The 55,155-nt window shown below is 60.6% G+C and carries 56 protein-coding genes, 1 tRNA gene, 1 other RNA gene and 1 pseudogene (2 of these 59 only partly in view); 26 read left to right on the top strand and 33 right to left on the bottom strand.

The features are described from left to right. The 19 genes and pseudogenes from ACQKEK_RS08805 to panM form a co-directional block, all read right to left on the bottom strand. Nucleotides 1-1,459, bottom strand: partial view of a BCCT family transporter gene (locus tag ACQKEK_RS08805; protein ID WP_045423427.1) — the 5' portion only. The gene continues 599 nt to the left of window position 1, outside the view; the window shows 1,459 of its 2,058 coding nt (coding positions 1-1,459); the start codon lies at nt 1,457-1,459; its stop codon lies beyond the left edge, outside the window. A 313-nt stretch (nt 1,460-1,772) separates the two neighbouring features. After that, complete coding sequence (locus tag ACQKEK_RS08800; RefSeq protein ID WP_499142091.1) at nt 1,773-2,729, bottom strand: DMT family transporter; 957 nt, start codon at nt 2,727-2,729, stop codon at nt 1,773-1,775. Continuing rightward, nucleotides 2,726-3,457 (bottom strand): TetR/AcrR family transcriptional regulator, encoded by a 732-nt coding sequence (locus ACQKEK_RS08795; RefSeq protein WP_499142090.1) that lies wholly within the window; start codon nt 3,455-3,457, stop codon nt 2,726-2,728. Before ACQKEK_RS08795 ends, ACQKEK_RS08800 begins: the two co-directional genes overlap by 4 nt. A 159-nt stretch (nt 3,458-3,616) precedes the next feature. Next, nucleotides 3,617-4,396, bottom strand: a complete 780-nt coding sequence (locus ACQKEK_RS08790; RefSeq protein ID WP_499142089.1) for a substrate-binding periplasmic protein — start codon at nt 4,394-4,396, stop codon at nt 3,617-3,619. 238 nt (nt 4,397-4,634) lie between these two features. Then, the gene (locus tag ACQKEK_RS08785; protein WP_499142088.1) at nt 4,635-4,964 is read right to left on the bottom strand and encodes a type I restriction-modification enzyme R subunit C-terminal domain-containing protein; all 330 of its coding nucleotides are present in this window, start codon (nt 4,962-4,964) and stop codon (nt 4,635-4,637) included. After that, nucleotides 4,849-5,727 (bottom strand): annotated as a pseudogene (locus ACQKEK_RS08780) (tyrosine-type recombinase/integrase); the annotation flags it as partial. The pseudogene ACQKEK_RS08780 and the gene ACQKEK_RS08785, both read right to left, overlap by 116 nt. 1,149 nt (nt 5,728-6,876) lie before the next feature. Next, nucleotides 6,877-7,245, bottom strand: coding sequence for a hypothetical protein (locus ACQKEK_RS08775; RefSeq protein WP_499142087.1), 369 nt, complete (start codon nt 7,243-7,245; stop codon nt 6,877-6,879). Between the two features lie 237 nt (nt 7,246-7,482). Beyond that, complete coding sequence (locus ACQKEK_RS08770; RefSeq protein ID WP_499142086.1) at nt 7,483-9,234, bottom strand: DUF927 domain-containing protein; 1,752 nt, start codon at nt 9,232-9,234, stop codon at nt 7,483-7,485. Further along, entirely contained in the window at nt 9,231-10,160 is a 930-nt protein-coding gene (locus ACQKEK_RS08765; RefSeq protein ID WP_499142085.1) for a toprim domain-containing protein, read from the bottom strand. The genes ACQKEK_RS08770 and ACQKEK_RS08765 overlap by 4 nt, the downstream gene beginning before the upstream one ends. Nucleotides 10,161-10,163: 3 nt before the next feature. Continuing rightward, on the bottom strand, nt 10,164-10,496 hold the full coding sequence (locus ACQKEK_RS08760) for a hypothetical protein (RefSeq protein WP_499142084.1): 333 nt from the start codon (nt 10,494-10,496) through the stop codon (nt 10,164-10,166). Next, a complete protein-coding gene (locus ACQKEK_RS08755; RefSeq protein WP_499142082.1) occupies nt 10,493-10,762 on the bottom strand; it encodes a helix-turn-helix domain-containing protein in 270 nt (89 codons plus the stop codon). Before ACQKEK_RS08755 ends, ACQKEK_RS08760 begins: the two co-directional genes overlap by 4 nt. Continuing rightward, a complete protein-coding gene (locus ACQKEK_RS08750; protein WP_417447403.1) occupies nt 10,763-10,984 on the bottom strand; it encodes a helix-turn-helix transcriptional regulator in 222 nt (73 codons plus the stop codon). A 112-nt stretch (nt 10,985-11,096) separates the two neighbouring features. Then, a complete protein-coding gene (locus ACQKEK_RS08745; RefSeq protein ID WP_417447402.1) occupies nt 11,097-12,071 on the bottom strand; it encodes a hypothetical protein in 975 nt (324 codons plus the stop codon). 100 nt (nt 12,072-12,171) lie between these two features. Continuing rightward, complete coding sequence (locus tag ACQKEK_RS08740) at nt 12,172-13,380, bottom strand: tyrosine-type recombinase/integrase (protein ID WP_499142081.1); 1,209 nt, start codon at nt 13,378-13,380, stop codon at nt 12,172-12,174. 209 nt (nt 13,381-13,589) lie between these two features. Then, a tRNA-Phe gene (locus ACQKEK_RS08735) sits at nt 13,590-13,665 on the bottom strand. Between the two features lie 162 nt (nt 13,666-13,827). Further along, nucleotides 13,828-14,100, bottom strand: coding sequence for an oxidative damage protection protein (locus ACQKEK_RS08730; protein ID WP_045423453.1), 273 nt, complete (start codon nt 14,098-14,100; stop codon nt 13,828-13,830). Next, nucleotides 14,097-15,164: an A/G-specific adenine glycosylase gene (gene mutY, locus ACQKEK_RS08725; protein ID WP_499142249.1), complete on the bottom strand. Its 1,068-nt coding sequence runs from the start codon at nt 15,162-15,164 to the stop codon at nt 14,097-14,099. The genes ACQKEK_RS08730 and mutY overlap by 4 nt, the downstream gene beginning before the upstream one ends. A gap of 11 nt (nt 15,165-15,175) precedes the next feature. Next, nucleotides 15,176-17,398 carry an AsmA family protein gene (locus ACQKEK_RS08720; protein ID WP_499142080.1) on the bottom strand — a complete coding sequence of 741 codons (2,223 nt, stop codon included), beginning with the start codon at nt 17,396-17,398 and terminating at the stop codon, nt 15,176-15,178. Between the two features lie 174 nt (nt 17,399-17,572). Continuing rightward, a complete protein-coding gene (gene panM, locus ACQKEK_RS08715) occupies nt 17,573-17,971 on the bottom strand; it encodes an aspartate 1-decarboxylase autocleavage activator PanM (protein WP_499142079.1) in 399 nt (132 codons plus the stop codon). A 173-nt stretch (nt 17,972-18,144) separates the two neighbouring features. Between panM and hisB the strand changes: the two genes are divergently transcribed. The 7 genes from hisB (at nt 18,145) to ACQKEK_RS08680 (ending at nt 23,195) form a co-directional block, all read left to right on the top strand. Then, entirely contained in the window at nt 18,145-18,738 is a 594-nt protein-coding gene (hisB, locus tag ACQKEK_RS08710; RefSeq protein WP_019341947.1) for an imidazoleglycerol-phosphate dehydratase HisB, read from the top strand. Beyond that, nucleotides 18,738-19,376, top strand: a complete 639-nt coding sequence (hisH, locus tag ACQKEK_RS08705) for an imidazole glycerol phosphate synthase subunit HisH (RefSeq protein WP_045423460.1) — start codon at nt 18,738-18,740, stop codon at nt 19,374-19,376. The genes hisB and hisH overlap by 1 nt, the downstream gene beginning before the upstream one ends. Then, the gene (locus ACQKEK_RS08700; protein WP_128120487.1) at nt 19,376-19,636 is read left to right on the top strand and encodes a DUF2164 domain-containing protein; all 261 of its coding nucleotides are present in this window, start codon (nt 19,376-19,378) and stop codon (nt 19,634-19,636) included. The genes hisH and ACQKEK_RS08700 overlap by 1 nt, the downstream gene beginning before the upstream one ends. A gap of 35 nt (nt 19,637-19,671) precedes the next feature. Beyond that, nucleotides 19,672-20,415 (top strand): 1-(5-phosphoribosyl)-5-[(5-phosphoribosylamino)methylideneamino]imidazole-4-carboxamide isomerase, encoded by a 744-nt coding sequence (hisA, locus tag ACQKEK_RS08695; RefSeq protein ID WP_045431504.1) that lies wholly within the window; start codon nt 19,672-19,674, stop codon nt 20,413-20,415. A gap of 100 nt (nt 20,416-20,515) precedes the next feature. After that, entirely contained in the window at nt 20,516-21,286 is a 771-nt protein-coding gene (gene hisF, locus ACQKEK_RS08690) for an imidazole glycerol phosphate synthase subunit HisF (RefSeq protein WP_046161518.1), read from the top strand. Between the two features lie 92 nt (nt 21,287-21,378). Beyond that, the gene (locus ACQKEK_RS08685; RefSeq protein WP_499142076.1) at nt 21,379-22,125 is read left to right on the top strand and encodes a substrate-binding periplasmic protein; all 747 of its coding nucleotides are present in this window, start codon (nt 21,379-21,381) and stop codon (nt 22,123-22,125) included. 323 nt (nt 22,126-22,448) lie between these two features. Next, nucleotides 22,449-23,195 carry a substrate-binding periplasmic protein gene (locus ACQKEK_RS08680; RefSeq protein WP_499142074.1) on the top strand — a complete coding sequence of 249 codons (747 nt, stop codon included), beginning with the start codon at nt 22,449-22,451 and terminating at the stop codon, nt 23,193-23,195. A 4-nt stretch (nt 23,196-23,199) separates the two neighbouring features. Here the strand turns inward: ACQKEK_RS08680 and ACQKEK_RS08675 are convergent, their stop codons facing one another. From ACQKEK_RS08675 to gpmI, 4 genes are all read right to left on the bottom strand, one after another. Beyond that, complete coding sequence (locus tag ACQKEK_RS08675; RefSeq protein ID WP_499142072.1) at nt 23,200-24,012, bottom strand: divergent polysaccharide deacetylase family protein; 813 nt, start codon at nt 24,010-24,012, stop codon at nt 23,200-23,202. Nucleotides 24,013-24,015: 3 nt separating this feature from the next. Beyond that, nucleotides 24,016-25,353 (bottom strand): S41 family peptidase, encoded by a 1,338-nt coding sequence (locus tag ACQKEK_RS08670; protein WP_128120482.1) that lies wholly within the window; start codon nt 25,351-25,353, stop codon nt 24,016-24,018. Nucleotides 25,354-25,396: 43 nt separating this feature from the next. Then, nucleotides 25,397-26,656 (bottom strand): murein hydrolase activator EnvC family protein, encoded by a 1,260-nt coding sequence (locus ACQKEK_RS08665; protein ID WP_499142070.1) that lies wholly within the window; start codon nt 26,654-26,656, stop codon nt 25,397-25,399. Between the two features lie 138 nt (nt 26,657-26,794). Further along, nucleotides 26,795-28,330: a 2,3-bisphosphoglycerate-independent phosphoglycerate mutase gene (gene gpmI, locus ACQKEK_RS08660; RefSeq protein ID WP_499142068.1), complete on the bottom strand. Its 1,536-nt coding sequence runs from the start codon at nt 28,328-28,330 to the stop codon at nt 26,795-26,797. A gap of 141 nt (nt 28,331-28,471) precedes the next feature. On the opposite strand from gpmI, the gene ACQKEK_RS08655 reads away from it, so the two are divergent. The 3 genes from ACQKEK_RS08655 to secB all read left to right on the top strand — a co-directional run bounded on the left by ACQKEK_RS08655 (nt 28,472) and on the right by secB (nt 29,725). Then, a complete protein-coding gene (locus ACQKEK_RS08655; protein ID WP_045423476.1) occupies nt 28,472-28,885 on the top strand; it encodes a rhodanese-like domain-containing protein in 414 nt (137 codons plus the stop codon). Between the two features lie 2 nt (nt 28,886-28,887). After that, complete coding sequence (grxC, locus tag ACQKEK_RS08650; RefSeq protein WP_045423478.1) at nt 28,888-29,142, top strand: glutaredoxin 3; 255 nt, start codon at nt 28,888-28,890, stop codon at nt 29,140-29,142. Nucleotides 29,143-29,230: 88 nt separating this feature from the next. Next, nucleotides 29,231-29,725 carry a protein-export chaperone SecB gene (gene secB, locus ACQKEK_RS08645; protein ID WP_073299263.1) on the top strand — a complete coding sequence of 165 codons (495 nt, stop codon included), beginning with the start codon at nt 29,231-29,233 and terminating at the stop codon, nt 29,723-29,725. Between the two features lie 90 nt (nt 29,726-29,815). Here secB and ACQKEK_RS08640 read toward each other — a convergent pair whose 3' ends face one another. Then, entirely contained in the window at nt 29,816-30,793 is a 978-nt protein-coding gene (locus ACQKEK_RS08640; RefSeq protein ID WP_499142066.1) for an NADPH:quinone oxidoreductase family protein, read from the bottom strand. A gap of 172 nt (nt 30,794-30,965) precedes the next feature. Between ACQKEK_RS08640 and ACQKEK_RS08635 the strand changes: the two genes are divergently transcribed. Continuing rightward, nucleotides 30,966-31,373, top strand: a complete 408-nt coding sequence (locus ACQKEK_RS08635) for a flagellar basal body-associated protein FliL (RefSeq protein WP_128120478.1) — start codon at nt 30,966-30,968, stop codon at nt 31,371-31,373. Between the two features lie 28 nt (nt 31,374-31,401). Here the strand turns inward: ACQKEK_RS08635 and ACQKEK_RS08630 are convergent, their stop codons facing one another. Continuing rightward, entirely contained in the window at nt 31,402-31,851 is a 450-nt protein-coding gene (locus ACQKEK_RS08630; RefSeq protein ID WP_499142064.1) for an EVE domain-containing protein, read from the bottom strand. Between the two features lie 157 nt (nt 31,852-32,008). Here ACQKEK_RS08630 and ACQKEK_RS08625 point away from each other — a divergent pair, with 157 nt between their 5' ends. Beyond that, nucleotides 32,009-32,194 (top strand): hypothetical protein, encoded by a 186-nt coding sequence (locus ACQKEK_RS08625; RefSeq protein WP_045423487.1) that lies wholly within the window; start codon nt 32,009-32,011, stop codon nt 32,192-32,194. A 50-nt stretch (nt 32,195-32,244) separates the two neighbouring features. Here ACQKEK_RS08625 and ACQKEK_RS08620 read toward each other — a convergent pair whose 3' ends face one another. The 4 genes from ACQKEK_RS08620 to ACQKEK_RS08605 all read right to left on the bottom strand — a co-directional run bounded on the left by ACQKEK_RS08620 (nt 32,245) and on the right by ACQKEK_RS08605 (nt 33,586). Beyond that, nucleotides 32,245-32,847, bottom strand: coding sequence for a 5-formyltetrahydrofolate cyclo-ligase (locus ACQKEK_RS08620; RefSeq protein WP_128120476.1), 603 nt, complete (start codon nt 32,845-32,847; stop codon nt 32,245-32,247). Nucleotides 32,848-32,853: 6 nt separating this feature from the next. After that, nucleotides 32,854-33,032, bottom strand: a non-coding RNA gene (gene ssrS / locus ACQKEK_RS08615) — 6S RNA. 33 nt (nt 33,033-33,065) lie between these two features. After that, complete coding sequence (locus ACQKEK_RS08610) at nt 33,066-33,380, bottom strand: cell division protein ZapA (RefSeq protein ID WP_128120475.1); 315 nt, start codon at nt 33,378-33,380, stop codon at nt 33,066-33,068. After that, nucleotides 33,377-33,586, bottom strand: a complete 210-nt coding sequence (locus ACQKEK_RS08605) for a TIGR02449 family protein (protein WP_019341928.1) — start codon at nt 33,584-33,586, stop codon at nt 33,377-33,379. The genes ACQKEK_RS08610 and ACQKEK_RS08605 overlap by 4 nt, the downstream gene beginning before the upstream one ends. Nucleotides 33,587-33,710: 124 nt before the next feature. Between ACQKEK_RS08605 and ACQKEK_RS08600 the strand changes: the two genes are divergently transcribed. The 9 genes from ACQKEK_RS08600 to gcvP all read left to right on the top strand — a co-directional run bounded on the left by ACQKEK_RS08600 (nt 33,711) and on the right by gcvP (nt 45,639). Further along, nucleotides 33,711-34,265 carry a YecA/YgfB family protein gene (locus tag ACQKEK_RS08600; protein ID WP_499142062.1) on the top strand — a complete coding sequence of 185 codons (555 nt, stop codon included), beginning with the start codon at nt 33,711-33,713 and terminating at the stop codon, nt 34,263-34,265. A 13-nt stretch (nt 34,266-34,278) separates the two neighbouring features. Further along, nucleotides 34,279-35,610: a Xaa-Pro aminopeptidase gene (gene pepP, locus ACQKEK_RS08595; protein ID WP_499142060.1), complete on the top strand. Its 1,332-nt coding sequence runs from the start codon at nt 34,279-34,281 to the stop codon at nt 35,608-35,610. Further along, nucleotides 35,611-36,789 carry a 2-octaprenyl-6-methoxyphenyl hydroxylase gene (ubiH, locus tag ACQKEK_RS08590; RefSeq protein ID WP_499142058.1) on the top strand — a complete coding sequence of 393 codons (1,179 nt, stop codon included), beginning with the start codon at nt 35,611-35,613 and terminating at the stop codon, nt 36,787-36,789. 85 nt (nt 36,790-36,874) lie between these two features. Next, nucleotides 36,875-38,095, top strand: coding sequence for a 2-octaprenyl-3-methyl-6-methoxy-1,4-benzoquinol hydroxylase (locus ACQKEK_RS08585; protein ID WP_499142056.1), 1,221 nt, complete (start codon nt 36,875-36,877; stop codon nt 38,093-38,095). Between the two features lie 101 nt (nt 38,096-38,196). Further along, on the top strand, nt 38,197-39,198 hold the full coding sequence (locus tag ACQKEK_RS08580) for an extracellular solute-binding protein (RefSeq protein ID WP_128120470.1): 1,002 nt from the start codon (nt 38,197-38,199) through the stop codon (nt 39,196-39,198). 151 nt (nt 39,199-39,349) lie between these two features. Continuing rightward, nucleotides 39,350-40,966 carry an ABC transporter permease gene (locus tag ACQKEK_RS08575; protein WP_499142054.1) on the top strand — a complete coding sequence of 539 codons (1,617 nt, stop codon included), beginning with the start codon at nt 39,350-39,352 and terminating at the stop codon, nt 40,964-40,966. A gap of 137 nt (nt 40,967-41,103) precedes the next feature. Next, complete coding sequence (gene gcvT, locus ACQKEK_RS08570; protein ID WP_499142052.1) at nt 41,104-42,186, top strand: glycine cleavage system aminomethyltransferase GcvT; 1,083 nt, start codon at nt 41,104-41,106, stop codon at nt 42,184-42,186. A gap of 80 nt (nt 42,187-42,266) precedes the next feature. After that, nucleotides 42,267-42,656 carry a glycine cleavage system protein GcvH gene (gene gcvH / locus ACQKEK_RS08565; RefSeq protein ID WP_045423505.1) on the top strand — a complete coding sequence of 130 codons (390 nt, stop codon included), beginning with the start codon at nt 42,267-42,269 and terminating at the stop codon, nt 42,654-42,656. 106 nt (nt 42,657-42,762) lie between these two features. After that, nucleotides 42,763-45,639 (top strand): aminomethyl-transferring glycine dehydrogenase, encoded by a 2,877-nt coding sequence (gcvP, locus tag ACQKEK_RS08560; protein ID WP_499142050.1) that lies wholly within the window; start codon nt 42,763-42,765, stop codon nt 45,637-45,639. A 57-nt stretch (nt 45,640-45,696) separates the two neighbouring features. On the opposite strand, the gene yihA is transcribed toward gcvP, so the two are convergent. Continuing rightward, the gene (gene yihA / locus ACQKEK_RS08555; RefSeq protein ID WP_045423509.1) at nt 45,697-46,359 is read right to left on the bottom strand and encodes a ribosome biogenesis GTP-binding protein YihA/YsxC; all 663 of its coding nucleotides are present in this window, start codon (nt 46,357-46,359) and stop codon (nt 45,697-45,699) included. Between the two features lie 276 nt (nt 46,360-46,635). Here yihA and ACQKEK_RS08550 point away from each other — a divergent pair, with 276 nt between their 5' ends. The 5 genes from ACQKEK_RS08550 (at nt 46,636) to ACQKEK_RS08530 (ending at nt 51,739) form a co-directional block, all read left to right on the top strand. Further along, nucleotides 46,636-47,268 carry a c-type cytochrome gene (locus tag ACQKEK_RS08550; protein WP_128120465.1) on the top strand — a complete coding sequence of 211 codons (633 nt, stop codon included), beginning with the start codon at nt 46,636-46,638 and terminating at the stop codon, nt 47,266-47,268. A 182-nt stretch (nt 47,269-47,450) separates the two neighbouring features. Beyond that, nucleotides 47,451-48,080, top strand: a complete 630-nt coding sequence (locus ACQKEK_RS08545; RefSeq protein ID WP_128120464.1) for a thiol:disulfide interchange protein DsbA/DsbL — start codon at nt 47,451-47,453, stop codon at nt 48,078-48,080. 6 nt (nt 48,081-48,086) lie between these two features. Then, on the top strand, nt 48,087-48,956 hold the full coding sequence (locus tag ACQKEK_RS08540) for an endonuclease/exonuclease/phosphatase family protein (protein ID WP_499142047.1): 870 nt from the start codon (nt 48,087-48,089) through the stop codon (nt 48,954-48,956). Beyond that, nucleotides 48,956-50,812: a GGDEF domain-containing protein gene (locus ACQKEK_RS08535; RefSeq protein ID WP_499142045.1), complete on the top strand. Its 1,857-nt coding sequence runs from the start codon at nt 48,956-48,958 to the stop codon at nt 50,810-50,812. The genes ACQKEK_RS08540 and ACQKEK_RS08535 overlap by 1 nt, the downstream gene beginning before the upstream one ends. A 150-nt stretch (nt 50,813-50,962) precedes the next feature. Beyond that, nucleotides 50,963-51,739 carry an N-acetylmuramoyl-L-alanine amidase gene (locus tag ACQKEK_RS08530; RefSeq protein WP_128120461.1) on the top strand — a complete coding sequence of 259 codons (777 nt, stop codon included), beginning with the start codon at nt 50,963-50,965 and terminating at the stop codon, nt 51,737-51,739. Between the two features lie 9 nt (nt 51,740-51,748). On the opposite strand, the gene ACQKEK_RS08525 is transcribed toward ACQKEK_RS08530, so the two are convergent. The 3 genes in view from ACQKEK_RS08525 to algB are tightly spaced (at most 35 nt apart) and all read right to left on the bottom strand, a layout consistent with a single transcriptional unit that may run on beyond the window. Then, nucleotides 51,749-52,156: a DUF1330 domain-containing protein gene (locus ACQKEK_RS08525; RefSeq protein WP_499142043.1), complete on the bottom strand. Its 408-nt coding sequence runs from the start codon at nt 52,154-52,156 to the stop codon at nt 51,749-51,751. 35 nt (nt 52,157-52,191) lie between these two features. Then, the gene (locus ACQKEK_RS08520; RefSeq protein ID WP_499142041.1) at nt 52,192-53,979 is read right to left on the bottom strand and encodes a KinB sensor domain-containing domain; all 1,788 of its coding nucleotides are present in this window, start codon (nt 53,977-53,979) and stop codon (nt 52,192-52,194) included. Beyond that, nucleotides 53,976-55,155 carry the 3' portion of a sigma-54-dependent response regulator transcription factor AlgB gene (gene algB / locus ACQKEK_RS08515; RefSeq protein ID WP_046161539.1) on the bottom strand. 167 nt of this gene lie beyond the right edge of the window, so 1,180 of the gene's 1,347 nt are visible here — the last part of the coding sequence; its start codon lies off the right edge, out of view; it ends in the stop codon at nt 53,976-53,978. Before algB ends, ACQKEK_RS08520 begins: the two co-directional genes overlap by 4 nt.

The following is a 55,155-nucleotide window of genomic DNA, read 5'->3' as shown; positions in this document are numbered from 1 at the left end:
TCATGATGATGGCAAAGGGCAGCGCACTGGCGATGGTCATGGTTTGCAGGGCGCTGAGCCCGCCCGCCAGGAGCAGCGCAGCAGCGACCACGCCTTCGATGCTGGCCCAGAACACCCGTTGCCAGACCGGCGTGTGACTCGCGCCGCCTGCCGCCAGGGAGTCGATAACCAGTGAGCCGGAGTCGGACGAGGTGACGAAGAAGGTAATGATCAGCACCACCGCCAGGAACGAGGCGATGGATGTCATCGGTAGCAGCTCGAACAGCTTGAATAGCGCGATGGCGTTATCGGCCTGCACGTCAGTGATCAGTGAGGTATAGCCTTCGACCATGATCAGATGCAGCGCGGTATCGCCGAATACCGAGAACCAGAGAAAGGTGAAGATGGTCGGCACGAACATCACGCCGAAGACGAACTGGCGGATGGTCCGGCCGCGGCTGATCTTCGCGATGAACAGACCAACGAAGGGCGACCAGGCGATGGTCCAGCCAAAGATGAACAAGGTCCAGTTGCCGATCCAGTCACTTCGCGAATAGGCCTGAAGGTTGAAGGTGCGTTCGATGATGTTGTTCAGATAGCTGCCGGTGTTCTGCAGAAATGTTTCAAGGATGAAGATGCTCGGACCGACCAGAAAGACGAACAGCATCAGGCCGATCGCCAGGATCATGTTCAGCAGCGACAGGTTCTTCACGCCCTTGTCGAGACCGGCGACCACCGAGCAGATCGCCAGACCGGTGATGATCGCGATGGCGATGATCTGCACGTTGATACTGATCGGAATCGAGGGCCAGAGGTAGTTGATACCTGCATTGATTTGGGTAACCGACAAGCCGAGCGTCGTGGCAATACCGAACAAGGTGCCGAGAATGGCGAACACATCCACCACGTGGCCGATCGGGCCATAGATGCGCTCGCCGATGATTGGGTACAGCGCCGAGCGCATGGACAGCGGCAAGCCGTGACGGAACGAGAAATAAGCCAGCACCAGCCCCGTCAGCCCGTAGATGGCCCAGATGTGAAAGCCCCAGTGGAAAAACGCGATCTGCATCGCCTGCTTGGCGGAGTCGACAGTCTCTGCCGCGCCAGCCGGAGGCGAGGCGTAGTGCAGCACCGGTTCGGCGACGCCGAAGAACAACAGCGCGATGCCGTAGCCTGCGGAGAACAGCATGGCGAACCACGCCGGGAAGCTGTATTGCGGCTCTGCGTGATCCGGTCCTAGCTTGATGTTGCCCCAGGGCGTCATCGCGATGCCGACGATGAACACCAGGAAGAACGCCACCGAGAGCATGTAGAACCAGCCGAAGTTGGTGGTGATGAAGGCCAGCGTCGAGCTGAAAACCTCGCCGGCCAGGTCCGGGTTGCTGATCGTGCCGACCACCAGCAGGAGGGTGACGACCACCGCTGGAATGAACACGGGAAAGAGAATGATGGACCTGGGTAGCTTTTTGTCTGCTTCCATGTGTTTTCTGGCCTCTGGCTGGCTGGACACTGGGGACGGAAACGCGCAGGGACGCCTCGAAGCGAAACCGATATCAGAAGAGTAGACGGCGTTTGGCCAGGGAATACTCACCAGAAATTGCTGTTGCGGAGCGTTAAAGGCTCAAGCGAGTTGCCGGCCCTCTGCCGGATGGACGAGCTTTCCCGAGCCCAAGCAGAACTCTCGCCGCTGCTCCGTCGCGTTGAGGTGCGCCAGGCCTGCCTGGCGGGCGCGCCGCAGTAGAGCGTGCGGAAATCCTGGCTCGCCTCGTTGGCCTCCAGCTACCTCGGCTGTGTTAGACCGCCATGCTCTTGATGCGCGATTGCCTGCTATAAAACGCCTGAATAGCCCACACAACGCCTATGAACAGCATCCCCGTGCCAACCGCTTCGGCAGTAGACGGCCAGCGTTGCGTGATGAGCAGACCCAGTGCAGTCGCGTAGAGGGTTTCACTGGCGATTAACTGACCGCTGAGCGCGAGAGGTAGCCGACGAGTTGCGACTGACCACGCCCAGGCGGCGGCAAGTGTGGCGCCCAGGCCTTGGACCATTCCACTGATTATCAGTGCCTGGGTTCCGGCCACTTCGCCTGGCTGAATAGCGAAGTTGGACAGCTCCAGGTAGAGCCCAACCGGGATAAAGACCAGCATTTCAACGGCGCAGCTGAAAATCAGCATGGCTGACCACAGCATCGGTGACATCTTTGGGCGTTGGGCCAGAGCGCTTTCATTGAACAGGCCGAACCCCGTCCAAAAGGCAATAGCCACCAATGATGCAAGCAACCCAAACAGTATTGAGCCTGTTGGGCGGTCCACCATCGCCCCGCTCGCGTTGAACGCGCTGTAGTTGACCACCCCTATCCCAAGGGCTGCCATCACCAGCGGGCCGGCAATTGCGCGCCAGGGAATGCTGGAGCTTCGCAAGTTAGCAGTAATGGCGAGCACTATAGGTACGGAGCCCATCATGACCGGAGGGATCACCGGACCTGCAGCCAATACCGCCGTCGTAATCAGAAAGAAGAAGCCGATATAGCCCAGGAACCCTAGCAGCGCTGCCCATGCCCAGTCGTTCAGCCGCAATTGCCGAACTTCTCTGCGGTAGACGAACAGCACTATCGCGCTGCCCACGCCGGCAAAGGCGTAGCTCACCACGGCCAAATCGAAAACGCTGTAATCGCCAACCAGTTGCGGAAATATAAAGAGCAGTGACCAGGAAAACGTCGCAGCAATTGCTGCCAGCAGGCCGAGTGTCATGCGCTCTGCTCCTGTGATGCCTGTTGCTGGATCCAGCCTTGAGCCATCCTGCGAGCTGTATCGAATACCGGCGTGTCCTGGCTCATCGAGCCGCTGACAAAACTGCCCTCCAGCAGGATAAACAGGCCTTCGGCCGCCATATCAGGGTCTCGTACACCTGCGCTCGCGGCCAATGCCGAGAGATTCTCGCGAATTCTCTGTTTATGCCGACTGACTGCCAGGCGCACAGGATGGTCCGGCTGCGGGAATTCAGCCGCACTGTTGACAAACAAGCACCCGCGCCCGCTGTCTCGCAGAAGAAAGCGCTCATAGAGATCGAAAAAAGCAAGCATGCTGCTGACCGGGTCGGGCTGCTTCGCCAGCGTGCGCTCTACCTCTTCGCGCCAGCGCCGGTCGCGCTCATCAAGACAGGCCACTATCAAGGAGTCTTTGGAAGGGAAGTGGCTGTAGAGCGTCATCTTGGTAACGCCGGCCAGAGAAGCGATGGCCGTTACCCCAGTGATATGCACACCGTGCGATAGGAACAGTCTCAGCGCCGAATCAATCAAGCGCATTCTGGTTTTGTCCATGGTACTGGTCTCAGCGTGGTGACAGCTGAAACTATACTGACCGGTAAGGTTGGGATTTGCCCAAATACGACCTGGGTTCTGGCTGTTACGACAAGGACAAGAAGTGGTGACTAGGCGGCCGTGGAGAGCCTCGTCCATCTGTGCCTGGACATTGGCCATGAGACGGGGCTCGGTCCCGGCGGGGCGGTTCAGTGGGTATTTCTAGCCGCCAAGAAAAAGCCCTAAGCAACAGGCGCAGCCAGTTAGGCTTCCAGCTCAACGTCAATGACAGCGTGAAGGCGGAAGTGCTGAGCAGCAGCGCCATGGTGTGCGCAGCGTTCAGAAGGCGGCTTCGAGCTGGTAGCGGCGCAGGATCTTCGGCACCGTGCCATCGGCTATTGCCGCATCCAGCACCTGCTCGAAGGCTTCGAACTGTGCTGCGCTCACCGTCTTGCGCGAGAGACCGATGCCGTAGCGGATCGGACCCATCTCGCCGGCCTCACGCACTCCGGCAAGGCGCTCTTCCTCGATCAGGTGCCAGGCGACATCCTGATTGAGCACCGCCAGACCGTCCACGCCGAAGCGCCCGGACTGCAGCATGCGCAAGAGTCGGCGATTGTCGGTAGTCAGGTGCAGGCGTACGTCAGGCACCCACTTGAGGCGCTCGGACAGCACATAAGAGGTGCCGGACGGGCCATAAACGCCAACCAGCCGTCCCGCCACATCAGTTGGTTGATTGAAGACGAAGCTGCTTTTGGCCTGGGCGAAAACACTGTAGCGAGAAGTGACCAGCATCCGGCTGATGTGGAACATCTGCTCGCGCTGCGGTGAAGGTGTCAGTGTGAATATTCCGTCCGCAAGCCCCTGTTCGGCCAGGCGGTATGCGCGCTGCCAGGGGTACAGCTCAATCGTGCACTGATGATGCAAGCGTGCGCAGATCGAATTTACCACCTCCACAAACGGGCCGGCGGCGGCAACGCCTGCGGTTTCGCTGACCGGCGCGTCAGCCGGATAGGTGAAAGGGGGGAAATCTTCGGTCACGAAGCGCCACTGCGCCGCGCTGGCCGGGGCGGCGCTCGACAACAGCCAGATCAGCAGAATCAACAGAATCCTGTGCACCGTTCGGCTCCTTGCGTTGTGGGGCATTCCTTGGCAGTTCGACGCGGCCGGACCAATTCAGCTCAGCCCTCCCACCGTTAGCATCAGCCTAGCTCAGAAACAAGTCGTTGGGATGAGGTGACAAGGCTTGGCGGGATGTGCGTGGTTTGCGGCGATTCGTCCAGATGTACTTTCTGCGGCCGCCTGAACTAGGCTTGTCAGTCTGCAGGCAGTGCAGGGCAATATCATGCGATATTCGCTATGGGGCGCTGTTCCCTTGCGCACCATCATAAAGATGCTTCTGAAAGCCGAAAAAAAGATTCTTGATCAGCTCCGGCCTACCTCGGTCTGCAACTGCATCGTTAATCGCATTCCTGTAGCGAAGCTTCAGCAAAGGGGAGAGTTTTTCGGGACCCAGCTCCTCTACACCCTCCTTCACGTATTGCGACAGGACGAAGTCAAGGAAGGCTTCTTGCTTGTCTGTGAATTGCCCATGCAGCGTGCTGCGAGCTCTGCTGGCGCGCTTTCGGAATGGTCCAGGTAGCGCCGTCCAGATCAAACTCCGACCACGGCGCTTGGCGCAGCTCACCAGGGCGAACGGCAGTCAGCACCAGCAAACGGATGGCGCAGCGGGTCAGGGTGTTGAGCGTGGTCGATTCGATCTTGCCCAGCAGCTCGGGCAATTCGGCAAAGGCAACGAGCGGATGATGGCGGGCCGCTTTTGGCGGTGCGGCTACCACGTCCAAATCGGTGGCGGGGTTGGCTTCGACTACGCCACTGGCCAACCCAAAGCGGAATATCTGGTGTAGCCATTGGCGGATCTTGCCAGCGGCGTTCAGCGTGCCTCGCGCTTCGACCTTGCGCACCAGCTCGACCAGTTCCGGGCGGGTGACGGCTTTGACCGGGCGGGCACCGATGCCGGGTATCAGATCGTGTTCCAAATACAGCTTGGCTTTGTAGGCCGTGCTTTCGGCCCAGCGCGGAGCGTTGAAGGCGTACCACTCCCGCGCCAGCGTCTCGAATGTCACGCCATCAGCCCGTTGCGCTTGTTTGGCGGCTTTTTTCTCTGCGCCAGGGTCAGCCCCATGGGCAAGCAGTTCGCGTGCCTCTGTGCGCCTCTGGCGGGCTTGCTGTAGAGAAACGGCAGGGTAAGCGCCCAGGGCGAGCCGCTTTTCCTTGCCATCGAAACGGTACTTGAGGCGCCACAGCTTCGAGCCGTTCGGCGTGACCTCCAGATATAGCCCTGGCCGTCCGTCAACTTGTAGGGGCTGTCCTTGGGCTTGACTACTTTGATCGCGCTGTCCGTCCAGCGGCGTGGCTTTCCGTGGCAGGGGGGCACCTCGTAGGGGCATAAATTTGACCGAACCGGTCATGCCCCAAAGAATGCCCCTAAAGATTGGGCTTACAACGGTTTCCACGGGAAGTATAGACAACAAAAAACCCGCACTAGGCGGGCTTCTTATGGGCTTTCGGGTGGTTTTGGCACCACCTGAAATGAATAGATGGTGCCAGGGACGGAACCGAACTATCCGCTGAAAGTCGTGTGCTGTAAGGGTTTCGCTTGTGTGCGGTAAATAATCTACGCACAAATCTACCCGCTTTTTCTTTTGCTGCCCCTGCTTTGGAGTTTCGGGTCGCTGTTGTGCCTAGGTGTTTTCTTAGCGTGCTCCGGCCTGCTGTCAGCGTCGGAATCTAACCCTATCTACTTTGGAAGAGGTGCCGGGGCGCTTGATATCCGTTGATTGTTTTTTCAGCCTCACCCCTTGGGGCGACCTTGGGGTTCCTCCCCGTAATCGCCCCCTCACCCTTGCACTAACCTTGCCGTGCCTCGACGTCGCCATACCGCGACCTTACCGTACGCCTCACCCTGATATCACCCTCGTGGCCTCGCGTACGTGCGCGTACTGGTCACTAAACCGGCTTTCATGGGGTTGATTCCCCGAAACGGGGTAGTGCGTGGAAAGTGTGCGTGAAAAATGCGTGCTTTCCGTGCGTACCAGCTTGCGTACCAGACTGCGAACCAATAGCGCGAACATTGCGAACCGCTGCCGTGGACGGTTTATCGGGTCATGCGGGGAATGCGAGGAATGCGGATTTTGCGGAAACAAGAATGTGGCTCCCCCTATCGTTCGGGAAAGCCATCGATAGAACTTTTAGCCCACCCCCCTCCCGGTAGCGGGTCCTTCTGGTAGGGCGGCAGGGGGTGCGGGTGTTTCGTGCCGTGACCGTTCGCTATATACGGCGCTGGCTGGCGGGTTGGTTGTTGTTTCGTTGTATCGCTCCAGGCTTCGCAGGTCGGGCGCTGGTGCTGGGCAATAGGCCAACTTGTGCCGGTCGTTTCCGCGTGGCTGGTAATCGTTGCGGGCTTGCTGGCGGGGGCTTCCAGCGGAAAGCGGAACCGGAAGCGGGGGCAGCCCGGAAAAGTCCGTATGAAGCGAAAAGGCGGGGCACGAATCACCCGCACGGCCCCACCCCCTCAGGAGGACCCAAGCCCACCCCCTCTAGCTATCGGCTATAGGTGTAGCGTTGTAGATGGCGTGAAGTTCGGTGCCGGTCTGGCAGTAGCGGTTTGTCGGCGCATAGCAGGCTCGGCAGGACATAAGGTGGCTCATGTATTGGTCGCGACGCTGACGCCATTCAGGTGCTGCCGTGGCGGCTGTAACAATGTACCGGGTCGGGTAGGTGGGCTGCGCGGTTGCGGCACCGATGCCGTCCGCATGGGCTGGTGCTTCCAGTGCGGCGGGTAGGGCTTGGGCGCTGGTTCGTTGCTGCGAATCGTTGGCGGCAGGATGGACGGGCGCCGTGTCTAGTAATGGCTGCGGGTCGCTCGATAATCCCAAGTTCGCGGCAAGCTGGCGAAGTGCGCTCATTTCACTTTCCTTTCGTGTTTTGCCGTGGGGACAGAGGGGACAAAGGGGACAGCAAGTAACGGCGCGGGCTGTAGCTGTCCCCTATCCCTTTCGGTGGGTGGGGGCAAAGGGGACAAATTGCCCGGCCTGTCCCCACTGTCCCCTTGCCTTTGCAGCGGGTGGGGACAGCTCTAGCCCCTGCGGCACTAGGGCGCCCCCACTGTCCCCGGTGTCCCCAGTTGGATATGCAAGGTTCGTTTACAGTTCTGGCTCCAGCCTGGCGGCGTCGATCCAGTACAGTTTTTCCTTGCGCCCGCTGGGCAGTCGCTTGGTGGCTTGTGCGCGGCCCGGTTCGCGCTTGGCGATGGCTCCAGCCGACTCCAGCGCCAGCACCACGCGCCCCAGGTCGTAACCCTTGGCGGCGTCCTCCAGGCCGGGACGGTTGAACAGGTACAGGCGTCCGCTTGGGCTGTCTTCCCAATACCCGGCGCGGTCCCTGGCTTCGCCTTGTGCATCGTCGGCGGATGAAAACCGGGTGTCGCCGTGGCGGGCGATGAAGTCAGCGATGGCGCGCAAGATCTGCCGATCCTCGCTTGGGCCTTGCCCCCGGCCTGCTCGCCATACTTCAAACAGCCCCAACATGGCATCTCGGGCGGTTCCGACCGGAAGGGGCAGCACGCCAAAGCTGATAGCCAGTTCGCCAGCCATTGCCACCAGGGCGAAGCGTTCAGCGGCTCGGCTTTCTTGGCCGCTGGTGCTGGGGTACTGCGCGCAGAATCGCGCCAGCAGCGCGGGTAAATCGTCCTGCTCGCCAAGCTCCAGCAGCTTGCGGATGAACTGCGGCCCGGCGTGCCCGTAGTGGGTCACGCTGGCGCGTTGGATAGCGTCGGAAAACTCCCGGCCCCCGGTCATGCCGTGCAATTGATCCCAGGCACCGAAAGCGCGGCGGGCGGGTATATCCAGCAGGCGGATCTCCTGCCCCGCCCGGCTGCGCTTGCCGCCTTCGGCCATCAGCGCCGATAGCCCTAGCTCACCAGACGAAAAAAGCATGACGCGCCAGCGCTTCGCAGCCCTTGCCGAACCGTTGCGGCTGGCTCTGGCCTTGCCGGTGCCGTTCGCCATCGCGTAGACCACAGCGCCGATTTCTCGTGGGTCGGCTTCGCCTATCTCATCCAGCGCCAGCAGTGTGTCATTGCGTTGGCTGGCGATACCTTCCAGGCCGTTGCCGGTAGCCCGCCAAGTGCGTTTGAAGTCCTCACCGTGCCCCCATACCGAAGCCCCGGCCAGAATGGCGGAACTCTTGCCGGTGCTGGAATCGCCGACGATGTGAAAGCCCCCGCCTTGCCGTTGAACGTGGTACAGCAGCGGCCCCGCCAATGAAGCGCACACGCTCAGCACCAACAGCGGGTTGCCTTCGCACTTGGCACCGATGCTGTCTTGCCAGCCTTCCAGCGTTCCGCCTTGGCGGTAGTCATCACCGTTGGCGGCTTCGCTCTGAAAGATCGCTTTGCCCTTGCCGATGTTCTGGCGCGGCATGATGAAGAGTTCGCGGGTGTGCCACCCGGTCGAAGTGGCAGCTATCACGCGGTCTTTTGGGTATTGAGCGGCGATGTACTGGCAGACCTTGGCGCGGCGCTGGTAATCCACGTCCAGGCCCATGCCCAGCAGGACAGACAAAATCGAATCGGGCTTGCCCGCCAACAGCTCGTTGGGCATTGCCCAGGTCAGTTCGCGGCGGTCGGCGTTGCGGAATCGCAACAGGCGCCCGTAGTCGCCGTCCTGGCCTTCGTTTCTGGTGACGGCTTCGACATGCAACGGCCCGCACAGCCACTCATCGAATGGCAGGAACTCCCCGCCTTGCTTGTCTTGCCGGTGGCCGTGATGCCAGACCCCGGGGCGCAGCTTCACGCCGTCCAGGGTGATGGTGTGGTCATAGACGCGATAACAGGGGCGCTCTATAGCTGGCGCGGCGGCTTCCGGCACAATCGGGGTAACGGTGGCTGCGCTCATGGTGCGGCCCTCCAGTTGGCTAGATCGTTGAAGTCCGAAAGCTCCAGCGGGGCATCGGAGGGGAAGGGCGGCAGTACCAGCCCACAGCCCAGCACGGCAGCGGCTTGAGTGGCTGCGGTGCGTCCGGGGTTGCCTTTGCCCTCGGCTTCGGTATGGCGGTCGTCATCCCCAGCGATAATCAACGGGCTGTCGGGGTGGTGCCGCTGTAGCTGGCGCCCGACTGCCAGCAGGTTGCCCGCATTCATGGCGCAGGCCACAGCGGCGCCGGTTTCGGCATGGATGGTTGCCCCGGTTGCCCAGCCTTCGCAGACGTACAGCGGTTGGCCTGCCTCCAATACGCCAATAGGCGAATAGGCACCCTTTACCCGGCCTCCAGATAGGAAACGCTTACTGCCATCCGCTGCGATGCGTTGCAGGTTGCACAGGTAGCCATCGGCGTACAGCGGCACCAGCAGAACGTCACCACGTTGGCGCAGGCGATGCGGGGCAATGCGCTTGCGGGTCAGGTAGGGGTGTTCGGGCGCAGCTGGTTGGGCATCGCTCCATAGCGTGCCCGCATAGCTGGCTGTCGCAATCTGGCGCCGGGTCTGGTCAGCTTCGCGCTGCTCTCTGGCGTGCTCGACGCGCTGGCGGATCAATTCGGCTTCCATTGGGTCGGCGGGCTTGCGGCTGCTCCAAGTGCTCGAGCCTCCCGCTTTCCAGCTACCGAAGGCTCCCGACGCGATGCCGTCCAAGTGCAAGACATACCAGCCATTGAGCGTGCCGGGCTTGTCGTCTGGCACGCGGAAACGGTGAATGGTGCCGTCTGCTACTGGCAGCCAATCCAGCGGCCCGAACGTGGCTTGCAGGGCGTCGCGGAAGGCCAGTTCGGCTTTCTCCAGGCAAGCCGATCCCCCCGACGCATGGGCGCCGTTTTGAATGGTCATGGTTTAGCCCTCTGCGGTGGGGTGTGGCGGGGTGGCCTTGCGGCGCTCTAGCTCGTACTCGGCGCCGTTGGCCACGTCAGTGAGCCGGCCCGATAGGTAGCCAAGTGATTGGAGCAACCAACCAATGTCGCGGGCGGTATGGTTGGTGAGTTCGCCAGCGTCGGCGGTGTTGGCCAGCAGCTCGCCAATGGCGGCGATGCCGTGCCCGACCGTCATAGCCTCGCACTCGGCGGTGCGCTCGATTGCGTCCAGATCGTCGGCGGACAGTGTGTTAAGGCGCGAAGGGTCCGGCAGTAGATGGCCCCAGCACACGGCGATGGAGTGCGGCGCGTTCATTCTGTCGCCTCCGCGCTGGTGCTGCTCAGGTAGTAAAGGGCGACACCGTTGTGGGTAATGCCGTCTTCATCGGTCAACGTGATCCGTTCGGTGCGGATGGGGTGGCCAGCGGTGCGCAGCTCTTTGATTCGCCCTCCAGGGTGCATGACGTGCAGTTCACGGCGGGCGGTGAAAGTGTCCAGGGCGCCAAGCCGTAGCCGTGCCAGCAGGCGAGCGCGTTGTGCTTCGACACTAGTGCTATGGCGTTGCGTTGTTTTGTCGGTCATTTATGCAGCCTCCCCGCGTTGGGCGGCCATCTCATCGCACCAAGCCAAAACTTCCGCCTCGACGAAGCAGCTAGATTTTGGTCCTAGTTTGACCTGCTTAGGGAAGGTCCCGGCAGCAATGCGCCGGTAGATTTCGGAAGTGGAAAGGCTGGTGTAGTCCTTCACCTTTGCCAGCTTGATAAAGCGGCGGGAAAGTTGGGCGGGGTTGGTTTGTGCGGCCATCGCTAGTTACTCCTTGGGTGATAGTGGGAGCGATGGGCGTAATGGTGCGGGGCGGGGGGAGGGTGACAGCTAGGGGTGACATGGTGTCAGTACATGCTGTCACCCCTCACTGTCAGGCGTCTGGCAGTGTGTCCGGCTTTATGGCCGATGCCAGTGCTGTCGCCTTGCGCGCTGGGTCGCCGCTCCCCTGTCGCGGCAGATTCAATTTCTCTCCTAATGAGTATGCAACAGCCTTCTGAGTCGGCTGACGCTTGTCTGGGGTATAGCCTTCCCAATATTCCGCCACGGCGGCCCGCATGGCTTCCAGCTCTTTGGTGGCGTAAGGAAACACCAGACCTGTATGAGTCGCTGGCATTGGGTGCTTGCCGCCATGTAGCTCGCGCAGCTGTCTAGTCAGTGCTTTGAAGGTCTTATCATCCGACTGCCGCTGCTCTTCTTGCTCGGCTAGTTGCGTTTCCAGGGCTGCAACCATGCGCTCTGCTAGTTCCGCACGCTGTTGCATCGCTGCGAACTCACTATGCTCATGCATAAGCATTTGCCGCATACTCTCTAAAGCCCGGTTGCCGCCCTCTACCCGCCGTTGCATAAGCTCTGTTTCAGAAGCCTCCCGGGCTGCTCTCTCTTGCTCAAGCTGCTTTCGCAAATATTCAAGTTCATTCTCGCTTGGCTGATCCGGCTGTCCGTTGATCATGCTCGCTAGCGCTTCGACTTGCTCTGGTACAAATAAAGCTCTGCACTCGCGCAGGGATATTTTTTTCGAGTGCCATACCGTCCAAAACGGTTCTTCCTCGCTTTCCTCGCCTTCCGTGAGTAAAACCGGACCCTCCAAAGCCAATTCAACAACTGCCGTAGTGCCAGCACCGGCTAGCACCATAGGATTTAGGACTTTATGAATACCGTTGCCAACTACCTCATGTCCCTCATCAGACCCCAAGAGGCCCTCAGTATCGACATAGGCGTAACACCGCCTTGATGCACATAAAGACAAGAGGTCGTATGGGTATAGTTGAGTTGCGGTTAAGTTCTGTAGCCAGTCCACCGCTTGGTCTATGTCGAGCCACGAAAGCAGCCGGTATATCTTCTCCATTTCTGCGCCCTCCCAGGCTCCCCACGTCCTGAATAAATCGGCTGGTCAGGCGGGTGGGAAGTCCGCTTTTCGCTCCGTCGAGCTAGGCCAACCAAAACCGTTAAGCCTTGCGCTTGATACTCACCACATTGGCGCCGCCACATTGAGCGTCTATCGAATCGGCCCAGGCTTGCATCATTTCCCCGCGCTGCTCCAGGTAGGTGGCGTGGTTGTAGGTGTCGCGGATTTCGTCGTTGTCGCCGTGTGCTAGTTGGCGTTCGATCCAGTCGCGGTTATAGCCGCGTCCGTTGAGTTCGGTGCTTAGCAAGTGGCGGAACCCGTGGCCGGTCTGGCGCCCTTCGTAGCCCATCAGGCGCAGCGCCTTGTTGATTGTGTTCTCGCTCATTGGCCGGTCGGGGTTTTGCTGGCCTGCAAACACTAGCGGGTAATCGCCCGTGATTTCCTTGAGCTGGCGCAGGATGGCAACGGCTTGACGGGGCAGGGGCACCACATGCGGGCGGCGGGCTTTCATCCGCGCTTTCGGAATGGTCCAGGTGGCGCCGTCCAGATCGAACTCCGACCACGGCGCCTGGCGCAGCTCACCAGGGCGAACGGCAGTCAGCACCAGCAAACGGATGGCGCAGCGGGTCAGGGTGTTGAGCGTGGTTGATTCGATCTTGCCCAGCAGCTCGGGCAATTCGGCAAAGGCAACGTGCGGATGGTGCCGGGTGGCTTTTGGCGGTGCGGCTACCACGTCCAGATCGGTGGCGGGGTTGGCTTCGACTACGCCACTGGCCAGACCGAAGCGGAATATCTGGTGTAGCCATTGGCGAATTTTGCCAGCGGCATTCAGGGTGCCCCGCGCTTCGACCTTGCGCACGAGTTCGACCAGTTCCGGGCGGGTGACGGCTTTGACCGGGCGGGCACCGATGCCGGGTATCAGGTCGTTTTCCAAATACAGCTTGGCTTTGTAGGCCGTGCTTTCGGCCCAGCGCGGCGCGTTGTAGGCATACCACTCCCGCGCCAGCGTCTCGAATGTGACGCCATCGGCCCGCTGCGCTTGTCTGGCGGCTTTTCTCTGCTCGCCGGGGTCGGTGCCTTCGGTTAGCAACTGGCGCGCCTCGTCGCGCTTCTGGCGGGCCTTCTGGAGCGTGACGGCAGGATAGGTGCCAAGCGCCAGCATCTTTGCCTTGCCATCGAAGCGGTAGCGATAGCGCCACAGCTTGGAGCCGGTTGGCGCCACTTCCAGGCATAACCCGTTGGCGTCCGTCAGCCGGTAAAGCTTTTCCTTCGGCTTGGCGGTGCGGATGGTGGTATCGGATAAGGCCATTGCAATTCCCTCGCAAGCCGCGCCATTCGGGCGCCCCATTGTGTCGCTGTGAGTAGATTTTTAGACCGAACCGGCTCTACTCACGAATCTACGCACAATTGTTTGGGCTTACAAGGGAAGGGTAGGGAAGTGCAGACAACAAAAAACCCGCACTAGGCGGGCTTCTTGTGGGCTTTCGGGTGGTTTTGGCACCACCTGAAATGAATAGATGGTGCCCAGGGACGGAATCGAACCGCCGACACGGGGATTTTCAATCCCCTGCTCTACCGACTGAGCTACCTGGGCAACGGGGCGCTATTAGACGGATTTGGCTTTTGCCTGTCAAGCGCGGTTTGGAAATATTTAGCAAGAACGGGCATTTAGCGATGCATGCCGGCGTTCGTGGTTTAAAACGGTTGGCCTGGGTTGGGTAGGGAGTCGCTGAGCGTGTCACCCCAACCCCGCGCCTCATTCGCTTGGCGGTACGTAGCCTTCGGCCTGTGCGTACTCTTCGCCCGAAAGGAATTTGTCCATCTCGGTTTGCAAGAATTTGCGGTCTTCGGCGTTCATCATGTTCAGTCGGCGTTCGTTGATCAGCATGGTTTGATGTTTCTGCCAATCGTCCCAGGCCTTTTTCGATACGTTGTTATAGATGTCTTCGCCCTTGGCGCCAGGGTAGGGGGGGCGCTCTAGGCCGGGGAGTTCTTCTTTGTACTTGCGGCAGTTCACGGTGCGGGTCATGACATCTCTCCTGCGTTCAATTCGGCAGCGGCGCGCTTGAGCAGCGTCTTTACCGGGGCGGCAAGCCCCAGTCGCGGCGGGGTGGCGAGGTTATACCAGAGCCAGTCAGCCTCGGCCACGGCGCCGGGTGGGGATTGGACTCGGATCAGCCAGGGCTCGATGGCAAGCTGGAAATGACTGAAGGTATGGGTCAGGCCGGGCAGCTCCCGGCGATCCTGCATCTGCAGGGAATGGCGCTGGGCGAGAGGATCGAGTGCCGCCAGATCCTCCAGCTCGGGCAGGCTCCAGAGGCCGCCCCATAGCCCACTAGAAGGGCGACGATAAAGCAGGATGGCGCCGTCCGGGTTGGCCAGCAGCGGCATCAGGGTGCGCTTCTGTGGCAGTGCCTTGCGGGGCTTGGGCACCGGAAATTCCGTTTCGCGGCCCAGCAGGTGGGCGCGGCAACCTGATCGTAGCGGGCAGAGTAGACAGCTTGGCTTGCTGCGTGTGCAGAGCGTGGCGCCCAGATCCATCATCGCCTGGGTGTAGTGATTGACGCGCTGCTGCGGCGTGAAGCGCTCAGCTACTTCCCATAGCTGGCGGGCCACTTTTGGCTCGCCTGGATATCCCTGCTGTGCGACATAGCGTGCCAGTACGCGCTTGACGTTGCCGTCGAGGATCGGCGCGCGCAGGCCCATGCTCAGGCTGGCGATGGCGCCGGCGGTAGAACGACCGATACCGGGAAGCTCAGCGAGCTGCTCGACGCAACGTGGAAATTCGCCACCGTGCTCGGTGACGACCCGTTTGGCGGTCTTGTGCAGGTTACGGGCGCGGCTGTAGTAACCGAGGCCTGTCCATAGGTGCAGCACCTCGTCTTCTTCGGCGTCGGCCAGAGCCTGGACCGTTGGAAGCGCTTCCATGAACCGATCGAAATAACCGAGAACGGTGCTGACCTGCGTCTGTTGCAGCATGATCTCCGAAACCCAGACCCTGTACGGCGTGATGCCTTGCTGCCAGGGCAGATCCTTGCGGCCATGGCGGTCATACCAGTCCAGTATGGCTGTGCCGAACTGCTCGGGGCTCATGGGCTCTGCGATCATCGATTGAACAAGCCTTTGAGGGCGTCCTTGAGTTCCGGGCTGACTTTGTCGCCGAGCTTCTCTTCGATGGTCTTGTTGAGCTTGTCGCCGGCCAATCTGGCGGCGATTTTGCCAAGGCGATCATTATCGAAGCGGCACGCCTTGGCGCCCAGTTCCAGCGGCCCTCGGCAGCGCAGCGGCCATTCGATGCCGACGTAGCGCTCGTTGACCGCACAGGCCGGGTCTGGCATCTCGCCCTTGTCGCCCTCGATGACGATGCCGACGCGGTAGTCCATGCCAAGCACGCGCAAGTCCACATCGCCGTTGCCGTTTACCGTGAGGCCGGGAATGCTGACTTTCAGGTCCGGGTTGCTGGCGACGCCGTTGCGTAGGGTGAGGTTGCCTTTCAATTCGCGGAACGGCGTGTCCTTGCCGCGCGGCTCGCTGCCAAGCGGCTTGCGATTGAGGGTGGCTATGGCGCGGCAGAGCTGCTGCTCGAGGTTGGCGTCGACGAGGACGCCGTTGTCGATGATGAAGCCGATCTTGCCGTTGAGGTTGTCGATCCAGGCTTGCTGGCTGTTGCCCTGAGTGCGTAGATCGCTGTCCAGGTTAAGCAAGCCCTTGATCACCACCTGTTCGCCCTGGCTTTGCAGCAGGCCTTCGATCGGGACGTGCGCCATGCGGGTCTGGGCAGTGAGCAACGGTATCTGTGGTCGAACGTCGAGGCTTGCCGAGGCTTCCAGTCGGCCGTTGTAGAGCCCTCCACGCAATTGCTCTAGCGTCAGCAGCCCGCCCGCAGTGCGTGCCTTGAGGGCAAAGTTATCGAGCGGCAGCTTCATTGCAGTGAGGTTGTCGATGTTCAAATTGATGCGCGTATCCAGGCTGCGCAGTGAGCCGACCGGCAGCACGGTTGCACTGCTCCAGGCTTGCTGGGTTGGTTTGTCAGGTAGCGGAGTGGTGCCGCTGCCTATCACAGCCGCTTCGGTGGCCCTGACCTCGCTCTGGCGCGCGGCGGCAGCCGCGTCATCCTTTCCTGGTGGGGGGAGGTAGCGATCAAGATTGAACTGGTCGCCACTGAGGTCGACTCGCAGCGATTGCTTGGCGAAATCGCTGACTGCGATCTGGCCGGTAAAGGTGCTGCCGTCCAGCTTCAGATTGATCTCTTCGAAGGTCAGGCTGGTCGGCGTGCCGGCAAGACGGGTGACCAGCTCGGCTTTGCCCAGCGCGGTGTTGTCGGCCATGTCCGGGAGCTGTTGGCCGATGCTCTCGAGGAATTCGCGCAGGTTGAATTCTGCAATTGACAGTGCCCCGCTGATCTTCGGTTGGTTCTGCAGGTCGCGGGCTTTCAGCTCGCCAAGACCGCGTAGCTGGTTGGCGGTGAACTTAAGGCTGGTCCACTCGGCGATGTCGGCGGCCAGGTCAGCCAGCAGCTGGCCTTGTGCGCTAAAGGAGAGTGTCTTGCCCTGTAATGGCTCGCCGGAGGCCTCGCCGCTCAAGCGAAGGTCCTCCAGCTGATAGCGCTGCAATTTGGTATCGAAGCGCAACGCGCCCTGCAACTCGGTGCGAGCGCGCATCACCGGCTTGTTGCTGCCGAAAAAGGCGTTGAGCTTGACCGGAATCGAAGTGGCTTCGCGAATGGCCCCCGTGGTTAGCTCGATGCCTTCGGCGCTGAATTGCTGCCCGCTTTGCGCATCGTGGTAGGTCACCCGTGCATCGCTGATGGTCAGGCTGTCGATGTCCAATTGCAGTGGACGCCTGGTGTTGTCGGACGGCTGTTCGTCGGTGGAGGGCTCGGCCGGTTGCGCTGCTGCAGTGTCGGGTGGCGTTTCGCTAGTGGTCGGACGGCCCACGCCTTCCCAGTTGCCGCGGCCCTTCTCGTCGCGGGCGAGCGTCAGATTGAGTCCGTTGAGTGTGATGTCGCTCATCTGCACTTCGCGGCTTAGCAACGGCAGCACCCGGACCGAAAGACCCAGCATGCGCAGGTTGGCTAAGGGTTGTTCGGGTGTCTGCACGCTGGCCAGGGTGGTGTCGTGCAATTCCAGGCCGAGCCAGGGGAACAGGCTCCAGCCGATGTCGCCGGCGATGTCCAGTTCGAGCCCGGCCTTTTCGCGAGCAAGTGCACGGATTTCGTCTTTATAGTCGTTGGGGTCGAACAAATGCGTGAGGGCAAAGCCCAGTGCGACGATAAGGAGCAGCAACCCGAGGATTACCAGGCCCAGGATCTTGCCGAGCGATTTCATGGACAGGTCCTTTGTGTTTGGCATTTCAAAAGCAGCGAGTATAACGCCGGGCGCCATGGCTGTTTGCCGTGGCTGGCGTTGGAGTGGCTAGCGGCGCCTGGGTTCCTATGCGCGCCGGTGGCACTGGCACGCACCGTGTCGGTTGCGGCTTCGCGACCAGGCGCTGATTGATCGCTAGATGGTGTCCAGCGGCAAATGTGCTCGTGCGGCCAATGCTTGAGCTTCTAGGTGATCTGTCGGTGCCGCCAGATGCAACTCCTTTCCGGCTTCGCGAGCTAGGCGCTGGCTCTCTTCGAGGATCCGCCTACCGACGCCGCGACGGCGTGTGATCGCGCGCACGCACAGATGCGAGAGGCACCAGTGGGGCCCGTCGCGCTGCAGCAGGGCGGCGCCGAGCAGGCGGTCGTTAAAGCGACCGGCGATAAGGCTGCGATCGGCCAGTCCCGCCTCGATCAATGCTGCGGCGTCTGCGTGGGGCGCCAGTAGCCAGCTCGGTGCATCGGCAAAGATTTTCACCAGATCGGTGCGGTCTTGCTGGCTGGGCTCGGTTACGGCTTCAACTGATACGGGCATGGTGACCTGCGGTGCTGATTAGGATGTCCGCAGCATAACCGTGCCGGCTTACCGGCGCACGACAGCTGCCGGCGACTGGCTGCTGCAGCCTAGCCACTGGGCGCGTATCGACGAGGGTGGGTTTGGGCCTATAATGCGGCTCATTTTTCGCCCCACGATCAGCGGAGCTGTTGATGTCCGAACGTACGGCTTGCGTAGAGCGCAACACCCTGGAAACCCAGGTCAAGGCCACCATCAACCTGGACGGCACCGGCAAGAGCCGCTTCGCCATCGGCGTGCCATTTCTCGAGCACATGCTCGACCAGATCGCTCGTCATGGGCTGATTGATCTCGACATCGAATGCCAGGGCGATCTGCATATCGACGATCACCACACCGTGGAAGACGTCGGCATCACCCTCGGCCAGGCGTTTGCCAAGGCCGTTGGCGACAAGAAAGGCATGACCCGTTACGGGCATTCCTACGTTCCGCTCGATGAGGCGCTGTCGCGTGTCGTCATCGACTTTTCCGGGCGTCCAGGGCTGCAGATGCATGTTCCCTACACGCGCGCCACGGTCGGCGGCTTCGATGTCGATCTGTTTCAGGAATTTTTCCAGGGCTTCGTCAACCACGCCTTGGTCACCCTGCACATCGACAATCTGCGCGGGCACAACACCCACCATCAGATCGAAACCGTGTTCAAGGCCTTCGGCCGCGCGCTGCGCATGGCAGTGACGCTGGATGAGCGCATGGCTGGGCAGATGCCGTCGACCAAGGGTTGCCTGTAATGCAGACCGTTGCAGTTATCGATTACGGCATGGGCAACCTGCATTCGGTCGCCAAGGCGCTCGAGCACGTCGGTGCCGGGCGGGTACTGATTACCAGCGATGCGCAGGTGATTCGAGAGGCTGATCGTGTGGTGTTTCCGGGTGTGGGTGCAATTCGCGACTGCATGGCAGAGATCCGCCGCCTGGGCTTCGACGAGCTGGTTCGGGAAGTCAGTGTCGATCGGCCGTTCCTCGGTATCTGCGTGGGTATGCAGGCACTGATGGAGCGCAGCGAGGAAAACGGCGGCGTCGACTGCATCGGCCTTTTCCCCGGCCAGGTTCGTTTCTTCGGTAAGGATCTTGAGGAAGACGGCGAGCGCCTCAAGGTGCCGCACATGGGCTGGAACGAAATGGAACAGGCGATTGCTCATCCGCTCTGGCACAACATTCCCGCCGACGGCCGCTTCTATTTTGTTCACAGCTATTACATCGAGGCTGGCAACCCACGGCAGGTGGTCGGTCGTGGCCACTACGGCAAGGACTTCGCTGCGGCGCTGGCCGATGGTTCGCGCTTCGCCGTGCAGTTCCATCCCGAGAAAAGCCACACCCATGGCCTGCAGTTGCTGCAGAACTTCGCCGCCTGGGATGGCCGCTGGTAATGAGCCGGGCGAAGCTCAAGCCGCCGGTTCTGGTGCTGGACACCGCCCAGGAGCAGGCTGCACAGCAGATCATCAAACGCTTTCTGGAAGACCGCTTCGAACTGGAACTCGGCTCATTCGAGGCTCAGGAAGTGCTCGATCTCTTCGCCCGTGACATTGCTCCGCTGTATTACAACAAGGCGATTTTCGACGTGCAGACGCACCTGAAAGAAAGGTTCGAGAGCATCGAAAGCGACTTGTGGGCGCTCGAGAAGAGCTGACCTTAACCGACACCCGATTTGAACAGGTTCAAGCCATGCTGATTATTCCCGCGATCGATCTTAAAGACGGCGCCTGCGTGCGTCTGCGTCAAGGGCTGATGGACGACGCCACGGTGTTCTCCGATGACCCAGTGGCCATGGCCGCCAAGTGGGTCGAGGCCGGTTGCCGCCGTCTGCACCTAGTCGACCTCAACGGGGCCTTCGAAGGCCAGCCGGTCAATGGCGAGGTGGTCACGGCCATCGCCAAGCGCTACCCGAACCTGCCGATCCAGATCGGCGGTGGCATCCGCTCGCTGGAAACCATCGAGCATTACGTTCGCGCTGGCGTCAGCTACGTGATCATCGGTACCAAAGCGGTCAAGCAGCCAGAGTTTGTCGGTGAAGCCTGCCGCGCCTTTCCGGGCAAGGTGATTGTCGGCCTGGATGCGAAGGATGGCTTCGTCGCCACCGATGGCTGGGCAGAAGTTTCCAGCGTGCAGGCGGTTGATCTGGCGCGCCGCTTCGAGGCCGACGGAGTTTCGGCGATCGTCTACACCGACATTGCCAAGGACGGCATGATGCAGGGCTGCAACGTCGAGGCCACGGTCGCGTTGGCTAACGCCAGCCGCATCCCGGTGATCGCGTCCGGTGGCATCCACAACATCGGTGATATTCAGAAGCTGCTCGACACCAACACCCGCGGCATCGTCGGCGCCATCACCGGCAGGGCGATCTACGAAGGCACGCTCGATGTCGCCGAGGCCCAGGCGTTATGTGATCTGAAATACAAGGACGAGTGAATCGCTGATCAGTGGTGGATCGGTGAAGCGTGATCCACCCCACACGCTACTTGCAGCTTGAAGCCTGCGGCTTGAAGAAGCTGCTTCCGGAGATAGCCTCATGGCATTGGCCAAACGCATCATTCCCTGCCTCGACGTGGACAATGGCCGCGTGGTCAAGGGCGTTCAGTTCGAGAACATCCGTGACGCCGGTGATCCGGTGGAAATTGCCCGCCGCTACGACGAGCAGGGCGCCGACGAGATCACCTTTCTCGACATCACGGCCAGCGTCGACAACCGCGACACCACACTGCACACCGTGGAGCGGATGGCCAGCCAGGTGTTCATCCCGCTAACCGTGGGCGGCGGCGTGCGCAGCGTTCAGGACATCCGTAACTTGCTCAATGCTGGCGCCGACAAGGTGTCGATCAACACCGCTGCGGTCTTCACCCCGGAGTTCGTCGGCGAGGCGGCCGATCGCTTCGGTTCGCAGTGCATCGTCGTCGCCATCGACGCCAAGCGGGTTTCTAAACCGGGCGAAACGCCACGTTGGGAAATCTTCACCCATGGCGGCCGGAAGCCTACCGGGTTGGACGCGGTGCTCTGGGCGCAGAAGATGGAAGCGCTGGGCGCCGGTGAAATCCTCCTGACCAGCATGGATCAGGACGGCGTCAAGAGCGGCTATGACCTAGGCGTCACCCGTGCCATCAGCGAAGCGGTGCATATTCCGGTGATCGCCTCCGGTGGTGTCGGCAATTTGCAACATCTGGCTGATGGGGTTCTGCAAGGCAAGGCCGATGCGGTGCTAGCCGCAAGCATCTTCCATTTCGGCGAGTACACCGTGCCGGAAGCCAAGGCGTACATGGCCAGCTGCGGCATCGTGATGCGCTGAACCGGAAGCCGTAGGCCTTTGAGAATCCGCTTCGAATCGCCCAGGGACACAGCCGCGGCATGCGGCTGCCGCATCATCAAGGAGACCACTCCATGTTCAAGACCACGCTGTTGGGGCTGGCCGTCAGCCTCTCGCTGATTGCTGGTGGTGCGCATTCTGCACCGGAGCCGATCAACCTGCTCACCGAGAACTTTCCGCCCTATAACATGGCGGTAGACGGCAAGAACTTCGCGCGTGACGAAAATATCACCGGTATCGCCGCCGATATCGTTCGTGAAATGTTCAAGCGCGCCGGCGTCGATTACACGCTGACACTGCGTTTCCCCTGGGAGCGCATCTATAAGATGGCCCTGGACATGCCGGGCTATGGTGTATTTGTCACTGCCCGGTTGCCGGAGCGTGAGGACCTGTTCAAATGGGTGGGGCCAATCGGCCCGGACGATTGGGTGCTGCTTGCACGAGCCGACAGCACCATCAAGGTAGACGACCTGCAACAGGCCAGTCAGTACCGCATCGGCGCATACAAAGGCGATGCGATTGCCGAGCACCTCGCGGCGCAGGGGCTGGAGCCGTCGCTGGTCCTGCGCGATCAATCCAACGTGGATAAGCTGCAGAGCGGCGCGATTGATCTCTGGGCAACGGGCGATCCGGCCGGACGCTATTTGGCCAAGCAGCAAGGCGTGACCGGCCTTAAGCGGGTGCTCAAATTCGACAGCGCAGAGCTTTACCTGGCGCTTAACCTCGGTATTCCCGATGCAACTGTAGCCAAGCTGCAGGCTGCGCTGGAGCAGATGCGCGCTGACGGCACGTTAGACACCATCAGCGGCCGCTATTTATAGACAGTTTGCCCGCCGACAGCTCACGCCGACGTTCCCGCTCGCAGCGTTGTGGCGCTGCGATGCCCTGTATCGGAGCGCTTCCCTGAACCTCTTCGGCCAGCGGGCCGGGCTGTCCTTCCCCTGAGCCCTTCGTTTAGCTGTGTAGCCGTGGCTGATAGCAAATTCGCTCGTTCGTTTGTGCGGCTCGTCACATTGCTGGGATAGCTTCACGGCGCCTGGTTCACAAGTTGCTAAACATCATAAAGGTGCGACACACGCATGGACGCTGCGTGGCAGTTGTCAGCGCTGTGTCGCCTGGGATGTTTGCATACGGGGAGGGAGCGATGAGACGAATTCTAGTGGCCGGGCTGTTGCTGTTGATGGCCGCCGCGGCCAGGGCAGAACTGCCCGATGACTACAAAATGGTGCTGCTGACCGAAAATTTCCCGCCGTTTAACATGGCGGCTGACGGTAAGAACTACGCGGCAGACCGCAACATTAGCGGGATTAACGCCGAGATCGTGCGCGAGATGTTCAAGCGTGCCGGGATCGCCTACAGCCTGACGCTGCGTTTCCCCTGGGAGCGCATCTACAACCAGGCGCTGGAACACCCGGACCAGGGGCTGTTCTCTACCACCTACACACCCGAGCGTGAACCACTATTCAAATGGGTCGGCCCGCTGGCAAGTACCGGCTGGGTACTGCTGGCCCCGGCCGGTAGCCCGATGCGGCTGAGTTCACTCGACCAGGCGCAGCAGTACCGGATCGGTGCCTACAAGAATGATGCGGTTAGCCAGCATCTGGAAAGCAAGGGCTTCGAGCCGATCAATTCACTGCGCGACCAGGAAAACATCAGCAAGCTGCTCAAGGGGCAGATAGACCTATGGGCGACAACCGACCCAGTCGGGCCGTATCTGGCCAAACAGGAAGGCGTAAGTGGGCTGACCACGGTATTGCGCTTTAACGACGCGCAGTTGTTCCTTGCGCTGAACAAGCAGACGCCGGATGAAGTCGTTACGCGGTTGCAGAAAGCGCTTAACGAGATGAAGAGCGACGGCGCTATCGACGCGATCATGCGCCGTTATCTCTGATGACTTATCGATACAGGCCGTTCGCGCCATGGGCGGCCATGGCGCGGTTACCCCGGGTGGCGATCATCTGACCGATGTCCACCCAATCTATACCCTGCGCTGCCAGCTTCGGCAGCTCGCGCTCCAACAGGGCAAGTGTGGCAGGGTGTGGATGACCGATCACCACAACTGAACCTTGCTTGCGGGCCAGTTGTACGGCCGCCCGAAACTGCATGGCAACGGCCTCGGGGCTGGGGTCGTCATCGAGAAAGATGTCACGCGACAGGCTCGCCAAGCCGATGCGTTGCGCGGTCGCGGCTGCAACGGTTGCCGCATTGGTACGGCTGTCGAGAAAGAACAGGTGGCGCTGTTGCAGCTGCCGCATGAGTGACGCCATGGGCTGCTGCCGGTCGGTCATCTGGCTGCCCATGTGATTGTTCACGCCGCTGGCATGGGGCACTTTTGCCAGGGCGCTGGTCAGTCGACGGTCAAGCTCGGCTGAAGGCAGCTGCGGTTGCCAGGCGTAAGGCCCGCCAGCGGGGGCCATGGGCAGATGCAACATGACGGTCTTGCCTGCAGCTTTGGCCCGCTCGGCCAAGTCCGTGGCGTTCCGGGTATCCGGCAGAATCGCCATGGCCACTGGGCCGGGCAGGGCCAGAACGCGTGCATCCCGTGCCGCGTTCTGCCCAAGATCATCGATTACCAGTGCCAGCTTCGGCATTCGCGAGACGGTTGCCAGGTGATCTGCTGCGCCTGTTTTACTGTCGCCAGTTGTAGCCCCGCCGATTGCCGAGAGCGGGACCAGGACCCCTACTAACAGAGCTAGAGCCCAAGGCATCCGCTACTGACCGCGGGTGAGGTTCAACCCCTTGAGCAGATTCAGTGCCTGACCGAGTTGGTAGTCCTCATCCTGAGGGCGTGGAGAGTCGTTGACGATCGGTGCCGTAGTGGGGCGTTCCGCGCCGCCGTTGCCATTGCCGAGGTGCCCGGCCAGGTCGGCCTCGCGGATGCCTTCCGCAGCTTGTTCCCGCGTCAGTTTGGCACGGGTGACCCGGATATCCGGCTCGATTCCCTGTGCCTGAATTGAGCGTCCGTTGGGTGTGTAGTAAAGCGCGGTGGTGAGCTTAAGTGCACGGTCGTTGTTCAGGGGAAGTACCGTCTGCACCGAGCCTTTTCCGAAGCTGTCGGTCCCCATGACCACACCACGCTTTTGATCCTGCAAGGCCCCGGCGACGATTTCCGACGCCGAGGCGCTACCACCATTGATCAGCACGACCAGCGAAACGCCTTCGCTGGCATCGGCCGCGTCTGCGTTGAAGCGCAGCTCGGAGTTGGCGATGCGGCCCTTGGTGTAAACGATCAAGCCATCAGTCAGGAAATGGTCGGACACTTCCACCGCAGCCTGGAGCACCCCGCCGGGGTTGTTGCGCAGGTCGAGCACCAGCCCGTTGAGCTTCTTGCCATTTTCCTTGCGCAAGCTCGCTAAGGCCTTACCGACTTCCTCGCCGGTATTGATCTGAAACTGCGTGACGCGCAGGTAGCCATAGCCGGGCTCAAGCAGCTGACTCTTGACGCTGTTGACCTTGATCACCGCGCGATTGAGCTTGACGGTGAACGGCTTGCCGCCCTCACGCACCAGTGACAGCGATATATCGCTGCCTGGTTTGCCGCGCATCATGCCAACCGCATCCATCATGGACATGCCCTTGGTCGGCTTGCCGTCGATCTTGACGATCAGATCGCCAGCCTCAATGCCCGCCTTGGATGCTGGGGTGTCGTCGATTGGCGATACCACCTTGATGAATCCGTCTTCGATCCCGACTTCGATCCCCAGGCCGCCGAACTCACCGCTGGTGCTCTCCTGCAGTTCGGCAAAGGCATCAGGTTCGAGGTAGGCGGAATGGGGGTCGAGGTTGCTGAGCATGCCCTTGATGGCATTTTCCAGAAGGGTCTTGTCGTCAACCGGCTCCACGTACGCGGCCTTGATCCGGTCCAGCACTTCGGCAAAGGTCCTCAGCTCCTCCAGCGGCAGCGGCGCTTTTTGGGTCGCGGCGTTCAGCTGGAGCGGTTCTGGCGCGATCTCTGCGGGCGATTGCTGCGCCCAGGCGCTACCGTACATCCCTAGCATGACGGTCAGGGCTAGGGTGGAGGGTTGGGCGAAACGGCACAGGTGCAGCATGTTTGACTCCAGTTGTGAGAGGCGCGCTAACAGCCGGCTCGGCTTATCCCTGCGCACGACACCATTGTGCCGGATCGCTCGGGCGACCCTGTTGGCGAATGGCGAAATACAGTGCGGCAGCTTCTTGCCCGCCACTGGTTCCTACGGTGGCGATCGGATCGCCCGCCTTGACGATGTCTCCTGCGTCACGCAGCAGGCTCTGGTTGTGCCCGTAAAGGCTAAGGTAGCCGTTGCCGTGATCAAGGATCACCAACAGGCCGGCGCCACGCAACCAATCAGCGAATACCACCCGGCCCCCGTGCACGGCTCGGACCTGGGTACCAACGTCGGCGCCGATCAGCACGCCGTCCCACTTGGTTCGAGCGTCGCCACCGCGGGGAGTGCCATAGCGTGCCACCAATCTTCCGTCTACCGGCCAGGGCAGCTTGCCCTTAGCCTTGGCGAAAGGGCCGCCAAAATTCCCGCCAGCGCTTGAGACAACTGGACCGTCCGATGCTGCTGGGGTGCGGCCGGGCTGTTGCTGGCGTGCCTGCTCTTCGCGGGCCTCGGCCAACGCGCGTTGACGCGCCTGCTCGGCTTCACGCGCCTGGCGAGCAAGGGTTTCTTCGATGGTTTTGAGCACCCGCTCCAGCTGCGCCTGCTCCTGCTTGCGTGCTTTGAGCTTCTGGTCGCGGCTGGACAAGTCTTTATCAAGTTTGGCCAGCGTTACCTGGCGCTCCTTGCGGACTTCGGCCAGTTGTTCGCGCCGTTGTTTGAGCCCGTCCTGCTGTTCGGCTAGTGTCGCCTGCTGCTTCTGAATGCCGTCTTCTACGCCGGCCAGTTGGCGTAGCGTCTCGTTAAAGCTTTCGAGCTGCTCGAAGCGGGCTTTGCTGAGATAGTCATAGTAGGTCAGGGTACGGCTGAATTTTTCTGGATTCTGCTGGTTGAGCAGCAGCTTCAGGTATTCCTGGCGGCCGCTTTGATAAGCCGCGCGTGCCTGAATGCCGATCAGGCGCTGTTGTTCGAGGCGCGCACCTTCAAGCGTGGCTTTCTCTTCGTTGAGGCGATCCAGCTCGGCTTCGCTGCGATCGATTTCCTGCTGCAAAGAGTCGACCTGTTTCTCCAGCTGGCCCATCTCGCTTTCGGTAGTCTGCAGTTGCTTCTGGACCGCGGATTTCTCCTGTTCGATCTGCTTGAGCAGCTTCTGCAATTCCGCGACGTCCTGGCGCGCCGCTTCGATCTGCTTGCGCGCATCGGCGCGCTCGTCGGCCATGGCTGGGCCAAGCAGACAAAAAAGCGCTAATACAAGAAGAATACGGGGCATGAGAGGGCGTAACCGTGAGTTCAACGACTGCCGTAGTATGCCTAAAAACCAAGCTGGAAGCTTGAACCCCAGAGCTGGAGGTAACAGCCTGGCTTCCAGCTTCCAGCTTCCAGCTTCCAGCTTCCAGCTCAGCTCAGCTCAGCTCAGCTCGACAATTGTGTGGCCGGTCATTTCCGCCGGTACCGGCATGCCCAGCAGCGTCAGCATGGTCGGTGCGACATCGGCGAGCACGCCGCCTTTGCGGATGGTCAGGTTACGCTTGCCAACATAGATGAAGGGAACCGGCTCGCAAGTATGGGCGGTGTGCGCCTGGCCGGTCATGACGTCCTCCATCTGCTCGACGTTGCCGTGATCGGCGGTGATCAACGCTTCGCCTCCGACCTTTTCCAGCGCTTCAACGATCCGACCGACACACTTGTCCAGGCATTCCACGGCCTTGACCGCGGCCTCGAACACGCCGGTATGGCCAACCATGTCGCCGTTGGCGTAGTTGACGATGATCACATCGTAACGCTGGTTCTCGATGGCCTCGACGATGCGATCAGTTACTTCGGGCGCGCTCATTTCAGGCTGCATGTCGTACGTGGCGACTTGCGGAGACGGAATCAAGATGCGCTCTTCGCCCGTAAAGGGGTCCTCCCGACCGCCGGAGAAGAAGAAGGTGACGTGAGCGTACTTCTCGGTCTCGGCAATGCGCAGCTGGGTCTTGCCGTTGTTGGCGAGATATTCGCCGAGCACGTTGGTTAGGCCTTCCGGGGCAAACGCGCTGGGCGCCGGGATGCTTGCTGCATATTGCGTCAGCATGACGAAGCCAGCCAGTTGCGGTACCCGGGCGCGCTGGAATTCGCTGAAACCAGGCTCGACAAAGCAGCGCGTCAGTTCACGTGCACGGTCGGCGCGGAAGTTCATGAACACCACGGCATCGCCGTCCTCGACACGAACCGGCTCGCCAATGGTGGTGGCCTTGACGAATTCGTCGCTCTCGCCACGCTCATAGGCGGCAATCAAACCGTCAACAGCATAATCGGAGTGGTAGTCGGCTTTGCCGTCAACGATCAGACTGTATGCCTGCTCGACCCGGTCCCAGCGGTTGTCACGATCCATGGCGAAGTAGCGGCCAATCAGGCTTGCAACGCGGCCTTTGCCCAGGCGGGTGAAGGTGGCTTGCATCAGTTCGATGGAGTGCTGTGCGCTCTTCGGTGGCGTGTCGCGGCCATCAAGAAAGGCATGCAGGTAGATTTTTTCGGCGCCGCGCTTGGCAGCCAGTTCAGCCATGGCGACCAGATGATCCTGGTGGCTGTGAACGCCTCCGTCGGAAAGCAGGCCGAGGATATGCACTGCTTTGCCTGCAGCCACTGCCTTATCGACGGCGGTGCAGATGGTGGGGTTCTCGAAGAACTCGCCGTCGCGGATGGATTTGGTGACCTTCGTGAAGTCCTGATACACCACGCGGCCGGCACCCAGGTTCATGTGGCCCACTTCGGAATTGCCCATCTGCCCGTCCGGCAGCCCCACATCCATGCCGCTGCCAGAGATCAGTCCGTGCGGTTGGCTGGCCAGCAGGCGGTCATAGACGGGCTTGTTAGCGGCGTGGATGGCATTGAATTCAGGACTGTCGCTGTGTCCGAAGCCGTCGAGAATGATCAATACCAGGGGTTTGGGCGCGGCGGGCATGTGTCTGGCTCCTTGCACGGGGTCGCGAAAAAAGGCGGCCAGTCTAATAGTTGGCCGGTTGGGCGTCACGATTCGCAGGGTTCAGCCTGGTGGGGGGGCTGTGTATACTGGCCCGCATTTTATCCCCCGGGTACCCTTTAGATGGTCGCTAACCTGATTGAATTTGTCTCTAACCACTATGTTCTTGTCAGCATCTTCTTGGTGTTGCTTGTGCTTCTCGCCATTACCGAGGCACGCAAGGGCGGCAAGAGCCTGAGCAACCGCGAGCTGACCGGTCTGGTCAACCGCGACGAAGGCGTGGTGTTGGACGTGCGCGCGAAGAAGGAGTTCGACGCGGGCCATATTGTCGACTCATTGAACATTCCCCACGAGAAGCTGGTCAGCCGACTGGGCGAGCTGGAAAAGCACAAGGGCAAGACCATCGTGGTCGTTGATGCCATGGGCCAGCACGCCGGAACGGCCTGCCGTGAACTGCAGAAGGCGGGCTTCACCGCCGCGAAGCTGTCCGGAGGGATTTCCAGCTGGCGCGGCGAAAATCTGCCAGTGGTTAAATAACTATGTCCAAAGTCGTCATGTACACCACCGCCTGGTGCCCGTTTTGCATCAGGGCCAAGAGCCTGCTTGATCGCAAGGGCGTCAGCTACGAGGAGATCCCCGTCGACGGTAAGCCTGCGTTGCGTTCGGAAATGGCAGCAAAGGCTGGGCGAACATCTGTCCCGCAGATATGGATTGGTGACGAACACGTCGGTGGCTGCGACGAGCTGCACGCGTTGGAGCGGGCTGGCCGCCTGGACGCGATGCTTCAGGCTTGACTCGAATAAACGGCCTGTCGGTAGCGGATGAAACCCCGCTACGGGCGGCGCGACCCAAACTCGACATGCACAAACAAGAAGGCTTCAAATGACTGAACAAGCAAATAATGGTGCCGCCGCAGGTCAGGAAGAGCAGGGCGCGCAGTTTTCCCTGCAGCGGATCTATGTCCGTGACCTCTCTTTCGAAGCCCCGAAAAGTCCGGAAATCTTCCGTCAAGAATGGAATCCGAGCGTTGCGCTGGACCTGAACACCAAGCAGAAGTCACTGGAAGGTGATTTCCATGAGGTGGTGCTGACGCTTTCCGTAACGGTCAAGACCGGTGAGGAAGTGGCCTTTATTGCTGAAGTGCAGCAGGCCGGTATCTTCCTGATCAAGGGCCTCGAAGCGCAGGCCATGAGCCATACGCTTGGCGCGTTCTGCCCGAACATTCTGTTCCCCTACGCTCGGGAAGCGCTGGACAGCCTCGTCACGCGCGGTTCCTTCCCGGCGTTGATGCTGGCGCCAGTGAACTTCGATGCGCTCTACGCTCAGGAAATGGCGCGCATGCAACAAGGCGGCGAAACGCCGGCCACTGCTCACTGATAGCTCTTCGCTTCAAACTGCTGCAGAAGCCAGGGGTGGATAGGATTTAAGAAGCCTTATCCACCCTCGCTTCTAAATTGCCCCGCTCAACTAGCGAACCTTCACGACTAGCTTGCCGACTGCTCTGCGCTGGGCCAGCGTATTGATTGCGTCAGCCGTCTTTTCAAGCGCGAAGGTTTGCGACACCAGGGGTTTCAGTTTGCCTTCGGCATGCCAGGCGAATAGCTGCTTGAAGTTGGCTGCGTTGTCGTGCGGCTGGCGTCGCGCGAAGCTGCCCCAGAAAACCCCTATCAAGGCGGCGCCCTTGAGCAGCGGCAGGTTGGCGGGAAGGGATGGGATATCTCCAGCGGCGAAACCGACCACCAGCATGCGGCCGTTCCAAGCAATGCTGCGGAACGCTTCTTCGAACAGCTGGCCACCGACCGGATCGTAGATCACGTCTACGCCCTGACCTGCAGTCAGTTCCTTCAGGCGCTCCTTGAGGCTGGTCTCGGTGTAGTTGATCAGCTCATCGGCGCCGGCCTGTTTGGCAACCTCAAGCTTTTCAGCTGTAGAGGCTGCGGCGATCACCTTCGCACCCATGGCTTTGCCTATTTCCACTGCAGCCAGACCAACGCCGCCGGAGGCGCCAAGCACCAGTAATGTCTCACCCGGCTGCAGGTTGGCGCGTTGTTTCAGGGCGTGCATCGAAGTGCCGTAGGTCATGCTGAACGCCGCAGCCGTATCGAAATCCATCGTTGGTGGAATCGGCAGAACGCTGTCCCCTGGCACCGCAACTTGTTCGGCAAAGCTGCCCCAGCCGGTCAGCCCCATCACCCTGTCACCGACCTTCAGATGGGTAACCTTTTCGCCAACTGCGGCAACGACGCCTGCGGCTTCACCGCCGGGGGAGAACGGGAAGGGCGGCTTGAACTGATATTTCCCTTCGATCATCAACGTATCTGGAAAGTTGACACCGGCTGCATGTACGTCGAGCAGCACTTCGCCGTTTTTGATCTGCGGGCTGTCAACGTCTTCGACGACGAGGTTTTCGGCTGGGCCAAATTCTTTGCACAGGACAGCTTTCATCGAGTTTCCTTTTATTGTCGTATCTGGACTGATGGCATTGATGGCCTCAGTCTAGAAGGCTGCTCGGTCGACGCAACGAGCATGTTCGGCTCTGATGGCGATTCATAAGGCCGGGCTTGGGTCCGTGCTTATCACTGGGTATGCTGGCGCCAATAGCCTTAGGAGCAGTTCTGTGAAACGTATCTTTCTTCTATGTCTGGCCCTGGGCCTCGCGCTGCCCGTACTCGCCAACTCCCCCGAGCCCGAGGAGGGTGCAGCTTCAAAGACCATTTACTACGGGCTGGTACCAGCATTGGTCGGCAACTATGGTTCCGACGGTAAGCTCAAATACTACAAGGCAGATATCGCGCTGCGAGTGACCGGCAGCGAAGCCGAGGCCAAGGTCAAGCACCATGAGCCGCTCATTCGGAATCAGCTGGTCATACTGTTTTCCCAGCAAACGGACGCCAGCCTCGGCTCGGTCGAAGCCAAGGAAGCGTTACGTCAGGAAGCGCTCAAACAGGTACAGGCGGTGTTGACGCAAGAAGAAGGCAAGCCCTTGGTCGACGACCTGCTGTTCAACAATCTGATCATTCAGTAGCCGTGGCTCCTGCGGGAGGCTTGCTGAGTCAAAGGAGCGAAAGCACGGCCTGCCATTCCGTCTCGGTAACAGGCATGACCGAGAGCCGGCTACCTTTCTTGACGAGCGGCATCTGCGAAAGCACCGGCTGCGCCTTCAGTTGAGGCAGTGTCAATGTCACTGAAAAACGCTCGACGAAGCCTACGTCCACAGCATCCCAAGGATTTTTGGACGTAGTTGCCTTCGCATCGTGATACGGGCTATCGGGATCCAGTGCAGTTGGGTCCTGATAAGCGCTGCGGGTAATTTTTCCGATGCCGGCGATGCCCGGTACTGCGCAGCTAGAGTGATAGAAGAAGAACAGGTCCCCCTCGATCATGTTTCGTAGGAAGTTGCGCGCTTGATAATTGCGCACACCGTCCCAACGACCGGTTCCTAGTTGCTGTAGGTTTGCGATTGAAAACTCGTCGGGTTCGGACTTCATGAGCCAGTACGGCATGGTCTTTGCTCGCTGCTATCTGCGTCTTGGGCTCTCAAGCGAAACTCCCCGACAACCGGTCGCAACGCCTGTTTGCGCGGCATCGGTGCATAGCGGAGAATGCCGCGCTTGAGGTTGGCATTGTCGAGTCTAAAAAACTAAAACGATACTGACTCGAATGAAACTATTCGCCTGGCAGGGGGAGGCGAAAACTATGAAACGCAAGCCAGATATTCTTTGGATATTGGTGCTGATCTTTGGCCTCGGTGTCGTCACTACCGGCTATACGCAGGGCCTTTGGGAGCAATCAGGAGATTCGTCTTCGATGGTTCCGATCAGTCACTCTCAGCAGCTTCAACGCTGATCGAGTCCGCCGCATGGATGCGGCTAGCGACACTCTCCGCATCACCTGCCTCATTCCCCGTACCAATTCTGGTCCGTCACGGTAGCCTGCAAGCTCACATCCCAGGGTCCTAGCGGTAGTCTGTCCACCTTCTGGCACTCATGTGCGAGCCCGAGAAGTGTCGGTTTGTGACCATTTTTGCGCCTGTCGCGATACGCAAGGCTGCGATCGTAAAAGCCGCCGCCCATGCCCAGGCGCCCGCCGTTTTCGTCGAACCCCACCAAGGGCATCAGCACCAGATCGAGCGTCCAGATACGTCGTTGCCTTGTCGGGCGAAACGCGGGCTCTGGGATGCCAAAGCGATTTGGTTTCAGATGCTCGTTGGGCATGATTCGCTGAAACACCATGCGCGTCCGCGGCCAGGCGTTTAGCACGGGTAGGTAGGTCGCTTTGCCCCGTCGTTGTGCTTCTCGCAGAAGCGGGCGTGGGTCGATCTCTCCGTCATTAGGCAAGTACAGGGCGACGTGACGAGCCCGGCGGAAAATCGGGTGCTGGGCCAGTTGTCGATAGAGATTTTGTGCTGCCCGTCGTTGTTGAGTCGGGGAAAGCTGGCGCCGCGCTTGGCGCAACTGGCGTCGCAGCGCCGGGCGAGAAAGGCCTTCGGCTACGATCATGAAATGAGGCTCCCCAGCATGCCGCTGCCCGCGTAGGCCCTTGAACCCGAGAGTTCAAGGTGGCGACTACAGAGTACCTTAAGGCTTTCCGTCAGGCGGACATGCACACCGGCACTACGTGTAGCCTCCATGGTGTTGCTTATCGGGAGAGGGTCATCGCCGACTGGCGAACATGCCAGGGAGTGGGCGGGATTATAACGCAATCTGGCTGCCGTTCATCAGTTGCCGGTTGGGTTTGGATCGACGGCCAGTGCGCTGTCGACTCGTTCCAGCAGGGAACGTACATGCTCCCGTGCGCTGTTAGCCTCGGCATCCAGTCGGTCGTGCTTATGAAGCAGCTCGTGGGTGATGTTCAGCGCGGCCATGACTGCAACGCGATCAGCGCCGATGACTTTGCCGCTGCTGCGGATCTCACGCATTTTGCGGTCCAGGTAATGGGCGGCGCCTTCCAGATTGCTGCGTTCTTCGGGTGGGCAGGAGATGCAATATTCCTTGTCCATGATGTGCACGGTAACGGTGTTCGGCTGGGTCATGAGTCCTGCTCCAGAGCTTTCAGGCGCGAAATCATTGATTCGACCTTCACGCGGGCCATTTCGTTCTTTTCGATCAGATGAGCGCGCTCCTCGCGCCACGCCTGCTCACTCTGGCGCAGGAGTCGATTCTGCGCCTTGAGTTGTTCGGTACGCTGAATCAGCTGCTCCAGCTTGGCAGTCAGCAATTGCAGGTCGGCGTCTTCCATGGGATTCCCGGTTCAGTGGCGCGAGCGCTGGGTGGGCCGGCTTCGATGGTCTTGGCTCGTATGCCGATGCTAGGATACAAGGCCTTCATTCTAGACATTAGCGCCTCTGCGCGCCTAGCTGCCAATGCCCATTCAGAACTCGCCTTACGCTGCTTTCGCTACATTGTTGGCCAGCAGTGCCCAACCCGTCACACCCGCCGAGCTACATGGACTATTGCTCGGGCGCAGCTGCGCCGGCGCTGGTTTCGATACCGAAACCTGGCTGAGCGATGCTGTCGAGCTGCTTGGTGCTGAACCTGACGAGCCGGTGCGCCAAGCACTTATCGGACTGCAAGAAATGGTCAAAGGCGAACTCGCCGGCGATGACATCACCATCGTCCTGCTGCTGCCGAGCGATGAAGCATCGTTGACCGAGCGTGCACTGGCTCTGGGTCAGTGGTGCCAGAGTTTCCTGACCGGATTCGGCCTGGTCGCCGGCGATCGTGCGCTGAGCGGCGAAGCGATGGAAGTGCTTCAGGATCTGGCGGCCATCGCGCAGATCCAGGACTCGCTGGATGAGTCCGAAGATGGCGAGAATGACTACATGGAGGTCACGGAATACCTGCGCGTAGCGCCCCTGCTGCTATTCACTGAGTGCGCCAAGCCGGTACCGCCGACGCCCAAGCCTTCCCTGCATTGAGGACCGCTCGTCCATGACCCGTATCCCCAAGTCGGAATATGTCCGCCGGCGCAAGGCGCTGATGGCTGAGATGGAACCTAACAGCATCGCCATCCTGCCGGCCGCGCCGATGTACATTCGCAACCGCGACGTCGAACACATCTACCGTCAGGACAGTGATTTTCAATATCTCTCCGGATTTCCCGAGCCAGAGGCAGTGATTGCGCTGATCCCGGGTCGAGAGCACGGCGAGTATGTGCTGTTCTGTCGCGAACGCGATCCGGCTCGCGAGTTATGGGATGGTCTGCGCGCGGGTCAGGATGGCGCGATTTCGGACTACGGCGCTGATGATGCCTTCCCCATCGGCGATATAGACGACATCCTTCCCGGTCTGATCGAAGGGCGTTCGCGGGTCTACTACGCGATCGGCAGCAACCAAGAATTCGATCATCGCTTGATGGAGTGGATCAACACGATCCGCTCCAAGGCCCGTCAGGGGGCGCAGCCGCCGAACGAATTCGTCGCCCTTGACCATCTGCTGCACGACCAGCGCCTATACAAGTCGGCGAACGAAATAAAGGTGATGAAGCACGCTGCGGAAATCTCCGCGCGCGCCCATATCCGTGCCATGCAGGCCAGCCGTGCTGGACTCTACGAATACCATCTCGAAGCCGAGCTGGATTACGAGTTCCGCAAAGGCGGAGCGAAGATGCCGGCCTACGGTTCCATCGTCGCGGCCGGAAAGAACGCTTGCATCCTGCACTACCGTGAGAACGACGCGCTGCTCAAGGATGGCGACCTGGTGCTGATAGACGCCGGCTGTGAAATTGATTGCTACGCCAGCGACATCACCCGCACCTTTCCGGTCAGCGGCCGCTTTTCGCCCGAGCAGAAGGCTATTTATGAACTGGTCCTGGCTGCCAACGAAGAAGCCTTCAAGCATATCGCGCCCGGCAGGCATTGGAACGAGGCCCACGAGGCGACCGTTCGGGTAATCACCGCCGGATTGGTCGAGCTGGGATTGCTTCAGGGTGACGTCGATGAGCTGATTGCCGCCGAAGCCTACAAACCCTTCTACATGCACCGCGCCGGTCACTGGCTGGGCATGGACGTGCATGATGTCGGTGATTACAAGGTCGGCGGTGAATGGCGCGTGCTGGAGCCCGGCATGGCGATGACCGTCGAGCCGGGCATCTATGTCGCGGCTGACAATCAGGACGTGGCAAAGAAGTGGCGCGGCATCGGCGTACGCATCGAAGATGATGTGGTGGTCACCCGCAACGGTTGCGAAATTCTTACTGGCGGTGTGCCTAAGTCCGTTGACGAGATCGAGGCACTGATGGCGGTTTCCGCCGAGGTCGCGTAGATGGCAACGTTGGCGATCATCGGAGGTGGGCTGGTCGGCGCGAGTTTAGCGTTGGCACTGCAAAGTGGAGCGAAACAGCGTGGCTGGACGATCGAGCTGATCGAGCCGTTCGAGCCGGGCAACCACTACCAGCCCAGCTATGACGCGCGTTCTACCGCGTTGTCCTACGGGACCCGGCTTATTTACCAGCGCCTGGGCATATGGGATCAGATCGCCGAACGTGCAGAGCCAATCACCGATATCCATGTATCCGACCGCGGTCGCGCAGGTGTCACCAGGCTTGACGCCAGTAGTCAGCGTGTCCCGGCGCTGGGTTATGTCGTGGAAAACGCCTGGATCGGCCATTGTCTCTGGCAAGCACTCGATGACGACGTAGTGGTTCGCCATTGCCCTGCTGAAGTCGAGCAGATGCGAGCCGTGCCGGGCGGCTATCACCTGACATTGACTGACAGTCAGACGCTCGGCTGTGATCTCGCGGTTCTGGCCGATGGTGGTCGCTCAGGGCTGCGTGAGCAGCTCGGCATCAAAATCAAACAATCGCCCTATGGGCAAACGGCGCTGATCGCCAATGTTACGCCCGGTATGCCGCACGGGGGGCGCGCGTTCGAGCGCTTCACCGATGAGGGGCCGATGGCGTTGCTGCCGCTGCCGGATAACCGCTGCGCTCTGGTCTGGACTCGGCCGGAACGGGATGCAGCGCGTCTTGCCGCGCTCCCTGAAGCGGAGTTCCTCGAGGAGCTCCAGCAGGCGTTCGGCTATCGGCTTGGTGGTTTTCAGCAGGTTGGCGCGCGGCACCTCTATCCGCTTGTGCTGATCGAAGCTGAAGAGCAGGTTCGCTCTGGCCTAGTCGTACTGGGTAATGCTGCGCACAGCTTGCACCCTATCGCCGGGCAGGGTTACAACCTTTCCCTCCGTGACACCGAGGCTCTTGCGGTCGCGCTCTTGGGCAGTTCGGCGCCGCCGGGCGACCTGGGCGTATTGCAGGCTTACCATCGGAAGCAGCGCTCGGACCAGCGCGTCACTGTGGGTTTTTCCGATCAACTGACCCAGTTGTTCGGCGATTCGGGGCGCCTTTCCATCGCCGGGCGAAATCTTGGATTGCTGGGGCTGGATCTGCTGCCGCCCGCCAAAGCCTGGTTCGCGAGACAGGCAATGGGAATGGGCGTACGCGAGCGTTAGGGGCGTGCGAAATGCTCGATCGAGCGTTAGCGCAGTCGAGCGGACCTACCAAATTTGCAGGCTAGGCGAACAGGAGAGAGCAGTAATGCAAGCGGACCTCATCATCGTTGGCGCTGGGATGGTTGGCAGTACCTTGGCCCTGGCCCTGCAGGATACCGGCCTCACCATCAAACTGGTCGACGGCGGCCCGCTGGAAGTGCAGCCGTTCAAGCCCTCGGACTCCTTTGAGCCTCGCGTCAGCGCTCTGTCGGCTGCCAGTCAGCGGATTCTCCAGCGCGTGGGCGCCTGGCAGGGGATTGTCAGTCGACGCGCTAGTCCCTATCTGGACATGCACGTGTGGGATGGCTCCGGCACTGGCCATATCGATTTCTCCGCCGCCGCAGTACATGCCGATGTACTGGGTCACATCGTCGAGAATCGTGTCGTGCAGGATGCTCTGTTGGAGGCGCTGGAGAGCCGTGGTTCGGTGGAGCTCAAGGGCAACGCCCGTCTTGAGGAGCTGCAGCAGAACGATAACGGTTGGACGCTGACGATGGATGACGGTCAGCAGCTGAGCGCCGGACTTATAGTCGCTGCCGACGGCGCCAACTCTACGGTCCGCCAACTGGCCGGCTGCGAAACCCGCGAGTGGGATTATCTGCATCACGCCATAGTCACCAGCGTGCGCTGTGTTGAGCCGAATCAGCAGGCTGCGTGGCAACGCTTCACCGATGAAGGACCGCTGGCATTCCTGCCCTTGCAGCGGGAGGGCGACGCCCATTGGTGCTCCATCGTCTGGTCTGTCACGGAGGCCGAGGCGCAGCGGCTGATGGCGCTGGACGATGATGCGTTCTGTCAGGCCCTTGGTCGCGCCTTCGAATATCGCTTGGGTGAGATAGTCGAGGCTGATCCGCGCTTATGCATCCCGCTGCGCCAACGCCATGCAAAGCGTTACGTACAGCCCGGGTTGGCATTGATTGGCGACGCTGCTCACACCATTCATCCGTTGGCCGGGCAGGGCGTCAACCTGGGGTTGCTCGACGCAGCGGTGCTTGCAGAAGTGATCCAAGGCGCGGTATCGCGTGGTGTTCGGCTCGGTGACCCGCGGGTGTTGGGGCGTTTCGAGCGGCGTCGGATGCCCCACAACCTGGCCATGATGGCGGCAATGGAGGGGTTCGAGCGCTTGTTCCAAGCCGACCCACTGCCGCTGCGTTGGTTGCGTAATGCCGGGTTGAAAGGTGTTCAGGCTCTGCCCGCAGCCAAAGCGCTGTTCGTTCGCCAAGCGCTGGGCTTGAGCGGAGATATGCCGGAGCTGGCTAGGCTCTGATCGGTTAGGGCCTGCCGCTGGATGCGCGAATTGTCGCGTTGAGAAAGTAAATGACATTCACTACTATTCAGCTTCTTTAACAAATCATAAGAGGCTGATCCATGCAGGCACGCAAAGGTTTACTCGCCGTTCTCGCGCTCACCGCGCTGTCGAGTGCTGTACAGGCTGCCGAAGAAGTAGTGGTCTACTCTTCGCGGATCGATGAGCTGATCAAGCCGGTTTTCGATGCCTACACGGCCAAGACTGGCGTCGACGTCAAGTTCATAACGGACAAAGAAGCTCCGCTGATGGCCCGCATCAAGGCCGAAGGCGAAAACACGCCGGCGGATCTGCTCTTGACGGTAGATGGTGGCAACCTCTGGCAGGCCGAGCAAATGGGCATCCTGCAGCCGCTGAACTCGGCGGTAGTTAATGACAACATCCCTTCGCAGTACCGCTCCTCAACTGATGGCTGGACGGGTTTGTCGCTGCGGGCGCGGACCATCGTTTATTCACCCGAGCGTGTGGAAGAGGGTGAGCTGACGACCTACGAAGCCCTGGCCGACAAGAATTGGGAAGGCCGTCTGTGCCTGCGGACCAGCAAGAAGGTTTATAACCAGTCCCTGACCGCTACCCTGATCGAAACCCACGGTGCCGAGAAGACCGAAGAAATCATCAAGGGTTGGGTCAATAACCTTGCGACAGACGTGTTCGCCGATGACACCGCGTTGGTCCAGGCAATCGATGCCGGTCAGTGTGATGTAGGTATCGTCAACACCTACTACTACGGCCGCTTGCATGCGCAAAACCCGGATCTGAAAGCCAAGCTTTTCTGGCCGAATCAGGACGGTCGCGGTGTGCACGTCAACCTGTCGGGCATCGGCCTGACCAAGCATGCGCCGCACCCCGAGGCTGCACGCAAGCTGGTCGAGTGGATGACAACCCCCGAAGCGCAAAGCATCTTTGCCGATATCAACATGGAGTTTCCGGCGAATCCCGAGGTGAAATCTTCGGCTGAGGTCTCTGCTTGGGGTGATTTCAAGGCTGACACTATCCCGGTCGAAGTTGCCGGCAAGCGCCAGGCTGAAGCGATCATGCTGATGGACCGCGCTGGTTGGCGATAAGCAGTGATCGGCTGGACGCCTAGGCGGCCAGCCAGGCTCCGTTCATATCTGAATGCCTGGTTTGCAGTTTGCAGTTTGCAGTTTGCAGCTACGGCTATAATCGACGCCCCCGCATGCCGGGGGCGTCGTCTTTTCTGCTTTTGAGGCTTGCGTGTCCCACCCCGTCGAGAGCCGCTGGTATCCCATCACTTTCGCAGTCGCCGCGCTGGTATTGCTGCCGCTGAGCGTCCTGCTGTTCAGTTGGAGCGATATCGACACCAGCATCTGGTCACATCTTTGGCAGACCCAGCTGCCGCGTTTGCTGGGCAATACGTTAACGCTGGTTCTAGGTGTTTCGGTGGGTGTGACCGTGCTCGGGGTCAGCCTGGCCTGGTTGACTTCGTTGTGTGAGTTCCCGGGGCGGCGCTGGCTGGATTGGGCGCTGATGCTGCCTTTTGCCATTCCCGCCTATGTGCTGGCGTTCGTGTTCATCGGGCTGCTCGATTTCGCCGGGCCGGTGCAGACACTGGCTCGGGAGTGGTTCGGCAGTGGGGTGCGCTTTCCTCGGGTCCGGTCCACCGGCGGTGTCATCACCGTGCTGGTGCTGGTTTTCTATCCTTATGTCTATCTGCTTGCTCGCTCAGCCTTCATTGCTCAAGGCAAAGGGCTGATGGAGGCCGCGAGGGTTCTAGGCAAGTCGCCCTGGAAAGCGTTCTGGACCGTCGCGTTACCAATGGCGCGACCGGCAATCGGTGCCGGGCTGGCTTTGGCATTGATGGAAACACTTGCCGATTTCGGCGCCGTGGCGGTTTTCAATTTCGATACCTTTACCACCGCGATATACAAGACCTGGTATGGGTTCTTCAGTCTCACCAGTGCCACTCAGCTGGCCAGCTTGTTGTTGTTGGCCGTGATGCTGGTGCTCTATGGCGAGCGCCGTGCGCGAGGGGCAGCCCGGCCCGCGAATGATCGGGCGCGCTCGGCGGTGCTTTATCGGCTTCGTGGCGTCAAGGCCCTGGCCGCCAGTAGTTGGTGTGGCCTGGTGTTTCTTTGTGCCTTCGTCATACCCGTACTGCAGTTGCTGGCCTGGCTCTGGCAGCGTGGGCGCTTCGATCTCGATGAGCGTTATACCGGCTTGATCCTGCATACCCTTTATCTGGGCGGCCTGGCGGCGCTGATCACAGTGACTGTGGCGCTATTGCTGGCTTTCGCCCGACGCCAGGCACCGCTGCGTCCGATAAAGATGGCAGTTGGGTTGGCGAATCTCGGTTACGCGCTGCCGGGGTCGGTGCTGGCCGTGTCGATCATGCTTGCGTTCAGCTACCTCGACCGCGAATTGGTCGTGCCGCTGTCCGGCTGGCTCGGCGGCGCAGGCAAACCGATCCTGTTGGGAAGCCTCGGCGCTTTGCTCCTGGCTTACCTGATTCGGTTCATGGCGGTGGCGTTCGGGCCGCTGGAAAGCGCGCTGGCGCGGATTCGGCCTTCTCTGCCGCAGGCCTCGCGCAGTCTTGGCGTGGGCGGGCCGGCACTGTTCTTCCGGGTCTACCTGCCGTTGTTGTTGCCTGGAACGCTGAGTGCCGCCTTGTTGGTGTTCGTCGATGTACTGAAAGAAATGCCTGCCACGCTCCTTATGAGACCGTTCGGCTGGGACACGCTGTCGGTGAGGATCTTCGAGATGACCAGCGAAGGCGAGTGGGCGCGTGCTGCGCTGCCTGCGCTGACGTTGGTGCTGGTCGGGCTGTTGCCGGTCATCTTGCTGATCCGTCGCTCAGCCCGGCGAGTCGGCTGAGCGCTCCATCGCCTCGCAGTGACCTGTCACGACCTTGAGGCTACAATGCGCGCCATCCAAAAATCGTCGGGCCTATTGCCCGGCTCTAATAAGCTCTACCCACGCCGCTTCGGCGACCTGCCCGGAAGGAGAAACCCATGGGTCAGCGTACTCCCCTCTACGATCAGCACCTCGCACTCGGCGCCAAGATGGTCGATTTCGGCGGCTGGGACATGCCGCTGCATTACGGCTCCCAGGTAGAAGAACATCATCAGGTGCGCCGCGATTGCGGGGTGTTCGACGTCTCCCACATGACGGTGGTGGACGTCCGGGGGGCGGATGCGAAGGCCTATCTGCAGCGCCTGCTGGCCAACGACGTAGATCGTCTCGGGCAGGTCGGCAAAGCACTCTATACGGCCATGCTCAACGAGCGTGGCGGCGTCGTGGACGACCTCATCGTTTATCTCGCCGAAGAGGGTTATCGGCTTGTGGTCAACGCCAGCACCCGCGACAAGGATCTGGCGTGGATGCAGGCGCAGGCTGAGGGGTTTACGGTTGAAGTGACCGAGCGGCCCGAGCTGGCGATGCTGGCCGTCCAGGGCCCCCATGCGCGGGCGCGCACCGCTGAATTGGTCAGTCAGGCTCGAGCGGCATTGATCCACGAACTCAAGCCGTTCAACGGCCGTGCCGCAGGGGATTGGTTCATTGGTCGCACCGGCTATACCGGTGAGGACGGTCTGGAAATTATCCTGCCGGCCGAGCAGGCTCCTGATTTCCTCAGCGAGCTGGTCGGCGCCGGCATCCCGCCGATCGGGCTGGGTGCGCGTGACACCTTGCGCCTCGAGGCGGGCCTGAATCTCTACGGCCAGGATATGACCGAGGATGTCTCGCCGCTGCAGGCCAATATGGGCTGGACCGTGGCGTGGCAGCCGGTCGAGCGTGATTTCATTGGCCGCAGCGCGCTCGAGGCACAGAAGACAAAAACTGATCTGCCGAAACTGGTAGGGCTGGTGCTCGAGGAGCGTGGCGTGCTGCGAGCCCATCAGATCGTGCGCGTCAACGGCATGGGCGAAGGAGAGATCACCAGCGGTAGTTTTTCGCCTACGCTTGGCAAAGCCATCGCGCTTGCGCGTGTTCCGGCCGGGACGGCTGATCGTGCCGAAGTAGAAATCCGTGGCAAGTGGTATCCCGTGCGCGTGGTGCAGCCGACTTTCGTGCGTCACGGCAAAGTACTGGTGTAAATTCGGCCAACTGCAATTTTGCAACGGGCCGCAGAGCCTGCTTCGTGCCCGCAACCGACAGCTTTTTTGAGGACCTACGAATGAGCGACATCCCCAGCGATCTGCGATACGCCGCGAGCCACGAGTGGGCCCGTCTCGAAGCCGACGGTAGTGTTAGCGTCGGTATCTCTGACCATGCCCAGGAAGCGCTGGGCGATGTGGTGTATGTGGAGCTGCCGGAGATCGGCCAGCAGCTGACTGCAGGGCAACAAGCGGGTGTGGTGGAGTCGGTAAAGGCCGCTTCGGACATTTACGCGCCAATTTCCGGGGAGGTGGTCTCGATCAACGAGCAACTCACCGATTCGCCGGAAAACGTCAACAGCGAGCCCTATGGCAGCTGGTTCTTCCGGATTCAGCCGAGCGATGCCTCGCAACTGGAGAAGCTGCTCGACGCAGAGGGTTACAAGGCCTCCTGCGACGCCGAAGCCTAAGCGTTCAAATCCAAAAGCCCCGTCATGCAGGCGTGTGAAAACCGAGCGAAGCCGATTTTCATAGCAGCCCGTGTATCGGGGCTTTCCTTTTTCGAGAGAAGCAGTGATGTCTCAAGTGCCGCGCCTTTCCCAGCTCCAGCAACCTGACGCCTTTTTGCGTCGCCATCTTGGCCCTGATGCGAGTGAACAACAGGCCATGCTCGATGCGCTCGGCTTGTCCAGCCGTGAAGAGTTGGTCAAGCAGACCGTGCCGCCGGCGATTCGCCTGCAAGGTGACCTGGCGCTGCCGGCCGCCCTGGATGAGCAGGAAGCACTGGCGCGTTTGCGAGGCTACGCGGAACAGAACCAGCTCTGGACCAGCCTGATCGGAATGGGCTACCACGGCACCATCACGCCGCCCGTAATTTTGCGCAACGTCTTGGAAAACCCCGGCTGGTATACCGCTTACACGCCTTATCAACCGGAGATTGCCCAAGGTCGTCTGGAGGCGCTGCTGAATTTCCAGCAACTGACCATCGACCTCACCGGACTCGATCTGGCCAACGCCTCGCTACTCGACGAAGCCACAGCCGCAGCGGAAGCCATGACCCTGGCGAGGCGAATGGCCAAGAGCAAGAGCAACTGCTTCTTCGTCGATGAAAACTGTCATCCGCAGACGCTCTCAGTGGTGCAGACGCGTGCCGAAGCCTTTGGCTTTGAACTGGTGGTCGGTGCGCTTGAGGATATCGTTGGGCAGGAAGTCTTCGGTGCGCTGCTTCAATACCCCGACACTCATGGCGAGATTCGCGATCTGCGACCGGCGATCGAGGCGCTCCACGCCAAGCAAGCCCTGGCCTGCGTCGCGGCAGACCTGCTCAGCCTGCTGCTGCTGACGCCGCCTGGCGAACTTGGCGCGGATGTGGTGCTCGGTTCAACCCAGCGATTTGGCGTACCGATGGGCTACGGTGGTCCCCACGCCGCCTATTTCGCTACCCGCGACGCCTTCAAGCGCGCCATGCCCGGCCGTATTATCGGCGTTTCCAAGGATGCGCGCGGCAACACGGCGCTGCGCATGGCGCTGCAAACGCGCGAACAGCATATCCGTCGCGAGAAGGCCAATTCCAACATCTGTACCGCGCAGGTGCTTCTAGCCAACATCGCCAGCTGTTATGCCGTCTACCACGGTCCAGACGGGCTCAAGCGCATCGCTCAGCGCACCCATCGGCTGACCTCGATCCTGGCCAGCGCGCTGGAAATGAAAGGCATCAAGCGCACCAACCAGTATTTCTTCGACACGCTGACGCTTGAGGTGGGCGGCGCACAGACGGCGATTCTCGAAAGTGCTCGCGCGGCGCGGATCAATCTGCGCATCCTCGGTCGGGGCAAGCTAGGTGTCAGCCTCGACGAGACCTGTAACGAGCAGACCGTGGAAGAGCTACTGGCGGTGTTCCTCGGTGCCGATCACGGACTGAGCATCACGACGCTGGACGCGGGTGAAATCGTCAGCGGCATCCCGAACGAACTGCAGCGCAGCAGCGCTTATCTGACTCACCCGGTGTTCAACACCCACCACAGCGAAACCGAGATGCTGCGTTACCTTAAGCAGCTGGAGAATAAGGATCTGGCATTGAACCAGGCGATGATCCCGCTCGGTTCCTGCACCATGAAGCTGAACGCGACTAGCGAAATGATCCCGATTACATGGCCGGAGTTCGCCAACCTGCATCCGTTCGCACCGCAGGAGCAGGCTCAAGGCTACAAGCTCATGATCGATGAACTGGAAGCTTGGCTCTGTGCGATCACTGGCTTCGACGCGATCTCGATGCAACCCAACTCCGGCGCCCAGGGCGAATACGCCGGCCTGGTCGCGATCCGCAAATATCACGAGAGCCGCGGCGAGGGCCAGCGTGACATCTGCCTGATTCCATCTTCGGCCCACGGCACCAACCCAGCGTCAGCGCAGATGGTCAGCATGCGTGTGGTGATCGTCGATTGCGACAAGGCGGGGAACGTCGATCTCCAGGACCTCAAGCGCAAGGCGGCCGAGGCGGGGGATAAGTTGTCCTGTCTGATGATCACCTATCCGTCGACCCATGGTGTCTACGAAGAAGGCGTTCGGGAGATCTGCGAAGCGATTCATGCGCAGGGCGGCCAGGTGTACATGGACGGCGCCAACCTCAACGCTCAGGTCGGGCTGGCGCGTCCAGCCGATATCGGCGCAGACGTTTCGCACATGAACTTGCATAAAACGTTCTGCATCCCGCATGGCGGTGGCGGCCCAGGTATGGGGCCGATCGGTATCAAGGCGCACCTGCAGCCTTTCGTTGCCAACCATCCAGTGATCGAGCTGCAAGGCCCGAATCCGGAAAACGGTGCGATTAGCGCCGCGCCTTGGGGAAGCGCCAGTATCCTGCCGATCAGCTGGATGTACATCGCCATGATGGGACCGCAGCTGCGCGACGCCACCGAGGTTGCGATTCTCAGTGCTAACTACCTGGCGATGCGTCTTGGCGAGGCCTTTCCGGTCCTCTACAGCGGGCGTAACGGTCGTGTAGCACACGAATGCATCATCGATCTGCGGCCGCTCAAGGCGCAGACTGGCATCACCGAGGAGGACGTCGCCAAGCGGCTGATCGATTACGGCTTTCACGCGCCGACCATGTCTTTCCCGGTGCCCGGCACGTTGATGATCGAGCCTACCGAGAGCGAGTCGAAAGCCGAGCTAGATCGTTTCGTCGAAGCGATGCTGAGCATTCGTGCTGAGATCGACAGGGTGGAAAGCGGCGGATGGCCTGCCGAGGACAACCCGCTGGTACGCGCTCCGCATACACTGGCCGACGTCACCAACCTGTGGGATCGTCCATACAGCATCGCCGAAGGCGTGACGCCGAGCGCACATACCCAAGCGCACAAATATTGGCCCGCGGTGAACCGGGTGGATAACGTATTTGGTGACCGCAACCTGTTCTGTGCCTGCGTGCCGGTCGAGGATTACCGCGAGTAGTGCTGTTCCGCCCGTTCTGATCCTTGAGTGAGACCGGGCGGAGTCTCTACCGAAAATTCAGCCCTCTTGCGAAGGCTCGTCGAGAGCCTCATCGCTATCTTCGCCAATCATCCCCAGCAGTTGCGCCAGCACCAGCTGGGCTTCTTCCACACCCTGCCGCTTCGGCGCCGAGAACAGTTGGACGCTGACACCGTCTCCCCACCCCTTGCGGATGTCACGCTGTATCGCCAGCAACGCGTTTTTGGCTGCGCCGAAGGCAAGCTTGTCTGACTTGGTCAGCAAGATGTGTAGCGGCATCTCGCTGGCGTTGGACCAGTCGAGCATCATGCGGTCGAATTCGGTCAGCGGATGGCGGATGTCCATCATCAAGAACACCCCAGCGAGACTCTCGCGGCTGCTCAGGTAGGCTTCCAAATGACGCTGCCAATGCTGCTTCAGGGGAATCGGTACTTTTGCATAGCCGTAGCCGGGAAGATCGACCAGGCGATGGTGTTCATCGAGGCTGAAGAAGTTCAGCAGTTGGGTGCGCCCGGGTGTCTTCGACGTGCGGGCGAGACTGGCATGGGTGAGCGTGTTCAGCGCACTGGACTTGCCCGCGTTCGAGCGGCCGGCGAAAGCGACTTCCAGGCCCTCGTCAGCCGGGCATTGATCGACCTTGGCGGCACTGGTCATGAACGTGGCTTGCTGGCAGAGGCCTAGAATCGGGTTTTTTGGGAGCATGGGCTTTCCGGTGAGTGCGCGGGGTGCGGCAATGGTTCATTTCCGTTTCAGGAGCGCCAGTATATAATGCCGCAGATTTTGTGTGCGCTTTGGTCTGAAAACGAGGCCGAGTAGCCGCTCTGCTGCCGCTTGCGGCGACCGACCGGAAGCGAGCAAGGCGTTGCTCAAGCGCCAGGTTAGACGTCACCCTGTATATAACGAGCGTCGCCATGGCCCTAAGCGGTCGGACTGCCGAATAAGATTTCTTTAAACCCTTAGCCGTAGTTGGATGAGCTGATGAACAAAGTACTCGTGAGTCTGCTGTTGACCCTTGGCATCACCGGTATCGCCCACGCGGCTGGAAATGCAGAAGCAGGAAAAGAAAAGGTCGCCGTCTGTGGTGCTTGCCACGGTGCCGACGGAAACAGTGCCGCACCGAACTTCCCGAAACTCGCAGGCCAGGGCCCGAACTATCTGTTCAAGCAGCTGCAGGATATCAAGGTAGGCAGCAGTCCCACGGCGGAGCCGGGCGTCGGTCGCAAGGTGCTGGAAATGACCGGTATTCTCGATCCCTACAGCGATCAGGACCTCCAGGACATGGCCGCCTATTTCGCCAGCCAGAAGATGACCATCGGCACGGCCGACCCAGCTCTGGTCGCTCAGGGTGAGCAGCTTTTCCGCGGTGGCAAGCTGGAACAGGGCATGCCGGCTTGCTCTGGTTGTCATGCACCGGACGGCGTAGGCAACAACCTGGCGCGTTTCCCACGTCTGGGCGGTCAGCACGCAGCCTATACGGCCAAGCAGCTCACCGATTTCCGTGAAGGCGATCGCACCAATGACGGCGATGCGGCCATCATGCGCACCATCGCCTCGAAGTTGAGCAACAAAGATATCCAGGCACTGTCGAGCTACATCCAAGGCCTGCACTGATCGTTTTCCCGATCAGCCTAAAAGGGGCGTTCAGGGCATGAGCCTGAACGCCTTTTTTTGTTTTCGGCCTCGCTATAATGATTGTCAAGATATTGAAAAGCGGCGGAAAGCGCTGGCGAGCAAACATGAATTGCTGCAGCCTGTGGCGCTATCGGTTAGCCGTTCATTACAAGGGAGTCATTATGCGTAAACTCGTCCTCAGTGCCCTTCTCGTTACCGCCAGTCTGTTCGGCTTTTCAGCCAATGCGGCAGATTTCCAAGCAGGAAAGGAATACGTCGAGCTGAAGAATCCGGTACCGGTTGCCGAGCCGGACAAGATCGAGGTGGTCGAGCTGTTCTGGTATGGCTGCCCGCATTGCTACCAGTTCGAGCCGGTGATCAATCCATGGATCAAGCAACTGCCTGACGATGTCGATTTCAAGCGCATCCCGGCGATGTTTGGTGGCGTCTGGAACACGCACGGGCAGATGTTCCTCGCGCTGGAGTCCATGGGGGTCGAGCAGAAAGTCCATGACGCCGTGTTCAACGCTTATCATCGAGACGGTAACAAGCTCGACACGCCGGAAAAGATGGCGGAGCTCCTCGAGGGGCAGGGTGTCGACAAGCAAGCTTTCCTCAAGGCTTATAACTCCTTTGGCGTGAAGAGCCGTGCCGAGCAGGCGAAGAAGTTGGCGATGGCCTATCAGATCACTGGCGTTCCGGTGATGATCGTCAACGGAAAGTACCGTTTCGACATCGGCTCCGCTGGTGGCCCGGAGCGGGCACTGGAAGTTGCTGACTTCCTCATCGAAAAAGAACGCGCGGCCCGGTAAGCACAGGTGCTTCGTCGCTGGAGCTCACCACGCCTGGCCGGCCCCGGCCAGGCGCGGGTCAATCCCCTTTGCCTGGATTCCAGCGGCCTGCCCTGTAACGGCCGGTTGCGTCTGCTGAGTTTCAACATTCAGGTGGGGATCAGCACCGAGCGCTATCACCATTACCTCACCCGTAGCTGGCAGCACTTGCTGCCACACACCGGACGCGCACGGAATTTACAGCGAATCGGCGACTTGCTCGCCAACTACGATCTCGTGGCGCTGCAAGAAGCCGACGGCGGCAGTATGCGATCGGGCTATGTCAATCAAGTCGAGCATCTTGCGCAGCTGGGGGCTTTTCCGTACTGGTACCAGCAGCTCAACCGCAACCTGGGACGCTTCGCTCAGCACAGCAACGGCGTGCTGAGTCGACTGGAACCGCAGGGGCTGGAAGACCATCCGTTGCCAGGACCATCCGGCCGCGGCGCGATTCTGCTCCGCTTTGGTCAGGGTGAGAACGCCCTTGTCGTGGTGGTGATGCATCTGGCTCTAGGCGGTGGCGCACGCACTCGCCAACTGGCGTATATCCGCGACCTGATAAGTGGCTACCGCCATCAGATTCTGATGGGCGACATGAATACCCATGCCAGCGATCTGCTGGAGCACTCACCCCTGCGTGATCTTGGCCTGCAAGCACCGCAAATCGAGGCGACGTTTCCCAGCTGGCGTCCGCAACGCTGCCTAGACCACATTCTGCTGAGCCCCAGCCTGACGCTCGAGCGCGTCGATGTACTGGCCCAGGCAACTTCAGACCACCTACCGGTCGCGGTGGAGATCCGCCTACCTGACGCGCTGCACGATGCTGACGCACTGCCTGTACCTACGGATAGGACCTGATGAGCGACGACGCGCAACGCTGGAAAGACAAATACCTGCATCAGTTGGAACAGCAGGAGCAGCTCGAAGGGCGCTGGAATACGCGGCTGGATCTGCTGCGGCGCAGTCTGGTGCGCAGCAGTTTTGCGGTGGACGATGCCGATCCGGCGGTTGAGCGCTGCATGCGTGAGCTACGTGATGTGCTGCGCGACGATGTGCAGGATGACCGTCTGGGTGCGCTGGTCCCGCGGCTCGAGCGCGCGGTCCTCGACACTGAGCGCACTAAACAGGAGCGCCTCGAGCGATTGACCGAGGCGCTCGACCAACTGGCCTCGCAATTGCTCGAGCTGCGGCTACCCAACGAAATCCGCAAGCCGTTGAAGCAGTTTTCACGGCAGCTTGCTAAGCGAGCGGCCCAATCGCGCGAGCTGCCCATGCTGTTGAGCGAGCTAGGTGAGTTACAGAGCCAGGCCCTGGAGGCTCAGCGACCGTCCGGCGCCTCCAATTCGGTGGGATTGCTTGGCCGTTTGTTCGGTCAGCGCGACAGCAACATTGAGGCCTTGGCAAAGCCCGACAACGATCTGCCATTGATTACGGCTGACCCGGTGCAATCGCTGCCAGGCCAGCCGCTTTTTGAACAGGCCGAAACGCCTGAACCATTGCAAGGGTCGTCCGCTCCGGATTCTGGCTTTCAGGCGGCGGAAGCGCCGCGGCCTTTGATCGACATCGCGACGCCGCATAGCGATGCGACAGCCAACGTGACACCACCAGAATTGACGCCGGAGAGCCAGTCGGCCGATCCGTATCAGTTACCGCCTTCGCCGGAGCAGGCCTACAGTGCCATTGCCGAGCGTGTCGAATCGACACTGCTCGGTCTTCTTGAGAATCTGCGCCTGCCAGAACACCAGCAGGTGCAGGTGCAGGCTATGCGCGAACGGATTCAGCAAGGGCTGAATTGGTATGAACTCGTGCCGGTGCTTGATGACCTGGCTCAGTTGATGCTGGCCGTGGCTGATCAAGGGCAGCGAGAATTCGAACTCTACCTGAGTCTGCTCAACGACCGTCTGGCCACCATGCAGGACAGCCTCGGCGCGGCCCGCGAAGGGCACGTGCAGAGCAAGGAAACCGCACAGGCGCTTGACGAAGAGCTGCGCCAGCAAGTCGGTGGTCTGCAAGACAGCATGCTCGGCGCCAAGGACCTGCCGAGCCTGAAGCAGACTGTTCAGGCTCGGTTGGATGGGTTGCTCGAAACCGTCGATGCGTATCAGCGTCAGCGTAGCGACCATGAACAGGCCTTGAGCGATCGCCTAAGCACTTTGGTCGAGCGGGTGGCAAGCCTTGAGCAGGCGGCAACGGGGATGCGCGAGCATCTCGAAGAGCAGCGGCAGAAGGCTCTGCAGGATCCGCTTACCAGCTTGCCTAACCGAGCCGCCTGGGATGAGCGCCTGGAGCTCGAGGTCGCACGTCAGCAACGCTACGGTGGTCAGCTGCTGCTCGCGGTTCTGGACGTCGATCACTTCAAGCGTATCAACGACAGTTTCGGCCATCTGGCTGGTGATCGAGTGCTCAAGATCATTGCCAACGAACTGCGCAAGCGGCTGCGCAAGACCGATTTTATCGCCCGTTTCGGTGGCGAAGAATTCGCGCTGTTGCTGCCCGAGACGCCCGCCGCGGCAGGGCTTAAGCTGCTCGATAACCTGCGTACAGGTATCGAGAGCTGTCCTTTTCACTTCAAGGGCGCTCGTATCCAGGTGACCCTGTCAGGGGGGCTTGCAAGCTTCGCTGCATCCGATCGAGCCGAGCAGGTGTTCGAGCGCGCCGACCGAGCCCTATACCGGGCGAAGGATTCCGGTCGCAACCGTATCGAAGCGGACTGACCGACCGCGCTGGGAGTCCAGGGGTCACCCCGGTACAATTGCCTTCTATGCTCTGGCGCCGACTCTCTTCGGCGTTTCTCTGCGGGCCGCTGCTCGGTCCGATCGAATGTCCCAAGTCCGCGTCATCACGCTGTAGACCAGAGGCCGCGTATGAAAAGTTTGATCCTCGCCTTGTTTGGCCTGTTGCTCGCCGGCTGCGCCAGCGGTCCGCGTATCGATACCCGTCATACATCGCTGGGGCAGGACAGTCGGGCGCAGTTTATCGTTCTGCATTACACCTCAAGTGACCTGCAGCGTTCGCTCGACATTCTCAAGGGCGACGGCGTCAGCAGCCACTACCTAATCGGCGAAGCGCCCGCGACCATCTACCGTCTGGTCGATGAAGATCGTCGTGCCTGGCACGCTGGCGAAAGCCAATGGAACGGACGTACCTGGCTTAACTCCAGCTCCATTGGCATCGAGCTGGTTAACCGCGGTTATATCGAAAGCGCCGAGGGGCGTCTCTGGTATCCCTACTCCGATGAGCAGATTGACGCTCTGATCGTGCTGCTCAAGGACATCATGCAGCGCCGCGGTCTGAAGCCTGGCGCGATCATCGGGCACAGTGACATTGCCCCGCAGCGCAAGGTCGACCCGGGCCCGCTGTTTCCCTGGAAGCGGCTGGCGGACGCCGGTCTGGTGCCCTGGCCTGACGCCCAAGCCGTAGCGCGCCAGCGCAGCCTGTTTGCGACGGCAATACCGGATGTGGCCTGGTTTCAAGCGCAGTTGGCGGAGCAGGGATACAAGGTGCCCGAGCACGGCTATCTCGATCTGGAAACCCGAAACGTCATTGCGGCGTTCCAGATGAAATATCGCCCGGCACGCTTCGATGGCGAACCGGACGCTGAAACCGCAGCGCTGCTCGCGGTGCTGAACGCAGCAGGCTGAGGCTTCGGCTCAGCTGCGCGGGTTACAGCCGATCAGCCTCGAGTCGGCGAGTGCCGCGGTGCGGTGAATCGTGGCGGCGCGGTATTCCGGGTCCGCCAGCATTGCCAGAAAGGCTTCAGGCGAGGGGTAGCGCACCAGCAGCACCTCGTCCCAATGTTCCTGCTCCGGCGCAATTAGCGCGACGCGGGCGTTGGCCATGATCTCCACGTCGCCACCGGCTGAGCGTACCTTCTTGATGGCGGTGCGGCTGTAGACTGCATAGGCTTCCCTGCCGGAACAACGCGGGTGACCGCTCTCGGCAGGATAGACGGCTTGATCGTTAAAGCGCAGCAAGTTGAGCATGAGGATCGGCTCGCCGGCAGGCATCTGATCGGCGAAGCGCTTCAGTTGGTCCTGGCTGGGATTGAGGCTGGGCATGGCGGCTCCTTTTTATTCTTCCCGCGCTGCCTGGCTTAGATGGGCAGGGCGATATAGAAGATGGTGCCGTGACCGATCCGCGAATGCACGCCGATACGACCACCATGCAGCTGAGCGATCTCTTTGCATAAGGCAAGGCCCAGTCCGGCGCCACCGCGGCGACGCCCAATTTGCACGAAGGGTTCGAAGATGCGCGCTTGCTGGCTATAGGGGATGCCCTCGCCATTGTCCTCGACACTGAGAATGACCCGTTCGCCGTGATGCCGCGCCAGTAGGCGGATTTCACCGCCGTCAGGTGTGTGCCGCAGTGCATTGCTGAGCAGGTTGTCGAGCGTTCGGTCCATCTGCTGCTGGTCCAGCAACAGGCTTGGCAGTGGCGTCTGTAGTTCAAGCTTGATTTCGATATGGTTCTGCGCAGCACTCGCCTGGAAACGCTGCCGTGCTTGCTCGAGGAGCGCCGCCGGGTCGCACGGCACGCGTTCGAGTTTTTGCTGACCGCTCTGGTAGCGCGAGAAGTTCAGTAGATCGTTAATCAGCGTGACCAAACGCTGCATCTCTTCATGCACGGTGGTGAACAGGTCGGCTTCGCGGCTATTGTCCGGATAGTGCGTTCGTTCGCGCAGCAGGCTGAAGGCCATTTGCATGCCTGTCACAGGAGTGCGCAGCTCATGCGACGCACGCAACACGAACTCGTTGCGCACCCGTTCGAAAGTTCGCTGGTCGGTCACGTCGTGAAGCACCATCACCGCGCCGCTGATGCGGCCGTCGTGATGGTTCACTGGGCTCATGCGCCATGACAACAGGCGGCGCTCGCCGTCGGCCTCGATCACCAGATCTTCCGGCGGCCCGGATAGCGGCGTATCGGCCAGCACTTGCTGAGCAGCCTCGTCCAGCTCCGGATAGCCGAGGGCTTGGCCAAGCGTCGACCCCAGATGCTCTGTCTCCCAGGCCAATTGGCGTTGCGCGACCGGGTTGGCATGTTCCAGACGGCCCTGGCGGTCGATGATCAGCAGGCCGTCATCGATGCTGTCGAGCAATGCCTGCAGCCGTTGCTGGCCATCGACCAGCGCTTCGACATTGGTTTGCTTGAACTGGTGCAGGGCCTGCGCCATCAGACCGAAGCGACGAATCAGCGAAGACAGCTCAGCGATGGGTGAGGTGGGCAGGTTGATATTGAAGTCGCCGCGGCCGATCTGGTCAGCCACGCTGGACAGTTGCTCGATGGGGTCACCGAAGCGCCGGGCGAAGCTGTGTGCGGTGACGAAGCCGATCAGCAGCACCGCAATACCGGTCAACCCGAGCAGCCCGGCGAGCAATTGTGCCCGTTCGCGGCTGCGAATCTCGGTGTCACGAATCTGGTTGTAGGCGGACTGTTGCATGTCCACCATCAACTCGCGAACGCGGTTGAAGGATTGACTGAGGGGATTATCCTCGAGCAGTGTCGCGTTCAGGTTGGAGGGTGTTTCCAGCTCCACGGCAAAGCGAGTATAGGCGTCGCCGATGGCTTCATAAGCCTTGCGGTCCTGCTCGTCGTTGGCGTCCGCCATGCCTCGCGCCAGAGCGCCCAGAAAGACTTCTCGATATTCGTTCAGGGCTTCAACGTCGCGCTCTTCGCGGACTAGCAGCAGTAGCTGGTTTCCCAGCGCCTGGCGCAGCTGCTGGTTGACCTCGATGACACCGAAGTTATCGCGAATGAGATTTTCCTGGCTCTTCGCCATTTGCACGACGCTGACCAGCGCCAGCAGTAGCCCAAGCAAGGCCACCGTCATCAATGCCGAGAAACCCAGGAACAGCCGGGTTCTCAGCTTCATCTGGATTTTCATAGGCCGTATTGCTTACGTTTTCGATAAAGCGTCGATGCGTCGATGCCTAGAATTCGGGCGGCTTGCTCAAGTGTGTCGCTGGTGCTCAATACGCCCGAGATATGTGCTTTTTCCAGCGCTTCCAGACTGAGCGGCTCACCGATCCGTGGGGCGTTGCTGACGGCCTGATCGGCCAGGCCAAGATGGCTGACTTCGATCATGTCCTGCGGGCAGATGATGCTGGCGCGCTCGACCACGTTGCGCAATTCACGGACGTTGCCTGGCCAGCGATAGGCCTTCAGCGCGGCAACCGCGTTGTCGCTGAAGCCGCGCGCTGGTCGGCCATAGCTTTTTACGAAGAACGCCAGGAAGCGTTCGGCGAGGGTCAGCACATCTTCCGGGCGCTCGCGCATGGGCGGAAGGTTCAGGGTGATGACATTCAGACGGTAGAGCAGGTCTTCACGGAAACGCCCTTCGCGGACCATTTCCTCGAGATTCAAATTGGTGGCGGCGAGAATGCGTACGTCGGCCCTTCGGGTGACCGGGTCTCCGACGCGCTCGTATTCCTTGTCTTGGATGAAACGCAGCAGTTTCGGCTGCAAAGCGAGGGGAAAGTCGCCGATTTCGTCGAGAAACAGCGTGCCGCCGTCAGCTTGATTGACGCGCCCCAGGGTGCTTTCGGTAGCCCCGGTGAAAGCGCCACGATTGTGTCCGAATAGCTCGCTTTCCATCAGATCAGCCGACAGCGACGGACAGTTGATGGTGATGAAGGCTTTTTTAGAGCGTCGGCTCCAGTTGTGAATTGCACGCGCCAGCTCGCCTTTGCCCGTGCCTGACTCACCGAGGATGAGGATGTTCGCGTCGGTATCGGCCACTTGGCGGGCGGTCTCGAGCACGCTCATCATCGCCGGGCTGTACGAGCCCAGCGCATCGCTGCGTTTTTGCACCTCGCCTTCCAGGGCTTCTAGGCGCGCCGCCATCTGACGGACTTCCAGCTGCTTGGCGGCCGACAGGCGCAGCTGCTCGGGGCTGCATGGCTTGACCAGGTAATCCGCAGCGCCCGCTTGCATCGCGTCCACCGCGGTGTCTACCGCCGAATGGGCGGTGACGATTACTACACGCATCCACGGCGCAAGTACGCGCATCTGCTGCAGAACATCGAGACCGTTGTCTTCACCGAGGCGCAGGTCCAGAAAG

Source organism: Pseudomonas sp. NPDC077408 (assembly GCF_050269105.1).
Classification (GTDB): domain Bacteria; phylum Pseudomonadota; class Gammaproteobacteria; order Pseudomonadales; family Pseudomonadaceae; genus Stutzerimonas.
The sequence above is the reverse complement of the archived record's forward strand: the minus strand, read 5'-3'. Positions and strand labels throughout refer to the sequence as shown.

Coding starts and splice junctions, on each gene's coding strand:
- ACQKEK_RS08745 (WP_417447402.1), bottom strand. CDS start 12,071: ATGGAGAAGATATACCGGCTGCTTTCGTGGCTCGACATAGACCAAGCG.
- ACQKEK_RS08630 (WP_499142064.1), bottom strand. CDS start 31,851: ATGCCGTACTGGCTCATGAAGTCCGAACCCGACGAGTTTTCAATCGCA.
- ACQKEK_RS08765 (WP_499142085.1), bottom strand. CDS start 10,160: ATGACCATTCAAAACGGCGCCCATGCGTCGGGGGGATCGGCTTGCCTG.
- ACQKEK_RS08675 (WP_499142072.1), bottom strand. CDS start 24,012: ATGCCTTGGGCTCTAGCTCTGTTAGTAGGGGTCCTGGTCCCGCTCTCG.
- ubiH (WP_499142058.1), top strand. CDS start 35,611: ATGGCAACGTTGGCGATCATCGGAGGTGGGCTGGTCGGCGCGAGTTTA.
- secB (WP_073299263.1), top strand. CDS start 29,231: ATGACTGAACAAGCAAATAATGGTGCCGCCGCAGGTCAGGAAGAGCAG.
- ACQKEK_RS08740 (WP_499142081.1), bottom strand. CDS start 13,380: ATGGCCTTATCCGATACCACCATCCGCACCGCCAAGCCGAAGGAAAAG.
- gpmI (WP_499142068.1), bottom strand. CDS start 28,330: ATGCCCGCCGCGCCCAAACCCCTGGTATTGATCATTCTCGACGGCTTC.
- ACQKEK_RS08775 (WP_499142087.1), bottom strand. CDS start 7,245: ATGAGCGCACTTCGCCAGCTTGCCGCGAACTTGGGATTATCGAGCGAC.
- ACQKEK_RS08610 (WP_128120475.1), bottom strand. CDS start 33,380: ATGACCCAGCCGAACACCGTTACCGTGCACATCATGGACAAGGAATAT.
- hisF (WP_046161518.1), top strand. CDS start 20,516: ATGGCATTGGCCAAACGCATCATTCCCTGCCTCGACGTGGACAATGGC.
- hisA (WP_045431504.1), top strand. CDS start 19,672: ATGCTGATTATTCCCGCGATCGATCTTAAAGACGGCGCCTGCGTGCGT.
- ACQKEK_RS08685 (WP_499142076.1), top strand. CDS start 21,379: ATGTTCAAGACCACGCTGTTGGGGCTGGCCGTCAGCCTCTCGCTGATT.
- ACQKEK_RS08770 (WP_499142086.1), bottom strand. CDS start 9,234: ATGAGCGCAGCCACCGTTACCCCGATTGTGCCGGAAGCCGCCGCGCCA.
- ACQKEK_RS08600 (WP_499142062.1), top strand. CDS start 33,711: ATGCCCATTCAGAACTCGCCTTACGCTGCTTTCGCTACATTGTTGGCC.
- ACQKEK_RS08520 (WP_499142041.1), bottom strand. CDS start 53,979: ATGAAAATCCAGATGAAGCTGAGAACCCGGCTGTTCCTGGGTTTCTCG.
- ACQKEK_RS08760 (WP_499142084.1), bottom strand. CDS start 10,496: ATGAACGCGCCGCACTCCATCGCCGTGTGCTGGGGCCATCTACTGCCG.
- ACQKEK_RS08655 (WP_045423476.1), top strand. CDS start 28,472: ATGGTCGCTAACCTGATTGAATTTGTCTCTAACCACTATGTTCTTGTC.
- hisB (WP_019341947.1), top strand. CDS start 18,145: ATGTCCGAACGTACGGCTTGCGTAGAGCGCAACACCCTGGAAACCCAG.
- ACQKEK_RS08550 (WP_128120465.1), top strand. CDS start 46,636: ATGAACAAAGTACTCGTGAGTCTGCTGTTGACCCTTGGCATCACCGGT.
- pepP (WP_499142060.1), top strand. CDS start 34,279: ATGACCCGTATCCCCAAGTCGGAATATGTCCGCCGGCGCAAGGCGCTG.
- ACQKEK_RS08545 (WP_128120464.1), top strand. CDS start 47,451: ATGCGTAAACTCGTCCTCAGTGCCCTTCTCGTTACCGCCAGTCTGTTC.
- panM (WP_499142079.1), bottom strand. CDS start 17,971: ATGCCCGTATCAGTTGAAGCCGTAACCGAGCCCAGCCAGCAAGACCGC.
- ACQKEK_RS08620 (WP_128120476.1), bottom strand. CDS start 32,847: ATGATCGTAGCCGAAGGCCTTTCTCGCCCGGCGCTGCGACGCCAGTTG.
- gcvP (WP_499142050.1), top strand. CDS start 42,763: ATGTCTCAAGTGCCGCGCCTTTCCCAGCTCCAGCAACCTGACGCCTTT.
- ACQKEK_RS08625 (WP_045423487.1), top strand. CDS start 32,009: ATGAAACTATTCGCCTGGCAGGGGGAGGCGAAAACTATGAAACGCAAG.
- ACQKEK_RS08680 (WP_499142074.1), top strand. CDS start 22,449: ATGAGACGAATTCTAGTGGCCGGGCTGTTGCTGTTGATGGCCGCCGCG.
- gcvH (WP_045423505.1), top strand. CDS start 42,267: ATGAGCGACATCCCCAGCGATCTGCGATACGCCGCGAGCCACGAGTGG.
- ACQKEK_RS08700 (WP_128120487.1), top strand. CDS start 19,376: ATGAGCCGGGCGAAGCTCAAGCCGCCGGTTCTGGTGCTGGACACCGCC.
- ACQKEK_RS08640 (WP_499142066.1), bottom strand. CDS start 30,793: ATGAAAGCTGTCCTGTGCAAAGAATTTGGCCCAGCCGAAAACCTCGTC.
- ACQKEK_RS08605 (WP_019341928.1), bottom strand. CDS start 33,586: ATGGAAGACGCCGACCTGCAATTGCTGACTGCCAAGCTGGAGCAGCTG.
- ACQKEK_RS08585 (WP_499142056.1), top strand. CDS start 36,875: ATGCAAGCGGACCTCATCATCGTTGGCGCTGGGATGGTTGGCAGTACC.
- ACQKEK_RS08665 (WP_499142070.1), bottom strand. CDS start 26,656: ATGCCCCGTATTCTTCTTGTATTAGCGCTTTTTTGTCTGCTTGGCCCA.
- hisH (WP_045423460.1), top strand. CDS start 18,738: ATGCAGACCGTTGCAGTTATCGATTACGGCATGGGCAACCTGCATTCG.
- ACQKEK_RS08525 (WP_499142043.1), bottom strand. CDS start 52,156: ATGCCCAGCCTCAATCCCAGCCAGGACCAACTGAAGCGCTTCGCCGAT.
- ACQKEK_RS08730 (WP_045423453.1), bottom strand. CDS start 14,100: ATGACCCGCACCGTGAACTGCCGCAAGTACAAAGAAGAACTCCCCGGC.
- ACQKEK_RS08795 (WP_499142090.1), bottom strand. CDS start 3,457: ATGGCCAATGTCCAGGCACAGATGGACGAGGCTCTCCACGGCCGCCTA.
- ACQKEK_RS08750 (WP_417447403.1), bottom strand. CDS start 10,984: ATGGCCGCACAAACCAACCCCGCCCAACTTTCCCGCCGCTTTATCAAG.
- grxC (WP_045423478.1), top strand. CDS start 28,888: ATGTCCAAAGTCGTCATGTACACCACCGCCTGGTGCCCGTTTTGCATC.
- ACQKEK_RS08755 (WP_499142082.1), bottom strand. CDS start 10,762: ATGACCGACAAAACAACGCAACGCCATAGCACTAGTGTCGAAGCACAA.
- ACQKEK_RS08800 (WP_499142091.1), bottom strand. CDS start 2,729: ATGACACTCGGCCTGCTGGCAGCAATTGCTGCGACGTTTTCCTGGTCA.
- ACQKEK_RS08720 (WP_499142080.1), bottom strand. CDS start 17,398: ATGAAATCGCTCGGCAAGATCCTGGGCCTGGTAATCCTCGGGTTGCTG.
- ACQKEK_RS08535 (WP_499142045.1), top strand. CDS start 48,956: ATGAGCGACGACGCGCAACGCTGGAAAGACAAATACCTGCATCAGTTG.
- ACQKEK_RS08580 (WP_128120470.1), top strand. CDS start 38,197: ATGCAGGCACGCAAAGGTTTACTCGCCGTTCTCGCGCTCACCGCGCTG.
- ACQKEK_RS08670 (WP_128120482.1), bottom strand. CDS start 25,353: ATGCTGCACCTGTGCCGTTTCGCCCAACCCTCCACCCTAGCCCTGACC.
- mutY (WP_499142249.1), bottom strand. CDS start 15,164: ATGAGCCCCGAGCAGTTCGGCACAGCCATACTGGACTGGTATGACCGC.
- yihA (WP_045423509.1), bottom strand. CDS start 46,359: ATGCTCCCAAAAAACCCGATTCTAGGCCTCTGCCAGCAAGCCACGTTC.
- ACQKEK_RS08530 (WP_128120461.1), top strand. CDS start 50,963: ATGAAAAGTTTGATCCTCGCCTTGTTTGGCCTGTTGCTCGCCGGCTGC.
- gcvT (WP_499142052.1), top strand. CDS start 41,104: ATGGGTCAGCGTACTCCCCTCTACGATCAGCACCTCGCACTCGGCGCC.